This window comes from Pseudonocardia autotrophica, assembly GCF_003945385.1.
Taxonomy (GTDB): Bacteria; Actinomycetota; Actinomycetes; order Mycobacteriales; family Pseudonocardiaceae; genus Pseudonocardia; species Pseudonocardia autotrophica.
Genome location: NZ_AP018920.1, coordinates 7,177,445 through 7,234,381, shown reverse-complemented (window position 1 = coordinate 7,234,381; position 56,937 = coordinate 7,177,445). Strand labels below are relative to the sequence as shown.

Genomic DNA, 56,937 nt, shown 5'->3' with positions numbered 1-56,937 from the left:
AAGGAGAGCATCCGGTCACCCAGCGTCCAGCCGGCCTCGCGCAGCGCGCGGGCGGTGTCCGGGCCGACGATGCCGTCGGTGATCAGGCCCCGGCCCTGTTGGAAGAGCCGGACCGCGCCGTCCACGGCGTCGTCGAACTGATGCCGGGACGTGTCGTCCGCCGGCAGTTCGGGCAGCAGGCCGAGCTGCTGCAGCGTCACCCGGACCTCGAGAACAGCAGGACCGAAGTCCCCGCGCCGGAGCAGCTGCATGCACCCCTCGCTCGCAGTCGGTGGCACCGTGCCGGCGCCGGTAGTCGGTTGGTCCCCACCCGGATGATCCGGGCGACGGCCGACGACCATTGTGCCCTGCCCGGGCCGCGGGGTAGTGCAGCGGGGCGTACACGCGCGTGTCCCGGTTGTGATCAACCGGGACACGCAGCGTGATCTCGATGCGCTAGAGGCGCATCGATGATCGTCAGATGTGGTCGGAGAGATCCGCCAGCAGAGCGGCCTTCGGCTTCGCCCCCACGATCTGCTTCACCGGCTTGCCGCCACTGAACAGGATCATCGTCGGCACCGACATGACCTGGTAGTCGCGGGCGACCTCGGGGTTGGCGTCGATGTCGAGCTTCGCGACGGTGAGCTTCTCGGCGTGCTCACCGGCGATCTCGTCGAGCACCGGCGCGACCATCTTGCACGGACCGCACCAGGTGGCCCAGAAGTCGACCAGGACGGCCTTGTCGCTCTTGAGAACGTCCTCGTCGAACGAACCGGTGGTGACGTCGATCGTGTTGGCCATGAGTTTCTCCTTCGTTCGGAACGGGTCGGGTGGAAGGTGGGGCGGGTCGCCCGGGCGTCAGTGCGCCGCCCGGGCGACCTCCTCGGCGGGTGCGTCGCCGTAGCCGCCGCCGGCCAGTTCCGGCGAGACCGGGTGTCCGGCCAGCCAGCGCTCGGCATCGATCGCGGCCGAGCAGCCGGACCCGGCCGCGGTGACCGCCTGCCGGTAGGTGTGGTCCACCAGGTCGCCACAGGCGAAGACGCCGGGGAGGTCGGTGTAGGTGCTGCGGGCGAGCACCTGCACGTAGCCCTCGTCGTCCAGCGGGACCTGGCCGCGGACCAGCTCGCTCCGCGGGTCGTGCCCGATCGCGACGAACATGCCGGTCACGTCGAGCGAGTCGGTCTCGCCGGTCACCGTGTCGCGCAGCTGAAGCTGCTTCACCGAGCCGTCACCGGTCACCTCGGTGACCTCGGCGTTGGTGCGCCAGCGCATCTTCGGGTCGTTCCGGGCACGCTCGAGCATGATCTTCGAGGCCCGGAACTCGTCGCGCCGGTGGACGACGGTGACGGTCTCGGCGAACCGGCTGAGGAAGGTGGCCTCCTCCATGGCGGAGTCGCCGCCGCCGATCACCGCGATGTTCTGGTCGCGGAAGAAGAACCCGTCGCAGGTGGCACAGGAGCTGACGCCGCGGCCGAGCAGCTCCTGCTCCCCGGGGACGTGCAGATAGCGCGGTGCCGCACCCATCGCGAGGATGACGGCCCGGGCGCGGAACGTCTCCTTCCCGACCCGGACCTCCTTGATCTCACCCTCGAGGGAGACCTCGTCGACGTCCTGCGCGCGCAGGTCCGCGCCGAAGCGCTGGGCCTGGCCGCGCATCTGCTCCATGAGCTCGGGGCCCATGATCCCGTCGGTGAAGCCGGGGTAGTTCTCGACCTCGGTGGTCGTCATCAGCGCGCCGCCGAACTGGCTGCCCTCGAACACGAGCGGCTCCAGCTGGGCCCGCGCGGCGTACACCGCGGCGGTGTAACCGGCCGGGCCGGAGCCGATGATGATCAGGTTGTGCACGGTGTCGTGGGTGGTCACCGGTACCGATCCCTCCTGGCGCTACCCGTGCCGGGCGCGCGATGACGGGTCTCGCGGGGGTCGGCCCCGCGTTCGTAGCTGTCTGCTCTCTCGAACGAGATCCTAGACAGGAGCATTCCCGGTGCTCCGCGCGCGAAGCGGGGGCCCGACCGATCGGACGTGCAACGGTCAGGGTGCGCTGCCCTCCAGGAGCACCCGGCCGGTCCCGGGCCCGCAGTCCGGCGGGACGACGAGCAGCCGGAGGCGGCCGAGCTCGGCGGTACCGAGGACGAGCAGTACGCCCGGCTCTCCGCCGACGGGATAGGGCCGGGTGGCGAGCAACGGGGCGTCCGGCTCCGCGACGCCGGCGGCGGTCAGACATGCCCGCAGATGATCCGGATCGGCGAGCGGACCGGACGGCCCAGCGGCGCCCGGCGCGGCGCTGCGCAGCGCCTCCGGGGTGTCGGCGGCGACCGGTTCCGGTACAGGATCCGGCCGGTCGGCTGCGGGCCGCAGGACGCCGGGCAGGACGGCGAGGACGGCCGTCGCGGCGACGGCGGCGGCGCCCGCGCCGGCGAGCAGGCGGACGACCCGAGGCCGGGAGCGGGGCCGTGCCGGTACGGGAGTCCGGACGGTGGCGGGACGCTCCCCGAGCTCGGCGTGCAGTCGCCTGCGGATCCGATCGGCGACGTCGTCGGGCATGGGGACCGGGCGGAGATCCTCGCCGAGCCGGCCCCGGATCAGCTCCACCGCATTATTGTCAGAATGACAAGTGAGTGGCACGAGCCGTGGTTCCTCCCCAGCTGGGAATCGGTTGTCGTCGAACCGAGGAGAATGATTCGGAGTATTCCTGTCATTCTGCCGAGAACCTTCGGGTGGTGTGCTCATCGCTCCCCCTCGCGCAGGTGCCCCAGCTGCGCGGCCAGCCGGGCCCTGGCCCGCGCGCAGCGGCTCTTCACCGTTCCGTCGGGCACCCCGCAGATCACCGCGGCCTCCGCGACCGGGTAGCCGAGCCCGTCCACCAGCACCACCGCCACCCGCTGGTCGACGGGGAGTGCCGCGAGGGCGTCGTCCAGCGCCAGCCGGGTCACCAGCGGCCCGGCCGGGTCGCCGACGACGGTCGGCACCGCGGCGTCCCGGTCGCGACGCCGGGCACCGGCCCGGATCCGGTCGATGCAGCCGTTCACCAGGATCCGGTGCAGCCACGTCCCCGGGGCGGCCTCACCCCGGAACCGCGGCGAGCGGAGCGCGGCGAGGAACGCCTCCTGGACCGCGTCCTCGGCCTCGCCCGGGTCACCCAGGATGCGCAGCGCCACCGACCAGAGCCGATCGGCGTGCGCCCGGAACACCTCGTCCAGATCGGGCGCCGTGCGCCGCGGGGACCGATCGACGGTGGTCACCGGCGCACGGTAGGTCCGGTACCGGGCCGGGCACCGGCGTCCGGCCGAAACGGGTTGCGGCAGCGAACGCCGCAGCCGCCCGAGGGGCTACTGGACGGCCCGCTCGAACGAGATCTCGCCGATCTCGCTCTGGTTGCCGGGCCCGAGCGCGGTGATCCACAGCAGCACGTGGCCGGTCGGCTCGGCACCGTCCAGCGGCACGACGGTCTCGCCCTGCGCCAGGGTGACCGTGCCGACCAGATCGGTCTGTGCGAGCGTCGCGTCGGCCGAGGGCGCGGTGCGGACCTCGACCACGGTGCCGGGGCTCGCCGAACCGATCGTCAACCTGCTCACCGGCTCCGGCGAGCCGAACGAGGACATGATCCCGATGCCGGGCTTGAGCGCCGGGAACTGCTGGAAGTAGCGGCTTGTGCTCCACGACGTCGACGGGTCGCCGTCGATCACCCGGTCGACGCTGCCCGCGTTGTCGCCGTCGCCGGTCGGGTCGAAGACCTGGACCGTGACGTTCTGCACGGGGGCGGAGACGGCGGCCGGTGCCTGCTGCACCGGCGCCGACGCGGCCGGTGGGATCACGACCGGTGGTGCACTCGATCCGCCGAACAGCGCACCCACCTGGATTCCCAGATAGCCGAGCACGATCAGCACGCCGACGGCGAGCACGGTCAGGCCGACCCGCAGGTTCCGGCGGCGCTGGGGGTCGTCACGGTTGTCGGGCAGCCGGTCGGAGTCCTGCCACACGTCGTCCGGATCGGACGGGGCGCCGTCGTGTACCGGCGGGAAGAACGCCTGGTCCGCGTGCTCGGCGACGACGTCGGCCAGCATCCGGTGCATCGCGGCCGCGGTGTGCACCCGCCCGAGGCCGCCCTCGCCGGCCTGGCCGAGCGCCCCCATGCACAGTGTGTCGAGCTCCAGCGGGACGCCGGGGCGCAGCTGTGCGGGCGAGCGCAACCGGCCCGTGGGCGTCCGGTCCGCGGCGACCAGACCGGCCCGCGCGGCGTCGGAGACCGAGAGCGGCCAGCGGCGGGTCAGCAGCGTGTACAGCAGACCACCGAGCCCGCGGACGTCGTCGGCGGCGGACACCGACGGACGGGGCAGCAGGAAGGCGAGGATCGCGCGGCCGTCCGGGGTGATCCGGATCCGCTGCGGGTGGTCGCAGCCGAGCACCAGGCCCTGCTGGTGGGCCTCGGTGGCGGCGGCCGCGAGCGTCTCGACGGCCTTCGCCGCCCGCTGCGCCCGGACCGGCCCCTCGGCGACGGTCTCGGCCAGTGACCTGCCCGGTACCCACTCGGCCACCGCAGCGCCCAGCACGTCGGCGGGCAGCCCGTGTGTGCCGGGGGCCAGCACGTCGAGCAGCCGGGCGGTACCGGAGTGCTCGAAGCAGCCCGACCGCAGCGCGCGGACGATCATCTCGCCGGCTCGCGCCGAACCCTCCGGATCGTCCGAACGATCGTCGGCGGGGAGCCTGCGGAGCAGCGTGACGGCCACCGGACGGCGCAGCACGGTGTCTTCCGCGCGCCAGAACTCGGCGCCGGCAGCGGGATCGGCCCCGGTCCGCTGGCGCAGCACGTAACGGTCGGTGAGCGGCGACCCGGCGGCGGTACCGGCGGCGTCGCGCGCCGCGGGGATCCGCTCGGTGGCCCGGTTCTGGGTGGGCACCAGGGCGGCGGTCGCCTGCGCGTCGGCGCCGGTCGGCCGCTCCTGGTCGTCGCGGCCGGTGGCGCTCGCCGGATCGACAGCAGCCGGGTCGGCAGCGCCCGGATCGGCAGCGCCCGGATCGGCAGCGACCGGATCGACAGGGCCTGGATCGGCAGGGACCGGATCGAGCGAGGGGTGCGTGCCGGTGGTGTCGGAGTGGGGGTTCGGGTGGGATTCCGTCCGGGCAGCGCGCTGGTCGATCTGCCCGTTCAACGGCTTCGCCTCCCCCTGGCGCACTGATGTCTCGTCGGGCATCAGCCTACGTCACCCCGCCCCTCTCGGACGAGCCGAGGACCGCCTTCGCGACCCTCTCGACCAGTCATCGGCCGGGGTTCGGGAAAGGTTTGCCGAACCCTCGGCAGTCTTCGCCCAGAAGTCGTCTTTGTGCGACGAACGGTCGATCTGGTTCGCTGTGTGTCCCGGTCCGGGTGCCCGGAGCACCGTTCAGCGCGGGGGCATCGAGTCCGGTGCGGGCGGTGCACCGGCGTCGTCGGACGCCCGGGAGGGCTCCGGGCCGGGGGCGCCGGGACCGGCACCCGTACCGTCGCCGGACGGGTCGGCGGGGCCGCTCCCGGCACGCACCCGGCGGACGATCCGGCGCACCACCAGTACCACCAGCAACGCGCCGGCGATGCCGGTCAGCCAGACGGTGACGGTGCCGTAGACGGTCGAGCGGACCCGCAGCCGGGTGTCCGGCCCGAGCTCCGCTCCGTCCGGGGTGCGCAGGCCCGCATCCACCCCGAACTGGCCCGAGCGCGTCACCTGCGCGCTCACCCTGACCTGCACCCGGCCCAGTGGTGGGACCGCCTGGACCGGGATCGGGGCGACCCGCAGGCCGGTGGTGCTGGAGAGCACGACCCGGACGTTCATGGTGACCGGCAGCCCGTTGGCCACGGTGATGAGCAGCGGCGCGTCACTGGTCCCGAGCGAGTACGGGCTCGGCGGCTGCACGACCCGGACCGACGCGCGGATCTGCTCGATCCGCCCGGCCACGATCGCCGCCTCCCGCTCGGCCCGCGCCGGGTCGGCCCGCCACCACGACGACGCCGCCCGCAGTGTCCCGCGGACCAGCGGATCGAACACCTCGGCCGGGCTCGCGCCGACGCCGGTCCGGGCCTCGGCCGCGCCGCGCAGGCCCTCGATCGAGCGGACCTGGTCGGCCACCGTGTCGATCACCTGCCCCGGGATCTCCGCCCCGCCGGCCTGCACCGGATAGAACAGCCCGGTGGCCTCGGTGGCCGGATCGGCCTGGGCGGCGAGACCGGGCAGCCCGGCCGCGGCGAGCCTGCCGTCCTGGATCAGGGCGGCCAGTGCGGAGATGATCCCGGCGGCGGCCTCCCGGCCGGCGGCCCAGCCGCGCGGCGGGGTCACGAGCAGCGAGCCGCCCGTCTCGCCCTGCGCGGCCCGGAACGCCAGCGCCCCGGCCAGCTCCTGACCGGACAGTCCACCCGCACCGCCGTCCTGCAGCTCGACGACGGCCGGGCCGGTCGCGGCCTGGGCGAGCAGCGGATCGGCGAGCACCGCCCGGTCACCGCCACCCGGACCGTCGCGGAGCCGGACGACCCCCGAGGTCTGCCCGGACGAGACGCCGTCGGCCGAGAGCAGGAACCGGGTACCGCCGCCGAACGCCTCCAGGGTCGGCTCGTCCAGCACGCCGTCGGCGGGCCACACCATGTCGTCGAGCACGGCGGTGTTCAGCTGCTCGGAGAGCGCGGCACGACCCTGTTCGAGGGTGGCGCGGGCCAGCTCGGCCTGGCCGGCACGGACCAGCGCGACCAGGTCGGCGTCGGAAGGCGGCAGGGCCAGCACGCAGGAGCCGGCGGCCGCGCCCCGGAGCGCCTCGAGCCACTCGCCCGCCGCCGCGGCGCCCCGCCCGGGGGCGGTCTCGCCGCCCGGCACGACGGTGACCTCGTAGCCGCCGCTCATCGCGGCCGCGGTGGCGACCAACTCGGGATCGATCGCCAGGCAGAGCGCGGTGCGGACCGGCGATCCGGCCGGCGCACCGGTGGCGAGCGCGTCGACCAGCCCGTGCAGGCGTCCGCCGGGGGCCATCGAGGTCGCGAGGTCGTCGTCGGTGAGCACCGGGACCTGGCCCGGCACCGGCGGGATCCGCCGGGGCGCGTCGGTGATCGGATAGAGCATCGACACCGGGGTCGCCGCCCCGGACGGGTCCGGTGGCGTGCCGGGCAGCGACGACACCGGCAGCGCGGTGCGGATCCCGGCGATCCGGGACGGGGTGCCGTTCACCGTCCCGTTGAGGTTCACCAGCAGCGGATAGGTGCCCGGCCCCGGCAGCGCGAGCGAGGCCGCCCGGTCACCGGTCAGCGGGACCGAGTAGCGGAACGGGACCGAGCCGCCGGGGGCGAGTGGCCCGAGCTGGGCGAACGGTGGTGTCGCGTCGTCCACCGGGGCGTCCCCGGCGAACGCGCTGCGCAGTGCCGGCTCGCCGTCGACCGCCGGGCCGCGCTGCACCCGCAGGGAGAGGTCGTCGACCCGGTCCCGGCCGGTGTTCGTCACCGAACCGGTGACGACGAGCTCGGGCGGTCCGGCCGAGGTGACGACCCGGGGCGACATCGTGTCGACCTCCAGCCGGACCGGATCCACGTCCGGCTGCTCCTGGGCCAGCGCCGGGCCGGGCGCGGCCACCGAGCCGGTCAGGAGGGCGGCGAGCAGGATCGCGACCAGGGCCGCGACCCGGCTCACGCGGTCTCCTCCAGGAGGTTGGCCGCGTGCCGGATCAACCGGCGTTCGTCGGCGTAGGCGAGCCGGCCCTCCAGCTCGCCGAGCGGCACCCAGGCGACCTCGGACACCTCGACGTCCTCGTCGGAGAGCTCGCCGCCGAGCGCGCGCAACAGATAGTGGTGCACGGTCTTGTGCACGCGGCGGTCTTCGGCCACGAACCAGAAGTCGATGGTGCCCAGGGGTGCCAGCACCTCACCGATGATGCCGGTCTCCTCCTGGACCTCGCGCACGGCCGCCTGTTCCGCGGTCTCGCCTGCCTCGATGTGCCCCTTGGGCAGCGACCACAGCAACCGGCCCCGCCGGTCCAGCCGGCCGATCAGCGCCGCCGCACCCGTCTGCGGATCGACGACGAGCCCACCGGCGGACGTCTCGTCCACCGTGCGGAGGCGGCGGCGCCGGTCGGAGGAGCGTCCCGCGCGGCGCCCCCCGGAGCGGCCGCGGGAGGTGGACATGTGGCGATGGTAACGAGGCGGTCGCATCTCGGTGGGTCGACGAGCCGTCACCGGCCGGCCTTCCCGCGATGGTGTGGCCGTTGATCTGCGGGCCCGGACCCGTACCCCCGGGCCCCGCCCGGGCGCGTTGCCTACACTGGCCGGTCGTGTCCACGCCGTCCGTCACCTCGCGTCCCGTGACCTCCGCACAGACCTCGCATCCGCCCGCGGGTGCCGGTCGGGAGTCCGGCCCCGGGCCGGACCCGGAGGAGCTACAGCGCTCCCAGGAGAACGCCGTGATGCAGATGCTCGACGTGCCGGCCGTCGCCGACGAGCTGGCGGCCCGGTTCGCCGCGCGCGGACACCGGATCTACCTGGTCGGGGGCAGTGTCCGGGACGCGCTGCTGCGCGGGACGGGTGCATCGGACCGGGATTCCGGCGACCTGGACTTCACCACCGACGCCCGGCCCGAGCAGATCCTGGAGGCGGTCCGCGGCTGGGCCGACGCGGTCTGGGACACCGGGATCGCCTTCGGCACCGTCGGGCTGCGCCGCCGCGATCAGGTGATCGAGGTGACGACGTTCCGCGCCGACACCTACGACGGCCGGTCCCGCAATCCCGAGGTCCGGTTCGGCGACGACATCGAGGGCGATCTGATCCGGCGCGACTTCACGGTCAACGCGATGGCCGTCGAGCTCGGGGAGCGCCGGTTCGTCGACCCGCACGGCGGGTTCGCCGCGCTCGCCCAGGGCCTCCTCGACACCCCGGACCTGCCGGAGCGCTCGTTCGCCGACGATCCGCTGCGGATGCTGCGGGCCGCCCGGTTCGTGTCCCAGCTCGGCTTCACCCCGGCCGACCGGGTGATCGCGGCGATGACCGGGATGGCCGGCGAGCTGTCCAGGATCACCGCCGAGCGGGTGCAGGCCGAGTTCTCCAAGCTGATCCTCGGCGCGCACCCGCGGCGCGGGATCGAGCTGCTCTGCGACACCGGGCTGGCCCAGCACGTGGTCCCCGAGGTCCCGGCGATGCAGCTGGAGACCGACGAGCACATGCAGCACAAGGACGTCTACACGCACTCGCTGGTCGTGATGGAGCAGGCGATCGAGCGCGAGACCGACGGCCCGGACCTGACGCTGCGGCTGGCGGCGCTGCTGCACGACATCGGCAAGCCGGCCACCCGGCGCAAGGAGCCGGACGGCCGGGTCAGCTTCCACCACCACGAGGTGGTGGGCGCGAAGATGACCCGCAAGCGGCTGCGCGCGCTGAAGTACCCGAAGGTGCTGATCGACGACGTCTCCCAGCTCGTCTACCTGCATCTGCGGTTCCACGGCTATGGCAAGGGCGAGTGGAGCGACTCCGCGGTGCGCCGCTACGTCACCGACGCCGGCCCGCTGCTCGAGCGGCTGCACCGGCTGGTCCGGTCGGACTGCACCACCCGGAACCGGCGGCGGGCGTCGGCGCTGCAGCGCAACTACGACGGCCTGGAGGATCGGATCAGCGAGCTGCGCAAGCAGGAGGAGCTCGACGCGATCCGCCCGGACCTGGACGGCAACCAGATCATGGAACTGCTCGGCATCCCGCCCGGCCGGGCGGTGGGCCGGGCCTACCAGCACCTGCTCGCGCTGCGGATGGAGCAGGGTCCGCTGAGCCCGGAGCAGGCCGAGGCGGCGCTGCGGGCCTGGGCTGCCGGCAACCTCTGAGCGAGACGTACGTTCTAGACGAACGTATAGGACGTACGTATGGATCGTGACCTGTCCGGGTGACCCCGTTCAGACGTCCGTACACGACGATCGACCCGCCGGCGGGCATCGCGGCCACCCGGCGGATCCGGCACCGCCCGGTCCGGCGTCCGCCGGTCGGGTGGCGTCACGCCACTACTGCACACGGGTGCCGGAGCCGGGGCGACCGGGCGGGTGCGAAACTGACGCCGTGCGGGAACACCGCGCCACCCGAGGCGCCGCCCTTCCCCCGGTCACACCGGGCAGCCTGCTCGTCGCCGCACCCGCTCTGGGTGATCCGAACTTCGCGCGGACCGTGATCTACATGATCGAGCACCGTCCGCACGGCAGCCTCGGTGTGGTGCTCAACCGCCCCGGTCGCTCCGCGGTGCGTGACGTGCTGCCCCGGTGGGCCGGGGTGACCAGTGATCCCGGCTCGATGTTCGTCGGCGGGCCGGTGGAGGCGCAGACCGCGCTCTGCCTGGCCGCGCTGCGCACCGGGCAGTCGGCCCGCGGGCTGACCGGGCTCATGCCCGTCCGGCCACCGGTGCAGCTGGTCGATCTGGACTCCGATCCGGGCCCGCTGGCGCCGCGGCTGCGCGGACTGCGGATCTTCGCCGGCTACTCGGGCTGGGACCGTGGGCAGCTGCACGGGGAGATCGCCCGCGGGGACTGGTTCGTGGTGCCCGGGCTGCCCGACGACCTGCTGACGACCTCGCACGACCGGCTGTGGGAGCGGGTGCTGCGCCGGCAGGGGATCCCGCTCGCGCTGCTGGCGACCTTCCCGGTCGATCCGGCGCACAACTGAGCTGACCGGTCGTGCCGGCTGGATTACGCTGCCGCCGGTGGCCACCGTCTCGCACTACGTGCCGCTCGGCGCCGGGCACGTCAACCCGACGATCGGGATCGTCGCCGAGCTGGTCCGCCGCGGCCACCGGGTCAGCTGTTTCGTCCCGGAGCGGTTCGCCGAGCAGCTGACCGGGACCGGCGCCCGGATCGTGCCGGTGCCCTCGACCTGGGAGGCCGCCGGGCTCGCCGATCCACCCCAGATGCACGGCAGGCACCTGGTCCGCGCGATGGGGTACCTGCTCGAGGAGACCCGGATGCTGGTCCCGCTGCTGGCCCGGCACCCGGCCCCCGATCTCGTGCTGCACGACGGTGTCCTCGCGATCTGGGGCCGGGTGCTGGCGCAGCGCTGGACGGTGCCGTCGGTCGAGGTCTGGCCGAACCTGGTGAGCAACCGGCACTGGTCGATGAACCGCTACAGCAAGGTGAACCCGCTTGGTCCACGATTTCTCGCCATGATGATGAAATATGCTCTCTACCTGCGTGGCGAAGGAATCCGGGACATCCGGGAGTTCTTCGAGGGCGGCGCAGCGACGCAGCGGCTGGTCACCGTTCCCCGGGCGTTCCAGTACGCCGGGGAGACCTTCGAGAACTTCCGGTTCGTCGGGCCGGTGCTGGGCGACCGGGCCGCCGAGACCGAGGGCTGGACGCCGCCGGAGGACGGCCGGCCGGTGCTGCTGGCTTCACTCGGCAGCGCCTACAACCGGCGCCCCGATCTGTACCGGACGATCCTCTCGGCCACCGCCGGACGGGGCTGGCACGTCGTGCTGTCGATCGGCGAGGTCGATCCGGCCGAGCTGGGCCCGCTGCCCGCGGACGTCGAGGTGCACCGTCGGGTCCCGCAGGTCTCCGTGCTGCGGCACGCCACCGTCTTCGTGACGCACGCCGGGATGGGCGGGACGATGGAGGGGCTCGCCGCCGGGGTCCCGCTGGTGGCGCTGCCGCAGATGGCCGAGCAGCGCGCGAATGCCGACCGGATCGCCGAACTCGGGCTCGGCCGCGCCCTCGATCCGGCCACGGTCACCGCGGATCAGCTGTGGGCGGCGGTGCGGGAGACCGCTGCCGATCCCGGCATCCGCGAGCGGCTGAACCGGATGGCCGGCGAGATCGCGGCGGCCGGTGGTGCGTCGGCCGCGGCCGACGAGATCGAGCGGGCGCTCCCCCGGCAGGACTGATCACCCGGCCGTACCCGGCCCGCCCGGACCCGCTCAGTCGCGGTCGGCCGGCTCAGCGGCCGGAGCCGGAGCTGCGCTCGCCGGCCTGCCGGTCGGACTCCGCCCCGCAGCCCGCGACCAGGTCGCACCCGGCGCAGGCACCTGCGCAGGAGGGGGCGGGGGCCTGCTGGGCGATCGCGATCTCCGCGGCACGTGCCCCGAACGACCCGCCGAGGCCGGCCATCACGACCATCCCGGCCAGTGCGATGACGGCGAGCACCCACGGCGCGGCGCCACCGCGATCGACGAGCAGCAGCGCGCTCCCACCCACCAGGCCGATCACGCCGGCGGCTCCCAGCGGACGGGCGGCGACCCGGTTGGCGAGGGCGAACGCGTCCGCCGTGCGCAGGCTGCTCGGCGTCCGGACGCCGACGAACCGGTTGCGCGGCAGCCTGCCGCTCGCACCGAGCACGGCGAGCACGACGAGCACCGCTCCGGCCAGCAGGAGCAGGGCGGCGAGGACCAGGCGCAGCGTGGTGGGCACGTGACCAGGGTAGAACCCGGCGCAGCCGGTACGCCCGCCCCGGCTACCCTGGTCACATGTGCGCGGCCCGACGTCGGCTGCCCCACCGCCGGCACCGACTTCCCGGCGCCGCGCCGGGCTGAGGTCGGCAGCGAGACCGCCGTCACCACACGGCCGGCGCGGCGACGACCCCTCACGCCCCGGTGCGGAGGGGTCGCAGCGTGTTCCGGGCCCCGGGTACGGGCCGTCACGACATGTTTCCCGAGGTGAAGCGGACATGACCACCGAGACCAGCGCAGCACCGTCGACCGGTGACCGGACCGATCGTCCGGCCTTCCGGTACGACGCCGAGATGGCCGGCCGGATCGAGCGCAAGTGGCAGGACTTCTGGGAGGCCGAGCAGACCTTCCACGCCCCGGGCCCCGGCGAGCCGGGCTCGGAGAAGCCGAAGTTCTACCTGATGGACATGTTCCCGTACCCGTCCGGCTCGGGACTGCACGTCGGACACCCGCTGGGCTTCATCGGCACCGACGTGCTGGGCCGCTACCTGCGGATGAACGGCCACAACGTGCTGCACCCGATGGGGTTCGACGCGTTCGGGCTGCCCGCCGAGCAGTACGCCGTGCAGACCGGGACGCACCCGCGCACCACCACCGAGGCGAACATCGCCCGGTACCGGCAGCAGCTGCGCCAGCTGGGCCTGGGCCACGACCCGCGCCGGTCGGTCTCGACCACCGACATCCCGTTCTACCGCTGGACGCAGTGGATCTTCCGGGAGATCTTCGAGGCCTGGTACGACGCCGAGCTCGACCGGGCCCGTCCGATCGCCGAGCTGCGCGCGTCGTACGAGAGCGGTGCGCGGTCCACCCCGGACGGCCGGGCGTGGGCCGAGCTGTCCGAGGGCGAGCGCCGCCGGCTGATCGACTCGCAGCGGCTGGCCTACATCTCCGAGGCGCCGGTCAACTGGTGCCCCGGCCTGGGCACGGTGCTGGCGAACGAGGAGGTCACCGCCGACGGCCGCTCCGAGCGCGGCAACTTCCCGGTCTTCCGGCGGAACCTGAAGCAGTGGATGATGCGGATCACCGCGTACTCCGACCGGCTGATCGGCGACCTGGACCGGGTCGACTGGCCGGAGTCGGTCAAGGCGATGCAGCGGAACTGGATCGGCCGTTCCGAGGGGGCGCGCGTCACCTTCGGGGTGTGCGACGCCGACGCCGCCATCGAGGTCTTCACCACCCGGCCGGACACCCTGTTCGGGGCCACCTACATGGTGCTGGCACCGGAGCACCCGCTGATCGAGACGATCACTCCCGCGGCCTGGCCGGCCGGCACCGACGAGCGGTGGACCGGTGGCGCGCCGACCCCGGCCGATGCGGTGGCGGCCTACCGGGCCGAGGCCGCCCGCAAGTCCGAGCTGGACCGCCAGGAGAACCGGGACAAGACCGGCGTCTTCACCGGCGCGTACGCGGTCAACCCGGTGAACGGGGCCGAGATCCCGGTCTTCGTCGCCGACTACGTCCTGATGGGATACGGCACCGGCGCGATCATGGCGGTGCCCGCGCAGGACCAGCGGGACTGGGACTTCGCCACCGCGTTCGGACTGCCGATCGTGCGCACCGTCGATCCGGGCGCCGACTGGGACGGCGAGGCCTTCACCGGCGACGGTCCGGCGGTCAACTCGGCGAACGACGAGATCAGCCTGGACGGGCTGGGTGTCGCCGACGCGAAGCGGACGATCATCGACTGGCTGGCGGCCAAGGGCTCCGGCGAGGGCGTCGTGCAGTACAAGCTGCGGGACTGGCTGTTCTCCCGGCAGCGCTACTGGGGCGAGCCGTTCCCGATCGTGTGGGACGAGCACGGGCCGATCTCGCTGCCGGCCGATCAGCTGCCGGTCGAGCTGCCCGACGTCGACGACTACGCGCCGAAGACCTACGCGGCGGACGACGCGGACAGCGAGCCGGAGCCGCCGCTGTCCCGGGCGAGCGAGTGGGTGAACGTCGAGCTGGACCTGGGTGACGGCCCGAAGGCCTACCGCCGCGAGACGAACACGATGCCGCAGTGGGCCGGCTCCTGCTGGTACTACCTGCGCTACCTGGACCCGGAGAACTCCGAGCGGTTCGTCTCTCCGGAGGCGGAGCGGTACTGGATCGGCAAGGACCCGTCGAAGGCGCAGCCGGGCACCGAGGACCCGGGCGGCGTCGACCTGTACGTCGGCGGTGTCGAGCACGCGGTGCTGCACCTGCTGTACTCCCGGTTCTGGCACAAGGTGCTGTTCGACCTGGGCCACGTGTCGAGCGAGGAGCCGTTCCGCAGGCTGTTCAACCAGGGCTACATCCAGGCCTGGGCCTACACCGACGCCCGCGGCACCTACGTGCCGGCCGAGGAGATCGTCGAGGAGACGGGCCAGGACGGCACGTCGCGTTTCACGTGGAACGGCGAGCCCGTCACCCGGGAGTACGGGAAGATGGGCAAGTCGCTCAAGAACGTGGTGACGCCGGACGAGATGTGCGACCGCTACGGCGCGGACACGTTCCGGCTCTACGAGATGTACACCGGCCCGATGGACGCCTCCCGCCCCTGGTCGACGCGCGACGTCGTCGGCCCGCAGCGGTTCCTGCAGCGGGTGTGGCGCAACCTGGTCGACGAGGAGACCGGCGAGCCCACCGTCGTCGACACCGAGCCCGGCGAGGACGTGCTGCGTGCCCTGCACAAGGCCATCGCCGGTGTCCGGGAGGACGTGCCGGCGCTGCACTACAACACCGCCGCCGCGAAGCTGATCGAGCTGAACAACGCGCTGACCAAGCGCGGCGGGCCGGTCGAGCGATCGGTCGCCGAGTCGCTGGTGCTGATGCTGGCGCCGCTGGCCCCGCACATCGCGGAGGAGCTGTGGCAGAAGCTGGGCCACGACGGATCGCTGGCCTACGCGCCGTTCCCGCAGGCCGACGAGCGGTACCTGGTCGCCGACACCGTCGAGTACCCGATCCAGGTCAACGGGAAGGTCCGGTCGCGGATCACGGTTCCGGCCGACGCCGGGCAGGACGACATCCGGACGGCGGCGCTGGCCGACGAGAAGATCGTCGCGGCACTGGCCGGAGCGGAGCCGCGGAAGGTGATCGTGGTGCCCGGCCGTCTGGTCAACGTCGTGCGGTGATCGCACACCAGGAACGCGGCGGGTCGCTCACGCGTTGATCCCGGTGGGAGGTCCGATATGACCGGAGCATTGCTCACACTGATCGTCGCGCTGGCGGCGATCGCCGCCGCCGTCTGGCTGGTACGCAGGTATCAGGCGGACCAGGCCGCGCAGCTGGAGGACGCGAAGTCCGAGGCCCGCCGCTGGGTCGAGCGGCTCGGCGGCCAGGTGCTGGCGCTGACCGGCACCGACGAGCCGTCCCGGCAGGCGCTCGCCGACGCCGCGGAGCGCTACACCGCGGCCGGGTCGCAGATGGAGCAGGCACGGACCACGGTGCAGTGCCGCCAGGTCACCGAGACCGCATACGAGGGCCTGTACTACGTGCGCGCCGCCCGGACCGCGATGGGGATCGACCCCGGGCCCGAGCTGCCCCCGCTGCCGGGGCAGGCGCGGGCCGGTGCGGTCACCGAGGAGCGTGAGGTCGAGGTCGAGGGCCGCACGCTGGGTGCGTCGCCGCAGCCGACCGATCGCAACAACCACTACTACCCCGGCGGGACCGTGGCCGGGCGTCCGGTGCCGCGCGGCTGGTACTCCGAGCCGTGGTGGAAGCCCGCGCTGGTCGCCGGGGCATGGGGTGTCGGGTCGGCGTTGCTGTTCACCTCGCTGTTCAGCGGGATGGCAGGGGCCGACCAGGCCGCCTACGCCGGTGCCGACGGGATGGACGGCGGCGGTGCCGACGGGGCCGACGGAATGGACGGGATGGACGGCGGCGCAGGCGATCCCGGGGCGATGGACTCCGGTGACGGCGGCGGCATGTTCGACGGCGGGGACTTCGGCGGCGACTTCTTCTGACGCCCGGTGCTTCCGGGGCGCGGTTCTCCCGGGAACCAGTGCTTCCGAGGCGCGGTCCATCCGGGGGCCGGTCCATCCGGGGCCCGGCCCGGTCGGGCCCCGGATCGGGACTCGGGGCCCGGGTCAGGACTCGGCGGCCCGCGCCGGCCGCGCCCGGCGAACCGGTTTCGCCGGCCGCCGGGTGGTGCCGCTGCTCGGATCCGGTGGGCTGCTCAACGCGGGCTGTGCGAGCCAGGACGCGACGGCGTCGATCACGAACGCCGCGTCGTCCAGCGCCGACTCCGACTCCGCCGCGGCCGCCGGCACGTCCGAGTGATCGGCCAGGCCGCGGCGGTTGTACAGCGAGCGGAGCAGCCGTCCGGCGTGCGGATCCAGCGAACGTTCCCGGACCACCCGCCGGACGAACGCGCTGACGACGTCGGAGTGCTCGGCCCTGGTCTCCCCCAGCACCAGCAGCGCCGTCTCGGCCGCCCGGAACGCGGCGTGGAACGAGCGCGAGACCGCCGCGTCGGCGTAGCCGTGCTCGGCGAGCAACCGGGCGCCGGCAAGTTCGGTGCGGGCCCTGGCGATCCCGGGGCGGTGCCGGTCGGTGCTCATCGCACCCGCACCGCCTCGGCACGGGCCCGGATCACCGTCGGGTCACCCGGCCGGGCCAGCTCCTGCTGCCCGACCGGCAGCGCGCTGATGGTCAGCCCGCTGCGCCGCGTGTGCAGCCACAGCAGGTCGTCCATCGCCCGGAGCTCCTGCCACGGGTCGACCGGGCCCTGCTCGTCGTCGAGCACCACGAGCAGATCGATCGCGGACTCCACCGAGCCCTCGCCGCTGGCCCAGGACCCGAACAGCAGCACCTGCCGCAACCGCGGCCCGTAGTGCGCGACGAGATCGTCGGCGACGGCCGCCGGCACGTCCTCGTTGGACGGGTCGGGATCGGGATGACGGACCCGGACGCGTTCGGCGTCGGCCTCCGAGATCAGCCCGGCGGCGGCCAGCCAGTCGACCGCGCGGCGCCGGGAACGGGCGTCCCTGAAGCGATACCACTGGTCGCGTACCTCGGGGAACTCGAACAGGGTGTTCTTGAACCGGCGGAACGCACCCCGCCCGTCGATCGCCCGGTCGAGCAGCGCCCCGGCCCGCCGGTGCTGCACGCCCGCGGTGAACTCGGACATGTCCCGGTACGACTCGCGGCTGGTCACCGGCTCGATCAGGACCCAGTCGGCCGGCACCGCCGCGTCGCCCCCGGGGAGCTGCGCGACCGCCCCGGAGCCGGGATCGAGATACCAGCTGACCTCGGGCGACCGGTCGTCGAGCGCATCGGCCAGCGCGGCCAGGTCGACGCGGCCGGGATCGAGCATGCGACGACTCTAATCCCCGGAGGACCACCTGCGACCGCACGATGTGCGGGGCGATCGCGCCGGTTCAGTCGTCCCGCCAGAACAGCTGGGCGACCAGCACGGCGCCCCAGATCCCGATCGGGAACATCGGCCAGAAGAAGTTCAGCTGGCCGGACGCGATCGAGGTGATCCCCCAGATCGTGGTGAGCAGCACGGCCACCCCGGCCCAGGACCGCCACTCCTTGGCGTAGTCGCGGATCTGGTCGGCCCGCTCGGCCTCCGCCTTCCGGGCGCGCACCGCAGGCAGGTCCTTGCGCTTGACCCGCGGGAGGTCCGCCTCGAGCGCGACGAGATCGGCGCGCACCGTCGCGGCGTATGCGGCGCGCAGCCGATCGTCGTACTCGGTCAGCGACAGCCTGCCCTCGTCGTGTGCCAGCTTCAATCGCTCGGCGGTCTCCTGCCGTTCGGCGTCGGACACCCGGATCAGAGCCTTGCCGTCGTCCCCCTGCTCGTCCCCCATGGCAGCGAGGGTAGTCCGAACTCAGGCGGCGGGGATCGGTCGTCCGACCGGCCGGTCGGGGGCCGGACGCGTCCGGCGGGTCGCGACGGCGACGCCGGCCAGGCACAACACACCACCGGCGAGCGCGAGCACGGCCGGGATCTCACCGAGCAACACCCAGGACATCAGCACGACGATCGGCGGCACCGCGTAGGTGGCGGCGGCGAGCCGGCCCGCACTCGTCCGGGAGAGGGCGTATCCCCAGGTCAGGAACGCGATCGCGGTGGGGAAGACGCCGAGGTACACGGTCCCGGCGACGGCTGAGGCCGGTGCGGCGGTGATCTCGGTGAGCAGTGCCGGCAGGAACGGCAGCAGCGCCACGGTCCCGGCGAGCGCGCCCAGCCAGGTGACGGTCAGTGCGTCGATCCGGGCGAGCAACCGCTTCTGCGCGACCGCGGCCCCGGCGTAGAGCAGCGCGGCGAGCAGCCCGAGCAGCACCCCTGCGACGTCGGCCCCACCGGCGGAGGTGGTCGCCGCGATCAGCACGACACCGCTGAACGCGATCGCCATCCCGATCAGCAGCCGGATCGGGAAGCCCTCGCCGAGCAGCAGCCCGGCCAGCACCGCGACGACCACCGGGGCGACGTTCACCAGCAGTGCGGTGGTGCCGGCGTCCAGGTGGCGTTCGGCGGCGTTGAGTGCCAGGTTGTAGAGCCCGAACCAGGCGGCGCCCCACAGCGCGACCGCGCCGAGCAGCGCCGGTGACAGCCGGCGGACGGGCGGACCCCGCCGGGCGCGTACCGCCAGCACGATCGCCGTCAGCGTCGCGGAGCCGACCAGCATCCGGCCCAGCGCGAGCGCGCCCGGCGACAGTTCGTGTCCGACCGCCCGGATGCCGACGAACGCCGAGGCCCAGAGCACGACGGTGACGGCAGCGGCGACGAGAGGGAGAGCCCGGTGCAGGGCGGGGGACGGCGTCATGCGATCAAGCCTGCTCCCACCGACCATTAAGTACCAGCGATTGTTTCTACCGTTGGATTCAGTAGGACTGTATGGTCTGTGCATGCTCGACGCGCATCGCCTGCGGGTGTTCCGGTCCGTCGTCGCGAGCGGATCGGTGCAGGCGGCCGCCGCGAACCTGGGCTACACGCCGTCGGCGGTCAGCCAGCACATCACCGCGTTGCAGCGGGAGACCGGGCTCGTGCTGTTCGAGCGGGCCGGGCGCGGCCTGCGGGTGACGGCCGCCGGCACGGTGCTGGCCGCGCAGGCCGATGCGATCCTCGCCCGGCTCGGCGAGGCCGAGATCGTCGTCGCGGACCTGCGGGCCGGCCGGACCGGGACGCTGTCGGTGTCGTACTTCGCCTCCGTCGGTGCCGCCTGGATGCCCGGTGTGGTGCGCAGGCTGACCACCGACTTCCCCGGCGTGCGGCTGGACCTGGCGCTGCGCGAGTACCTGCCCGACGACCCGGCGCAGCGCTCCGACGTGCAGGTCGCGGTGGAACGGTCGGAGTTCGCGGCCTGGCCCGGGTTCGGCGTGGTGCACCTGCTCGACGATCCGTACGTCGTCGTGCTCCCGGACACGCACCCGCTGGCGGACCGGGCCGAGATCGAGCTGGCGGAGCTCGCGGGCGAGCGCTGGGTGGACAACGACGTCGCCCGCGGCTGGTGCCGGCGCAACCTGATCGAGGCCTGCTCAGCAGCCGGGTTCCGGCCGCCGTTCCACGTGGAGGCGCACGACTATCCGACCGCGATGGCGTTCGTCGGGGCCGGGATCGGGGTCACCGTGCTCCCCCGGCTCGGTGCGGCGCGGCTCCCGCCCGGGACCAGGGCGGTGCCGGTCGTGCGCCCGGAGCCGGTGCGCTCGATCCTGGCGGTGGTGCGGGACGCCGTCGCGGACACCCCGCCGGTCGTCGCCGCACTGGCCGAGCTCCGTGCGGTCGCGGGCTGCAGTGCCCTCGGAGCCCTCGGAGCCCTCGGTGCACCCGGAGTCCCCGAAGTGCTGGGCGCCCTCAGCCCTGCGGCCGCACCATCAGCTCGGTGAGGTGCGCGTCCCGGCTCGCGGTCAGTGCGGCGAGCACGGCGGCCGCGACCGACTCCGGCCGCAGGAACCGCGAGCCGTCGTACTCGCCGCCCTCGTGCGCCACGACCGCCCGCTGCATCGCGGTGTCCACCCGGCCGGGGTGCACCGAGGTGACCCGGATACCGTGCGCAGCCTCCTCGGCGCGCAGCGCGTCGCCGAATGCACGCAGCGCGAACTTGCTGGCCGCGTAGGAGCCCCAGCCGGGCTTGGCGGTGATGCCGGCGCCCGAGTTCACCAGCACGATGTCGGCCCCGCCGTCGGAACCGGCGGCGCGCAGCGCGGGCAGCAGCAGCCGGGTGGCCTCGGCGACCGCGACGACGTTGACGTCGAACTGCCTGCGCCACACCGCAGCGGAGGTCTCCTCGACGGTCCCGAGCTCGCCGGTGCCCGCGGAGTGCACCAGCGCGTCGAGCCGCTCGATCCCGGCCAGCGCCCCGGCCAGCGCCTCGTCGTCGGTGAGCTCGACCGCCAGGGTGCGCACGGCGCCCGGGCCCGCACCGGTCAGCTCGTCGGCGACCGCGGCCAGCCGATCCTCGTCGCGCCCGCCGAGGATCAGGTCGTAGCGCGGTGCGAGCTGCCGGGCGACGGCGGCGCCGATGCCCTGGGAGGCACCGGTGATCAGGGCGAGCGGACGGTGCGAAGCGGTCATGGCCGGGAATCTACGACGCGCGGCCGGGCGCCACACGCGGTGACCCGCGTCTAATTCAGTCGTTCGACTTGGTCGATCGACCAAAACGTACGTACGGTGGTGCCACCGACCACCGACCACCGGGCTCCGGCCACCGCCCGGGTCCGAGCCCGAGGAGCAACCGTGATCACCGTCAGCCCGGCCGCGCCCGTCGACGTCGAAGAGGCCACCGCCGTGCTGGCCGGTGCGTTCCGGGACGATCCGGTCATGTCGGCGTTCGTCGGCGGGGATCCCGACGAACGGGAGAGGCGCTTGACCCACCTGCTCGGCGTGCTGGTGCGGACCGGGCTGAGCTCCGGTGCGGTCGACCTGGCCCGCGCCGAGGAGGGCCCGGCGGTACTCGGGGTCGCGGTCTGGTCGGCGCCGGGGAACCGCGACGACGGCCTGCTGCACACCATTCGCAACATCGGGTCGTACCTGCGTGCCTTCGGCCCCGGCGGGCTGCGCCGCGCGGCGCGGTTGCAGCGCGCCATCGACTCCGCCCGTCCGGGCGAGGCGCACTGGTATCTCGGAGCGATCGGTGCGACCCCCGCCGGCCGCGGCCGGGGGATCGGGTCCGCGCTGCTGCGTGCCCGCCTGGAGACGATCGAGGCGCCCGCCTACCTGGAGGCGTCGACCGAGCGCAGTGCCGCGCTGTACGCGCGGTTCGGTTTCGATCGGATCGGCACGGTCGCCGGCTTCCCGGAGCCGGTGCGGCCGGTCGCGATGTGGCGGCCGGGTGCGCCGGTGCGGCCGGGCCGATCGGGAAGCTGATCCGGTGCCGGTCGAGCCACGCAGGCCGCGCGCACACCGGCCCGCGGCCGAGCGCCGCGAGCAGCTGCTCGACGCCGCCGTCGAGGTCATGCGGGTGGGCGGCATCGGCGCGGCCACCACCCGGGCGGTCGCCGAGCGGGCCGGACTGCCGCAGGGCGCGTTCCACTACTGCTTCCGGTCCAAGGACGAGCTGTTCGTCGCGCTGCTGGACCGGGAGCTCGACGCGTCGCTGGGCAGCGCCTGGGACGCCGTGGCGGACACCGACGATCTCGGAACCGGCATCGCCGCGGCGCTGTGGGCGATCCTGAACCGGGTCCGGTCCGATCCGGAGTACCACCTGCTCACCGCGGAGCTGGTGGACGTCGCGGCGCGCACCCCCGGCCTCGAACACGTGGCCCGCCGGGAACAGCTCGCCTACGTCGAGCAGGCCGACCGATTGCTCCGCCGGTGGCAGGAGTCCGGTCGCGGCCCGCTGACGATCGGGTCCCGGACGCTGGCCGAGGCGCTCGTCGCGGCCTCGACCGGCATCACGTCGTCCTGGCTGAGCGCGCGTGACGACGAGGCGGCGCACGCCTCGGTGGCGTTGTTCGCCTCCGCGCTGGCGCGCGCCGCCGTCTGACGACCGGGTGCTGTGCCGATCAGATCCGGCGTGCGGAGTTGAACGGCATCCGGTCCATGTCGTCGACCTTCACCGGCTTGCCGCTGGTGGAGGCGTGCACGATCTGGCCGCCGCCGATGTAGATGCCGACGTGCGAGACCGGGCTGTAGAAGAAGACCAGGTCACCGGGCTGCAGGTCGGAGCGGCTGACCGAGGTGCCGGCGCTCGCCTGTGCGCGGCTGGTGCGCGGCACGTCCTTACCGGCGGCGGAGAACGCGTAGGAGACCAGGCCGGAGCAGTCGAAGGCGCTCGGGCCGGTGGCGCCCCAGCGGTAGGGCTTGCCGACCTGGGCCATCGCGGTGGACAGCGCCGCCTGGCGGGAGGCGACGGCCTGGCCGGCCCGGGTGGCGGCATCGGTGGCGGCGGCGACGTTCTGTGCGGCCGGGTTGCCCGCGGTCGTGAGCGAGATCGGCAGGGCGTTCGCGGCAGGCGTGACGTCCCGGGTCACCGTGGTGGTGGTGTCGGGAGAGGTGCCCGGGGCCGGGGCCGCGGTGGCGGCGGGAAGCACGGACAGGGCTGCGGCCGCGGCGGCAGTGGTGGCCACGACGGCGACGCGGAGCGCCGGAGCGGTGGGACGCTGGGGCACGGTGTGTCCTCGGGGGTAGCACCGCCGGCGAACCATGGGGGTGGGGTGCGCCGGCCCGAGGGGAGTTCGTGGTGCGGCGCTGGGAACGCCGTATCCGGTGGCCGTGCAACCCGCCCGCGTCGTCGTCCGGCGGAGACCCTGCGCCCTGCACCCCGGGTGGGCACAGATCGCACAAGGCCGACCACCACATTACGAACAGATATCGCTCAGATAAATGACCCAGCACACAATAATGGGATGACTGCGCTCACGAACAATTATGAGAAGATTTCAGATTGGAGACTTCCTGTTCCGGAAACGGCATCGGCCCGGCGGTGACCTGCGTGGTCGCTGCCGGGCCGATGCCCTGAGAAAATGATCAGCTGTCGATCTCGCCCTGGATGAAGGCCTCCACCTTGTCCCGCGCGACGGAGTCGCGGTACTGCTCCGGCGGCGACTTCATGAAGTAGCTCGACGCCGACAGCAGCGGTCCGCCGATGCCGCGGTCCTTGGCGATCTTGGCCGCGCGGACGGCGTCGATGATGATCCCGGCCGAGTTCGGCGAGTCCCAGACCTCGAGCTTGTACTCCAGGTTCAGCGGCACGTCGCCGAACGCCCGGCCCTCCAGGCGGACGTAGGCCCACTTGCGGTCGTCCAGCCAGGCGACGTAGTCGGACGGGCCGATGTGCACGTTGCCCTTGCCCATGTCCCGGTCGACCTGCGAGGTGACGGCCTGGGTCTTGGAGACCTTCTTGGACTCCAGGCGATCCAGCTCCTTCATGTTCAGGAAGTCCATGTTCCCGCCCACGTTGAGCTGCATGGTGCGGTCGAGCTGCACCCCGCGGTCCTCGAACAGCGTCGCCAGCACCCGGTGGGTGATGGTCGCGCCGACCTGGGACTTGATGTCGTCGCCGACGATCGGCACGCCCGCGGCGCGGAACTTCTCCGCCCACTCCGGATCCGATGCGATGAACACCGGCAGCGCGTTGACGAACGCGACGCCGGCGTCGAGTGCGGCCTGGGCGTAGTGCCGGTCCGCGTCCTCGCTGCCCACGGGCAGGTAGGAGACCAGCACGTCGGCGCCCGCGTCGCGCAGCGCCTGCGCGACGTCGACCGGCTCGTCGTCGGACTCGGTGATGGTCTCCCGGTAGAAGAGACCGAGACCGTCCAGGGTCGGTCCGCGCTGCACGGTCACCCCGAGCGGCGGCACGTCCGCGATCTTGATCGTGTTGTTCTCGCTGGCCGAGATGGCGTCGGCGAGGTCGTGGCCTACCTTCTTGGCGTCGACGTCGAACGCGGCCACGAACGTCACGTCCCGGACGTGGTACCCACCGAAGTCGACGTGCATCAGGCCGGGGACCTGGGTCGACGGGTCGGCGTCCGCGTAGTAGTGGACACCCTGGACCAGCGACGCCGCGCAGTTACCCACGCCGACGACCGCGACCCGAACCTGGCTCATGTCAGGCTCCTCCTGTTGTCTCGTCCTGTCGTTCCCCGCCGGACCCGGGTCCGGCGTCCGTTCCGGCGCCGTGGCCGGGGATGGTCTCGTGCAGCTGCTCGGCGTTCTCGGCCGCGATCAGCTCGTTCAGCCAGCGCACCTCGCGCTCGGAGCTCTCCAGCCCGAGGCGGTGCAGCTCGCGGGTGTAGCGGTCGATCTGTTCCCCGGTCCGGCTCAGCGCGGTGCGCAGGCCGTCGCGGCGCTCCTCCACCGCCCGGCGGCGTCCCTCCAGGATCCGCAGCCGGGTGTCGGCCGGGGTCCGTGAGAAGAACGCCATGTGCACGCCGAAGCTGCCGTCCTCCCATGCCTGGGGTCCCGCGTCGTCGAGCAGCTCGCCGAACCGCTCCTTGCCCTCGGCGGTGATCCGGTAGACGCGGCGGCCGCGCCGGGACCAACCGGCGCTCATCGCGCGCTCGGGGTCGAGGTGATCCGGTCCGGTCTCGGCGATCAGCCCGGCCCGCAGCAACCTGCGCAACGCCGGGTAGAGCGAGCCGTAGGAGAATGCTCGCAGACCACCCAGTCGCCTGCCGAGCTGCTTGCGCAGCTCGTAGCCGTGCAAGGGGCCTTCCTGGAGCAGCCCGAGGACGGCGAACTCCAGCACCGCACGTCCCCCTCGCTGCCGCGCGGTCCGGACGGACCGCCGCCCGACCATATCGGTCCGATACATCGGTTCGCCCGTCGAATGATCGTCGTCACAGCCGCCGCCGATCCGGACGAGTGCCCCGACCAGGCATGGAACGGGCCACCGGCACGGGGCGGGCGGTCGGCGCGGATCACGGCCGCGCGTACCCTGGTCGAGTGCTCAGCCCGCGACAGGTGGTGGACTACGCCCTGCAGCGCCGCGCGCTGCTGGCCGACGTCCGTGCCGGTCGGGTCGAACCCGAGGAGGTGTGCGACGCCGGTGCCTACCTCCAGCGCGCCGCCAGGTTCCACGGGAGGAAGGTCGAGGAGACCTGCCCGGTCTGCCGCAAGGACCAGCTCGCCCAGGTCTCCTGGGTGTTCGGCGAGGCGCTGCGGCACATCTCCGGCTCGGCCCGCTCCATCGACGATCTGGAGCAACTCGCGGCGCACCACCGCGAGTTCACCGTGCACGTGGTCGAGGTGTGCCGGACCTGCCGGTGGAACCACCTGGTCCGCTCGTTCGTCCTCGGTACCGGCCGCCCCCGCGGCGGCCGCCGGACAGCGGGTGGTTGAGTCCATGACGACCCGCCTGCCGACCCCGATCCGCCTGCCGGAGCCTGCGGCGACGATCCCGGTGACGATCCGGCCCGCGCACCCGGCGCCGGCCCGGCCACGCACCACCGCCACCCCGGGCACCCCCGGCCCGGGCCCCGGCGGACCAGCGCGACAGCACCCCACGGAGCCGCCCGGTGAACGACGAGCGTGACCCCCGACGCACCCCGCCACCCGGACCGCCGCCTCCCCCCGGTCGCCCACTCCCCCCACCGGCTCCCCGTCCCGGCGCCGGGCCCCGACGTCCCGGCCCCCAGGGCCCGCCCCCCGGCCCGCCGCCCGGCCGCCCGGGTCCGAACCCGCGCCCCGGCCCGCCCGGACCGCCGCCGCCCGGCCCGCCACCGGGCCCGCCGGCTGCCCAGCCGCCGCCCGCACAGCCCCGGCCGGTCCCACAGGCGCCTCCCCAGCAGTCGCCTCCCCCGCTGCTGACCCACGACTCCGGCATCGGTCACTTCGGCGCGGTCCCGTACGGCGCCCAGCAGGCTCCGCCGTCCCCGCCACAGCGATCCGGCCCGACCCGCGGCGGCGCCGCGGCCGCGGCGCCGGGGCGCACCGGCGGCCCGCCCGGGCCGCCCGGGCGCGGCGACGGCCGCCGCCCCGGCGGCGACGGTGGTGACGGCGGCAAGCCGCGCCGCAGGCGACGGCTCCGGAACTGGCTGATCGCCGCCGCCGGGGTCTCCCTGCTCGGGCCGCTGATCGCCTTCGCGATCGGCTGGCTGATCTTCCCGGTGCCGGCCGCCGACGACATCGCGGTCACCCAGGTGGCGACGTTCACCTACGCCGACGGCGACCCGCTCGCGACCGTGCGTCCGGACAACGTGAACCGCACCAGCGTCACCCTGGACCGGATCCCGGTGCCCGTGCAGCAGGCGGTGCTGGCCGCCGAGGACCGGACCTTCTTCTCCAATCCCGGCTTCGACATCTCCGGCATCGGCCGGGCGGTGATCAACCAGCTCACCGGCGGCATCGGCGGCGGCTCGACGATCACCCAGCAGTACATCAAGGTGACCACCGGCAACGACCAGTTCTCGCTGTTCCGCAAGTTCCGCGAGGTGGTGCTCGCGGCGAAGATGTCCAAGGAGATGACCAAGGAACAGATCCTGGAGAACTACCTGAACGCGATCTACCTGGGCCGCGGGACCTACGGCGTGCAGGCGGCGAGCCAGGCCTACTTCGGCAAGGACGTGTCCGACCTGAACGTCTCCGAGGGCGCGATGCTCGCCGGGCTGATCCAGTCGCCGTCGCGCTGGGACCCGGCGAAGAACCCCGACGTGTCCGAGCAGCGCTGGAACTTCGTGCTCGACGGCATGGTGGGACAGAACTGGCTCAGCCAGGCCGAGCGCGACCAGCAGCAGTTCCCGCAGTGGAACGAGGCGTCCGCCGGCGAGGGCGGCGGAATCCCCGGCGACGACCGGGGTCACATCTACAACGCCGCCCGCGGCGAGCTGGAGGCGCTCGGGATCTCCGAGACCGAGCTCAACACCCAGGGCCTCACGGTGACCACGACGATCGACCCGGCTGCCCAGGAACAGGCCGCCGATGCGGTGGCCAAGAGCCTGGACGGTCAGCCCGACAACCTGCGATCGTCGCTGGTCTCGGTCGACCCGAAGACGGGCGCGATCATCGCCTACTACGGCGGCGAGAACGGCGTCGGGCTGGACTACGCCGCGGTGCTGAAGCAGCCCGGCTCGTCGTTCAAGCCGTTCGTGGTGGCGGCTGCACTGCAGGCCGCCGATCCGATCGGCCTCGGCACCACCTACGACGGGTCGTCGCCGCAGACGCTGGCCGGCACCAGGGTCACCAATTCCGAGGGCGTGAGCTGCGGGAACTGCTCGGTCAAGGAGGCGATGACCAAGTCGATCAACACGGTGTTCTACCGGATGGGCCTCGACGTCGGCCCGGCGAAGGTCGCCGAGGCCGCGCACCAGGCCGGTATCCCCGCCGACCTGCTGCCGGAGCCGACCGGCGGTATCTCGCTCGGCGACCGTGAGGTGCACCCGAAGGACATGGCGGCGGCCTACGCGACGTTCGCCGCGGACGGCGTGAAGCGCGCACCGTTCCTGGTCAGCAAGGTCACCGCGAACGACGGCCGGGTGATCTACGACCGCGGCGCGACGGACAACGGCGAGCAGGTCATGGATCCGGAGGTCGCGCGCAACGTCACCGAGTCGATGACCGACGTCGCGGGCTCGTCGCGGATCGCGCTCAACGGCGGCCGTCCGGTCGCCGCGAAGACCGGCACCGTGCAGAGCTCGGTCGAGGGACAGAACAACGACGCGTGGACCGTCGGCTACACGCCGTCGGTGTCCACCGCCGTCTGGGTCGGCACCGACGACAACTCGCCGATCCGGAACTCCTCCGGCGGCGCGATCTTCGGCCGGATGCTGCCCGGGCAGATCTGGCAGTCGTTCATGAACGACGTGCTGCGTGGCACCCCGGCCGAGCAGTTCTCCGGCTTCCAGCCGATCGGGCAGGCCCCGCCGGCCCGCAGCGCCGCCACCGACAACGACCGGGGCGACGACTCGTCCTCGTCCGAGGAGAGCACCGAGCCGAGCCGGGAACCGGAGAACGACCGGGACCGCAACGGCGACGAGGACTCCGGCCGCGGCGATTCCGGCGGCGATTCCGGCGCTGACTCCGGCGACGACCGGGGCGGCCGTGACCGGGGCGGCGACCGCAACCCGTTCGAGAACGGCGACCCGTTCTCCGACGGCGGCGGCCGCCCGGACTCCGGCGGAGGGCAGGACGGGTCCGACCCGAACGGCGGTGGGGGCTGAGCGACGCCGGCCGCCCCGGCGCCGATCCCCCAGGGGAGCCGCACACCGGGGACGGCCCGACCGTCCGCGAGGTCCCGAGCTGGACCGAACCGCTCGCCCGTTCGGCCAGCCGGCTGATCGGTGGTCCGCTCGGCAGGCACGCACTCATCGGCCGGGCCCGGTACTGGACGCCGCTGCGGGCCGTGCTGCTGCTCGCCGTCGTCGTGCTGGCGCTGAGCTGGCTGGGCAAGGCGGCGTGCCTGCAGGAGTACCGCACCGCCGACGGCGTGCTGGCGCTCGACTGGCGCAACGACCGTCAGTACGTGGCGATGTGCTACTCCGACACGGTCCCGCTCTACGGCTTGGAGGGGCTCGCCGACGACGGCGTCCCCTATCGCGACGCCTGGTTCGAGACCCGGTCCGACGGCACCCGGGTGGAGCGCTGGATGGAGTACCCGGTGCTCACCGGGTTCTTCCAGTACCTCAACGCGCAGCTCACCGATGGATGGCAGTGGCTGGCCGAGCGGATGCCGCTGCCGACCGCGCTGGACGTCGTCGTCTACTTCAACGTGACGGCGTTCTGGCTGGCGGCCGCCTGGCTCACGGTGGTCTGGGCGGTGCTGCGACTACGGCCGGAACGTCCGTGGGACGCCGCGCTGGTCGCGCTGTCACCGCTGGCGCTGGTGCACGTCTTCACCAACTTCGACGCGCTCACCGTCGCGCTGGCCACCGGTGCCCTGCTGGCGCTGCGCCGGGACCGGCCGGGCTGGGCCGGTGTGCTGATCGGGCTCGGCGCCGCGGCGAAGCTCTATCCGCTGCTGCTCCTGGTGCCGATCGTGCTCGTCGGGTGGCGGCGGCGGTCCTCCGGCGGGCTGGTGCGGGCGGCCTGGGCGACCGGTGCCGCGGCCGCCGCCTGGGTGGCGGTGAACCTGCCGGTCGCGCTCGCCTGGCCCCGCGGCTGGGCCGAGTTCTTCCTGCTCAACCGCACGCGCCCGGCCGACCCGGACTCGATCTGGTACGCGCTGAGCTGGTTCACCGGCTGGGCCGGGTTCGACGGTCAGCTCGCCGACGGCCGGGCACCGGCCGTGCTGAACGCGGTCACCGCGGTGCTGATGGTGCTGGCCGTCGCCGCGATCGCGTGGCTGGCGCTGCGGGCGCCGCAGCCACCGGCCGTCGCCGAGCTCGCCTTCCTGTGCGTCGCGGCGTTCCTGCTGGTCAACAAGGTGTGGAGCCCGCAGTACTCGCTCTGGCTGGTGCCGCTCGCGGTGCTGGCGATCCCCCGCTGGCGGCTGCTGCTGGGCTGGATGGTGGTCGACGCGCTGGTCTGGGTGCCGCGGATGTACCAGTACCTCGGGGTGGCGGACAAGGGACTGCCGATGGAACCGTTCCTGGTCACCGTGCTGATCCGGGACGCGGTCGTGGTGGGGCTCTGCGTCGTCGTGGTGCGGCAGATCCTGCGGCGGGCTCCGGACACCGGTGCCGACCCGGTCTGGCCGACGGCGCCGCGGGTCGCCGCCCGGGTCTGACCCGCGGGCGCAGCGCCCCTCGAGCCGCATCCCGGGTGCCCGGGTGACGGTGGTCTCGCGGAGCGGGCCGCCGGGCCGGGGGTGCGGAAGTATCGGGGCATGGGCGACGACGCGGTGGTCCCGGACCGGGTGCAGCAGCGGCTGCGGGAACGGATCGAGGCGGCGCTGCCGGTGCTCCCGCGGCGCGCCGCGACCGACGCCGAACGGTCCGGGAAGCGGTCCGCATCGGTCACCATGACGCTGCTCCCGGTGCCCGGCGCGACCGGCGACGGCCCGCTCGCCGCCGAGGTCGCGTTCGTGCTCACCCGCCGGGCCCGGTCGCTGCGCGCGCACTCCGGGCAGTGGGCGCTGCCCGGCGGCCGGCTCGACGCCGGTGAGACGGCGGAACAGGCCGCCCGCCGGGAGGTCGCCGAGGAGGTCGGGCTGGAGCTCAGCCCGGACCGGGTGCTGGGCCTGCTCGACGACTACCCCACCCGTTCCGGCTATGTGATCACGCCGGTGGTGCTCTGGGCGGGCGGCGTCGGGGAGCCGGTACCGAACCCGGACGAGGTGGCGGAGCTGCACCGGCTCCCGCTGACCGAGATCGACCGCGAACCCCGGTTCCTGACCATCCCGGAGTCCGACGCCCCGGTGATCCAGGTCCCGCTGTTCGACCGCTACGTACACGCCCCCACCGGGGCGGTGCTGCACCAGTTCCGGGAGGTCGTGCTGCACGGGCGGCCGACCAGGGTGGCGCACCTGGAACAGCCGGTGTTCGCCTGGCGGTGAGTCAGCCCCGCGCGTGCTCCCGGAGGAACGCGATGTCGGCGGCCTGTCCGTCGGCCGGGGTCTCCACCACCACCGGCGCCCCCGCCTCGGCGACGACGGCGGCCAGCTCGTCGGGCGGGATCGTGCCCGAGCCGATGTTGGCGTGCCGGTCGCGTGCCGAGTCGAACTCGTCGCGCGAGTCGTTCAGGTGGATCAGGTCGATCCGGCCGGTGATCGCCTTTGCCCGCGCCACGATCCCGGAGAGCTCCTCGCCGCCGGCGAACGCGTGACAGGTGTCCAGGCAGAACCCGACGCCGAACTCGCCCACCGCATCCCACAGCCGGCCGAGCGCATCGAAACGACGGGCCATCGCGCGGTCGCCGCCCGCGGTGTTCTCGATCAGGACCGGCACCTCGAAACCGTGCTCGCCGGCCTGCCGTTCGACGAACTTGCGCCAGTTGTCGACGCCGGTCGCCGGGTCCTCGCCGGAGGTGACGTGACCGCCGTGCACGACGAGGCCGAACGCGCCGACCTCCGCCGCGCCCGCCAGGTGCTGCTGCACGATCTTGCGCGACGGGATCCGGATGCGGTTGTTCGTCGACGCCACGTTCGCGACGTACGGGGCGTGCACCACCACCGCGACCTCGGAGGCGGCCAGCTCGGCGGCCCGCGGGTGCGGCGGCGGCTTCTTCCAGCCCTGCGGGTCGGAGAGGAAGAGCTGGATCACCTCGGCCCCCACCTCCTCGGCCGCGGCCAGCGGGTCCTCGGCGTCGCGGACGTGTGCTCCGATCTGCATGGGTGCCACGGTAGCGAGCACCCCCGACGGAACCCGGGCGCGGGAGTACCCGCAGGTCGGGGCCCGGACACCCGTTGGTAGCCTTACCCGGTCATCCCGCAGGTCCCGTCCGGCTCCGGCCGTGCGACGACATTGTCGGGGGGCACTGAGAACCTCCTGTCGCGGCCGTCCGGGTCGTGACCGTTTTCGAGTCCATAGGAGGTGAGTGGTTCTCATGCGTCATTACGAGGTCATGGTCATCCTCGACGGCAGCCTGGACGAGCGCACTGTGCAGCCGTCCCTGGAGCAGTTCCTCACCGTCGTGAAGAGCGACGGCGGATCGGTCGAGAAGATCGAGGTCTGGGGCAAGCGCCGGCTGGCCTACGAGATCAGGAAGCAGAGCGAGGCCATCTACGCGGTCGTCGAGATCGCCGCGGAGCCCGCCACCGTCACCGAGCTGGACCGCCAGCTGGGTCTGAACGAGTCCGTGCTGCGCACCAAGGTGCTGCGCAAGGACATCACCCGCACGCCGGCGCCCGCCGCCGGCTGAGAGGACTCGTCATGGCCGGCGAGACCGTGATCACCGTCGTGGGAAACCTGACGGCCGATCCCGAGCTGCGGTTCACCCCCTCCGGCGCCGCGGTCGCCAACTTCACCGTCGCGTCGACGCCACGGACCTTCGACCGCCAGTCCGGCGAGTGGAAGGACGGCGAGGCGCTGTTCCTGCGCTGCAACATCTGGCGCCAGGCCGCGGAGAACGTCGCCGAGTCGCTGACCCGCGGCGCGCGGGTCGTGGTGCAGGGGCGTCTGCGGCAGCGGTCCTTCGAGACCCGTGAGGGCGAGAAGCGCACCGTCGTGGAGATGGAGGTCGACGAGGTCGGCCCCTCGCTGCGCTACGCGACCGCCAAGGTCAACAAGGTCAGCCGGGGCGGAGGCTCCGGCGGCTTCGGTGGCGGCGGCGGTGGCGGTGGCTACGAAGGCGGCGGCGGCGGTGGCGGCTTCGGCGGCCAGCAGGGCGGTGGCTCCGGCGGAGGCAACTCCGGCGGCGGTTATGACGACCCCTGGGGTTCGGCCCCGCCCGCCGGTAGCGGCGCGGCGTCCGACGACGAGCCCCCTTTCTGATCCACGTCCCCACCGCCCGCGACGGGCGGTAGACCCACCAGGAGTACCACCATGGCCAAGGCCATCGTGCGCAAGCCGAAGAAGAAGGTTTGCGCGTTCTGCAAGGACAAGGCCCAGCTGATCGACTACAAGGACACCGGTCTGCTGCGGAAGTTCATCTCCGACCGGGGCAAGATCCGTGCCCGCCGGGTGACCGGCAACTGCCGTCAGCACCAGCGGGACGTCGCCGTCGCGGTCAAGAACTCCCGCGAGGTCGCTCTGCTGCCCTACACCTCGACCGCGCGCTGACGAGGAGAACGCAGATGAAGCTCATCCTCAACGCCGACGTCCCCAACCTGGGTGCGCCCGGCGACATCGTCGAGGTCAAGGACGGCTACGGCCGCAACTACCTGCTGCCGCGCAAGCTCGCGGTCGTCGCCACCCGTGGCGCCGAGAAGCAGGTCGAGCAGATCCGCCGGGCACAGAAGACCCGCGAGATCCGGGACCTGGGCCACGCCCAGCAGGTCGACTCGCAGCTGCGGAACCTGAACGTGACCGTCCCGGCCAAGGCGGGCGACACCGGCCGGCTGTTCGGTTCGGTCACCCCGGCCGCGGTCGTCGAGGCCGTCAAGGCCTCCGGCGGCCCGACGCTGGACAAGCGGATCGTCGACGTCCCGGGGCACATCAAGACCCTGGGCAAGCACCAGGTGCAGGTCCGCCTGCACCCGGAGGTCACCACCGAGCTGCCGATCGCGGTCATCGCGAGCTGAGCGGTGCGGTGGTCGATCGACCACTGAGAGTAGTTGGAGCGGTGTCCGGAGCCTCGTGCTCCGGGCACCGCTCTTTCGTGTGCCCGGAACCCGTCACGGCGGGCCCCGCGAACGCGTACCGGCATCGCGCACGGACGCATTCGCCCGGTCGGGTGCGGCCGGATCGGCTCTCCCGCGGCCCGCAGCGACACGCCGTGAGGTGATGGTCCGCTCGTCGGACGGGGCTGTGGACGCGCCGGGCGGTGAGCGGTGAGCGGCGCACTCCGACACGCCGGAGCCGGCCCTGCGACGACACGCCAGGCCGATGTTGTCCACAGCTGTCCCCATGTACTTGACCTGCGGATATGGCCGAAATCAGCGCACTGTCCCCAGGTTGTCCACAGCACGGTCCCGGGATGGGCGGCGGTCGTACACAGTCCATCCCCAGGTTGATCACCAGGCCGGCTGGTGCCGGGCCAGCGCGGCGACCTAGCCTCGGTCCGACCGGCTCGGCAGTAGGTCCCGCACCCGCCCGCACGACACGCGGCCCGGTGGCGGGAACCCGGGCCGGACCAGCACGGGAGACCCACGCGAGCAGGCCGACGCAGGCCCTCGCGTTTCGAACGTGTGTTCACTATGCTGTCCACCGGGGGTGACGCTGCGTATGGCTCTGACGGACGATCGTCCCACCGGCCGGCCACGAGCTGTTCGTGACGAGGACAAGGCGGGGAGTGCCGGCAGCGGCACCTTCGATCGTCAGCCGCCGCAGGATCTCACCGCCGAGCAGTCGGTACTGGGCGGCATGCTGCTGAGCAAGGATGCGATCGCCGACGTCGTCGAGGTGCTGCGCCCGGAGGACTTCTACCGCCCCGCGCACCAGACCGTCTACGAGACGATCCTGGATCTCTACGGCCGTGGTGAGCCGGCCGACGCGGTGACCGTGTCGGCCGAGCTGCAGCGCCGCGGCGAGCTGGTGCGCCTGGGTGGCGCACCGTACCTGCACACCCTCATCGCGACCGTGCCGACCGCCGCGAACGCGGCCTACTACGCCGAGATCGTCGGGGAGAAGGCGATCCTGCGCCGGCTGGTCGAGGCCGGCACCCGGATCGTGCAGCTCGGCTACCACGGGGCCGAGGGCGGCGAGGTCGACGATGCCGTCGACCGGGCACAGGCCGCGGTGTACGAGGTCACCGAGCGCACCACCACCGAGGACTACACCGTCCTGGAGGAGCTCCTCCAGCCGACGATGGACGAGATCGACGCGATCGCCTCCCGCGGCGGCATGTCGTCGGGCGTGCCGACCGGGTTCGCCGATCTCGACGCGGTCACCAACGGTCTGCACCCCGGGCAGATGGTCGTCGTCGCGGCCCGCCCGGGGCTCGGGAAATCTACGCTGGGACTGGATTTCGCCCGCTCCTGCTCCATCAAGAACGGCATGACCAGCGCGTTCTTCTCCCTGGAGATGAGCAAGTCGGAGATCGTGATGCGCCTGCTGTCGGCGGAGGCGCGGATCCGGCTGGCCGACATGCGTGCCGGCCGGATGTCCGACGAGGACTGGACCCGGATGGCGCGGCGGATGTCGGAGATCTCCGAGGCGCCGCTCTACATCGACGACTCGCCGAACCTGACGCTGATGGAGATCCGGGCCAAGGCGCGCCGGATGAAGCAGCGCAACGACCTGAAGTTGATCATCCTGGACTACCTGCAGCTGATGACCTCGGGCCGCAAGGTCGAGTCCCGCCAGCAGGAGGTCTCGGAGTTCTCCCGGCAGATCAAGCTCCTGGCGAAGGAGCTCGAGGTCCCGGTGGTCGCGATGAGCCAGCTGAACCGTGGTCCCGAGCAGCGGACCGACAAGCGGCCGATGCTGTCCGACCTGCGTGAGTCCGGCTCGATCGAGCAGGACGCAGACATGGTGGTGCTGCTGCACCGCCCGGATGCGTTCGAGCAGGACGATCCACGTGCCGGCGAGGCCGACCTGATCCTGGCCAAGCACCGTAACGGCCCGACCACCACGATCACCGTCGCGCACCAGCTGCACTACAGCCGGTTCTCCGACCTCGCCCAGGGCTGAGCGGCCGCCGGGTCGCCCGGCGCGCTCAGCCGCCGGGGCGGCGCTGCGGGACGGTCGCCGCGACGCCCAGCGACAACGCGGCGAGCACGATCCCGGCGATCACGATCGGCACCGCCACCATGACGGCGCCGACCAGCAGCACCAGCAGTGAGACCCCCAGCAGTGCCGACGGCAGCGGCCCGGCGCCGTGCACCGAGCGGACCGGGCCGCGCGGGGCATCCGGGCCGCGCAGCAGGTGTCTCCGGCCGGCCGGACGGGCCGTGCCGGCGAGCGCAGCGAACCGCCGGACCAGGCGCGGGTCGGTCAGTCGCAGCTGGACCTCGATCTCGTGCAGTCGCCGCGTCTCGCGTTCGCTGAGCACAGAAGTACCCCTCGGAAGGTCTCGACCGGCGCACGGGCGCACCGGTGGGGAGCCTGGGGCGACGTCGATCCGGGCGTTCACCGGAGACTACGTGACCTGATCGTGACCTTGAACGCAGGGCGGACGGCGTCACAGGTGCCGGTGCTCACGCGCGCACCTGCCCACGGTCACCGGAAGTCGCCGGAACTCACCAGATGGAGACGCGGTCCCGGCGCGGACCGGACGGGGCACCGAGCCGGCTGCACAGACCGGCCCACGACCGGTCGGGTCCCGGGTTCCTGGTGGGGCGAGCCCGCAGCCAGCGCAGCTGGAGATCCGGGTCGTCGGGATCGACGCCCGTCCGGTCCCGGCGGGTGGGCCGGGCGGCCGACCGGATCTCGACGACCGTGCCGTCGGCCAGTGACTGGATCCCGTAGAGGCATCCGGGCGGGACCAGCAGCATCCGCTCGTCGTCCAGCAGGGACACGGCGAGCCTGCCGAACGTCTCGGTGTCCGGCCGGGCGTCGATCACGACCGCGTAGCCGGATCCCCGCACGACGCCGAGCAGGACCGCCTCGCTGCGGTGCAGGTGCAGCCCGTACACCGCGTCCCGGGCGACCCGCCGCTTGCGGCGCACGGTGAACACGCGGGTTCCCGCCGGTCCGCCGGACGTCGCCGGATCGACGAGCAGCGACCCCGGCACCACCGTCCTCAGCACGCTCACCCGCCGCTCCCCCTGTCCGGTCCGGTCACGCCGGGTGGCGCACACCGGTTCCGGCCCGTTTCTCATACCCGGGACGACAACGAGTGACGGCGCCCCCGGTGACGCTGGGCGAGGCGTCACTACTCCGAACGGGTGCACACGTCCGCTCGGGATCCGCTCACTACTATTGCGGATAGTTGATCGGAGGGAGGAGGCCGTGCCGGAACCGGTGCGCTGCCGCGCCTGCCGCTCCGACCGGGGCGAGATCGTCCTCGATCTCGGCGAACAGCCCCCGTGGGACCGGATGCCGCTGCGGGACACCCCGTTGCCCGATCCGGCAGCCCCGCTGCGGATGTGGCTGTGCGGGGCCTGCGGACTGGCACAGCTGGCCGACGACACGGACGTCGCGGAGGAGCTGCTCGGCGTCGAGCCCCGCGCCTTCGCCGAGCAGAGCGACCGGTCGGTCGACCGGCTCGCCCGGGAGGGCCTGGTCCGGCCCGGCGACCGGGTGGCGGAGTTCGGCAGCCCGCACGGCAAGCCCTGGCTGCCCCGGCTGACCGGGCGGGGGATGACCGCGCTCACCCCGGCGGACGCGCCCGCGGGCCGGGCCGATCTCGTCGTCGACGTCTACGGCCTGCTGCACGAGCCGGACCAGCGCGACGCGCTGCGGCGCCGCACCGCGCTGCTCGCCCCGGGCGGGACGCTCGCCCTGCAGCTTCTGTCGCTGGGCACCGTGCTGCGCGAGAGGCAGTGGTACGACCTGCGGCACGGTCACCACGCCTACTGGTCGCTGCCGGCGCTGGACGCTGCGCTGCGCGGGTACGGGATCGGCGTGCACCGCGCCTGGTGGTATCCGCTGTCCGGTGGCACCCTGCTGGTCACCGCCCGGGCCGGCGCCGAACCGGATGCCGGCACCCGCCTGCTGCTGGGTGCGGAGGAGGGGCTGGGTGTGCGGAGCGCGGCCGGGCTGGGCCGGCTGCAGGCCGCCGCGGACGGCGCCGACGACGGGGACGCGCTGCGGGCCTGGCTGGTCGCCGAGCGGGCCGCGGGCCGCACCGTCGCCGCCTACGGGGCGGCGTCGCGGGCCGTCCCGCTGGTCTGCCGGGCCGGGATACGGGCCGATCTGCTCCTGGCCGTCGGGGACGCGGCGCCCGCGAAGCAGGGCAGGCGGATGCCCGGCACCGACATCCCGGTCGTCGCCCCGGCGGAGCTCGCCGAGCTGCGGCCGGACCGGGTGCTGCTGTTCATGCCGGAGCTCGCGGACGAGGTGCGTGCGGTGCTGCCGGGGATCGAGGCGGACGGCGGCCGGTGGGTCGTCCTCGATCCCGCTGTCCGGCTGCTCGGCCGGGTGGCCGGGCCCCGAGCCGCCGGACAGCGGACTGGGGCGCATGGGGGGTTGCGGTTACCCTCGTAGGCCGGGAGGCACCATGCGAGGTCGACTCGGTGAGCTCGAGGCAGCCGTGATGGACGTGCTGTGGGACGGTGCCGCACCGTGCCGCGTCCGGGACGTCCGGGCCCGCCTCGCCCCCGGCCGCCCACTCGCCTACACCACCGTCATGACGGTGCTGGACAACCTGCACCGCAAGGGCTGGGTGCAGCGCGAGCTCGACGGGCGGGCCTACCTCTACCGCCCGGCCGCGACCCGCGAGGAAGAGACCGCGCAGGCGCTGCGCGAGCTGCTGGACGCGGCCGGCGACACCGAGGCCGTGCTGCTGCACTTCGCCCGGTCGGTGTCGGAGCGGGAGTCGGCGGTGCTGCGCGCGGCCCTGACCCCGTCGGCGCCCCCGGCGCTGTGGGATCGCGACACGGTGGGCTGAGCAGGCTCAGGCAGCCCGGTCGGCGGACCTGCGGGACCTGCGGGATCTCAGCCAGGCCGGCCGGCGGCTGGCCGGCGGGGTGCGGAGCGGACCGTCGCCGGCCCGCTCGGCGGTCCGGGTGATGTTGCGGATCATCCCGCCGAAGACGATCCCGTGGAACGGCGCGACCGACCACCAGTACAGGAACCCGGGCAGCCCGTGCGGGATGAACACCGCGCGCTGCCGGTAGGTCGATCCGCCCTCCCGGGGCCGTACCGTCAGCTCCAGCCAGGCCCGGCCCGGGACCTTCATCTCGGCGCGCAGCCGGAGCAGCCCGGAGCCGTCCTGGTCGTCGCCGGAGCCCGGCCCGGGCTCCACCATCCGTTCCACCCGCCACCAGTCCAGCGCGTCGCCGGTGTGCAGGGCGTCCGGGTCGCGGCGGCCGCGGGCGAGCCCGACACCGCCGACGGCCCGGTCCATCCAGCCACGCACCGACCAGGCCAGCGGGAACGAGTACCAGCCGCGCTCCCCGCCGATGCCCGTGACGACCGTCCACAGCCGCTCGGGTGAGGCCGCGCAGTCCTGCTCACGTTCGTCGAGGTAGACGCTCCCGCCCGCCCAGTCCGGGTCGCTGGGCAGCGGATCGGACGGCACGTTCCGCACGGTCGCGCCGGACCAGCGGGTCTCCACCTCGCCGTCGGTGATCCGGGACAGCGCCAGCCGCACTGCCCGGTCGTAGCCGGTCAGGCCCTCCGGCGGATCGGGCACGAACGACCGGATGTCCTGCTCGGAGCAGACCACCTCGTGCACCAGCGACTCGATCAGCGGGGTCGCGATCGATCTCGGCACCGGCGTCACGATGTTGATCCAGTGTGCGGACAGCGACGGGGTCAGCAGCGGCACCGGGACGACCCGGCGCCGGCTCAGCCCGGCGACCGCGGCGTAGCGCTGCATCATCTCGATGTAGGTGAGGATCTCCGGGCCGCCGATGTCGAACGTCCGGTTCTGCCGCCCGGGGATCTCGGCCGCCCGGATCAGGTAGCGCAGCACGTCGCGCACGGCGATCGGCTGGATCCGGTTGTGCACCCAGCGCGGGGCGACCATCAGCGGGAGCCGCTCGGTGAGGTGGCGGAGCATCTCGAAGCTTGCCGATCCGGAGCCGAGGATCACCGCGGCCTGCAGGACGACGGTCGGCACCCCGGAGCGCATCAGCGTCTCCCCGACCTCGACCCGGGACGCCAGGTGCGCCGAGAGATCGGCCGGGTCGCCGTCCGGGTGCAGCCCGCTCAGGTAGACGATCCGCTGCACGCCGGCCTCGCGGGCGGCCTCGCCGAGGATCAGTGCCGCCCGCCGGTCGATCGCGGCGAAGCCGGAGTCGGACAGCGAGTGCACGAGGAAGTAGACGACGTCGACGTCCTGGCAGGCGGCACGGACGCTCTGCGGATCGAGCAGATCCCCCCGGACGATCTCGGCGTCGGGCGCCCACGGGACGTCCGCGAGCTTGTCCGGGTCCCGGACCAGGCAGCGGACGTGCACCGGCCCGGCGTCCGGATCGGGCACCAGGTCGGCCTCGGGGCCGTACCCCAGCAGCCGCGGCGCGAGCCGTCCCCCGATGTACCCGGTCGTTCCCGTCACGAGATAGCGCACACCGGCGATCGTCCCACCGCTGCGCTCGTGCGGCAGGGTCACGCGTTTCCGCTGGGCTCCGGCAGCTCCGGCAGTGGGTTCCCGTCCCGGGCGCGCAGCGGGTCGACGGCCGACGGCTCGACCTCCCGGGGTGCGACGAGCGAGCGCACCGCTGCCGTGAGCACCGCCAGCAACGGGACCGCGAGCAGCGCGCCGACGATCCCGGCGATCACCACACCGGCGGCGACGGCCAGCGCCACGGCGAGCGGATGCAGCCGTACGGCGCGCCCGAGGAGCACCGGCTGGAGCACGTGGCTCTCCAGCTGCTGCACCGCCAGCACGATGCCCAGGACGATCAGTGCCGTGCCCAGCCCGTTCGCGACCAGCGCGATCACCACGGCGATCGCGCCGGTCACCACGGCACCGACGATCGGGATGAAGGCGCCGACGAACACCAGCGCGGTCAGCGGCAGCGCCAGCGGGACGCCGGTGATCCACAGCCCGAGCCCGATGCCGGTCGCGTCGACGATCGCCACCAGCACCGTCGCCCGCACGTAGCCGACCAGCGAGGCGAAGGCGCGCCGCCCGGCGACGTCCACCCGCTCCCGGCGCTGGACCGGGGCGAGCAGCCGCAGGAACCCCCACATCCGGCGGCCGTCGTAGAGCATGAAGATCAGCGCGAACAGGCACAGCGCGAAGCCGGCCAGCACCTCGCCGACCGTCGCCGCCGTGCTCACCGCGCCGGAGGTGAGCATCTCCTGGTTCTCCTGCAGGGTCTCCAGCAGCTGGTTCCCGAGCTGCTCGACGTCGACCTGGAACGGGGTCGCGTCCACCAGGCCCTGCAGCGACGCCACGCTGATCGTGAGCTGCCCGATGAGATCGGCGGTCCCGTCGACCAGGGTGTTGACGACGAGTGTCAGCAGCCCGCCGAGTACGGCCAGCCCGGTGACCATCACCAGGCCGGTAGCGACACCGCGGGGCACCCGCCGGTCGCGCAGCCACTGGACCAGCGGTGCGAGCAGCGCGGCCAGCAGCACGGCGATCGCGACCGGGATGACCACCACCCGCAGCTGGATCACCAGGAAGATCATCAGTGCCAGCCCGGCCGCGATGATCAGCATGCGGGCACAGATCTCGGAGGCCACCCGCAGCGGCGCCGGGACATCGGGATGTGCTGCCGGGCGGTTCCCGGGGATCCGCTGCGGGGTGTCGGACCAGGACAGGGCGGCCTGCGGATCGGAGGCGGCGACCAGCGGGGCCGGGACGGCACCGCCGCCTCCCGTGGAGCCCTCCGGTGGCCCGGCGCCGACGGCGCGGGCCGCCCCGGGGGAAGTGAGGTGCTCGCCGTCGGGCTCGGGGGCCTCGTCGGCCGGACTGTCCTCGGGGGCCGGTGGACCGGCTGTGTCGATGGCCGCTGTACCGGCTGTGCCGATGGCCGGTGGACCGGCTGTGTCGATGGCCGCTGTACCGGCTGTGCCGATGGCGGGTGGACCGGCTGTGTCGCTGGCCGGTGGACCGGCGGTGCGGGGTGCCGGGAGATCTGGGGAACGGGGTGCCGGTGGGTCGGCGGTGCCGCGGTTCGGTGGGTCGGCGGTGCGGGGCGCCGGGAGACCGGGAGACCGGGAGACCGGCGGACCGGCGGCGTTGCGGGTCGGCGGCGAATCGGCCGTGCGAGGTGTCGGCAGGCCGGGGATCGGCGGATCGGCGGTGCCGGGGATCGGTGGATCGGCGGCGTCGGGGGCCGGCTGAGCGGCCGGCTCATCGGCGGTGCCGCGGGCCGGTCGACCCTCGCCTGGTCCCGCCCCGTCCGCCATCACCCCGACGCTAGACCTCGGTCCGGCCCCGGGCCCGCTGTGCACGGCGACCGGTGCCGAGGACCGCTCGGACGGCCCAGCGACGGCGGCGGAGGAGCCCCGCCGGCGGCGCAGCGCCGTGCCACCACGACCGGACCGGGCGGCCGGTGGACACCGATCCGGGGGAATCGCACGGGCCCCTCGGACGGCCCAGCCGCCGTGCGGTCGGAGCAGCACGGGCCGTCGAAGATCACGCAGCGTCGAACTACACCCGTGTAGTGGACACCCCTCGGGCCGATCATGACACCGTCAGGTGGTGCACCGGTCACCCGACGGCCGTTCACGCCCAGGACGTGCTCGGCGGCCGGTCCGGACAGGCGGAAGCCGCCCGCGAGGCCGGTTTCGGGACGGGCTGACGATTACTCACTGGTCCACACGAGCGCCGAATGCACACTCTCCGTATATGCAACGGAGGGTGACGGCAGCGCTGAGCCACCCGTACGAGCGCACTTGACGACGCCGCTGTAACCGCCGTTTCCCCGCTCGTGTGTCACCCGTTGACGGAGTGAGTGGGCCGAACGGCGGTACGACAGCTACGAACTTCGGGCGAACCGGTTTCGGCGCACAACCGACGTCAGCGAGCAGGAGGTACGGCGGGTGTACGAGTTCGAGAGTGGATCCAGCGGTCACGGTTCCGGCGGTCTCGAGTCGTCGATCCGGCGTCGGCGCGCCGCGCGGGACGGCTGGCCGTTCCCGGGCCGGCACGAGTCGCACAACGAGATCGAGGACGAGACGCCGATCTTCCATTCGCTCACGGTCGGTGGCTGGCGTGATCACCAGCGCTCCGGCTCCGCCGGCAACGCCGTCCGGCGGGTACACCGCGGCACGGTCCGGACCACCCGCCGCAACCCGGCGGGCGACGCCCGGCAGACGGCCGACACGGTCGCCGCGTTCCACTCCGATCCGCTCGTCTCGCCGGTCCCGCAGCAGTCCGAGCCCGCCGCCCGCGCCAACTGGAACGAGCCGGGTGACGCCGCGCTGGCGATGCTGCGCCGACGCCGGGACGTCGCACGGGCGGCGGACCGGTCGGCGATCGCCGACCTGCTCGGTGGCACCGGGCGGCACCGGTTGACCCGTTCGGCCTGATCGCCGGGAGGCAGGCAACCAGCGCGCCCCCGGGACGTCCCGGGAGATGAACACCCCGGCGGGGACGCCGGCGGTGCAGTAGACGTCCCGCGGAGACCTTGGGCCGCGGGGTGGATGACGACCGGCTGGGGAGCAGGGTCGTCAGCACGCAAGGCGAGGGCCGGGACGGCCGTGTCGGAGGGAGCCGACGCGGTGTTCCGGCCCTCGCGCGTGCTCGTGCCGGCACGGTCGGGCGGTGCCGGCGGCGATCGAACCGGCCCGGAACCGTGGGGAGCGCGATTCCGGAGTGCCCGGCTCGAGGAGATCGGGACGGCGTCGGCCCGGCCTCGCGCGGCGACATGATCGCCACGGAGTGTGACCGTAACGGGCGGCCGTCCGGGTCACAAGGGGTCTGACGGAGTCCGTTCCGGCGTATCACCGGACACTGCTGTCACCACCGTCACCGGAGTCACCCCGTTCGACGCAGCAGCCCGGCGCCGATGTCACCGTGACGCACCCGAATCAATCCGCACGGTGACGCCCGGGCGTTCTACCCTGCAGTCGATGAGCACCGATGCCGCGGCGACCGGACCCCGTCGCACCGACCGCCCGCTGGACGAGGCAGGCGTGGTGACGGCGGTGCGGCGCGCCGCCGAGCGGGGCACCAGGGTGCGGCCGACCGGAGCCGGAGCGCGGGCGCCCGGGCCACTGGTCCGGACCGACGACGTCCTGCTCGACGCGTCCGCGCTGACCGGTGTCGTGGAGGTCGCCGACGGCACCGTCCGGGTCCGCGCCGGCGAGACGATCGCCGCCCTGTGCACCACCCTGGCCGCGTCCGGACGCGCGCTCGCGACCGTCCCGGATGCGCCGCGGGCGACCATCGCCGGCGCGACCGGGCTCGGCATGTACGGCGGGGAACCGGCCGTGGGGTCGCTGTCCGACCAGGTGCTGGCGGTCCGCCTGGTGGACGGGCTCGGCCGGGTCCGCGAGGTCACCGGACCGGACCTGGACGCGGCCCGCTGCGGCCTCGGCGCGCTCGGCGTGCTCACCGCGGTGCAGCTGCGGACGGTGCCGCTGCGCAGGCTGCGGGTGCACGAGGAGGCGACCCGGACGTCCGATCTGCTCGCCGGCGACGTGCTGACCGGGCACGCCTGGACCGAGTGCGACGTGGCGGTGCACACCGGCCAGGCGATCGTCCGATGGGCCGAGCCGGAGGACGCCGACGACCTGCCCGCCGAGAGCGGGGAGGGCCGCGGCGGATACGCGGGGACCTGGGGGCGGGCGGTGTCGCGGCTGGCGTCGTCCTGGTGGTCGTCGCGGTCGTCGTGGCCGCCGCCGCACCGATGGGCACCCGGGACCGCGGGCCCGCCGCACGAGGTGCTGCCCGATCCGCAGCCCTGGGACCCGGATCTCGCCGAATGGGCGGTGCCGCGCGCCGCGCTGGGCACCGTGCTCCGCGAGCTGGGTGCCGCGGTCGCCGCCCGGGGGCACGAGCTGCGCCCGGTCCGCGTCCGGCTGGGGCCCGCCGAGCGCGGCTACCTGCATCCGGCGTCCGGACGGGAGACCGCGTACCTGCGGATCCGTACCCGCGGCGCGGCCGAGGAGCCGGTGCGCAGGTTGGCCGGTGCGGTCCTGGAGGACGCCGCGGGGCGGCCCTGCTGGACGACCCGGCACGAGTGGGGCCCGGACGAGCTGGCCGTCGCCTACCCGGGCTGGGCGGCCTTCGCCGAGGCGCGTGACCGGTTCGACCCGGATCGGCGGTTCACCGACCCGTACCTGGCGTCGGTGCTGGGCCGCTGACGCTCAGCCGTCTGCGGCCAGTGCCTTCCTGAGCCGGGCCGAGACGGCGCGCACCGCGGTGAGCGACTCCCGGCGATCGGCCATCGTCGGCTCGCCGCCCGCGACGACCTGCTCGCCACCGACCCAGACGTCCCGGACCAGCCGGGAGCCGCCCGCCCACACCAGGTTCGACACCAGCTGGGCGTCGTCCTCCGGGGCGACGAAGGCGGAGTCGTCGGTGTCGACGTGCACCACGTCGGCCTGCCGGCCCGCCTCGAGCACCCCCAGGTCGTCCCGTCCGATCGCGGCCGCGGCGTCGGCGGTGCCCATCAGGAGCACCTCGGCGGCGGTGATCGCGGCGGCGTCGTCGGCGCCGATCCGGGCGAGCAGCCCGGCGAGCCGAGCCTGGTGCCAGAGATCCAGGTCGTCGCCGGAGGCCGGCCCGTCGGTCCCCAGCCCCACCGGCACGCCGGCCCGGCGCAGGTCCAGCAGCCGGGCGGTGCCCGCCGCGAGCTTGGCGTTCGAGCCTGGGCAGTGCGCGACCGCGACCCCGTGCCGGGCGTAGGTGGCGATGTCGGCGTCGGACAGGTGCACCGAGTGCGCGGCCAGTATCCGGCCGCCGAGCGCCCCGCCCGCGTCCAGCATCGCCGGTACGGAGCCGTGCTCGTCGCGCAGGTGGGCGTCCTCGCCGCGGGACTCGGCGACGTGCGTGTGCACCAGGGCGCCCCGCTCGCGGGCGTGCTCGGAGATCGAGGCCAGCGCGCCGGGCGGGAGCGTGTACGCAGAGTGCGGGCCGTAGCCCAGCTCGATCCGGCCGTCGCCGCCCGGGAACAGGCCGTGTGCGTCGATCCGGGCCGACACGTCGTCGCGCATCTGCTCCCAGCTGCCCAGCCGATCCCAGCCGGGCGCCGCGATGATGCCGGGCGTCAGCACGGCACGCGATCCGGCGGTCCGGACGGCGTCGGTCAGCGCGTCGGTGAAGAAATACATCTCGACGCTGGTCGTGCAGCCGGTCCGGAGCAGGTCCAGGCAGCCGGCGAGCATCCCGGCGTGCACGTCGGACTCGGTCAGCAGCGCCTCGGCCGGCCACATGACGTCGGTGAGCCACGGCATCAGCGGGAGATCACCGCCCATCCCGCGCAGCAGCGACATCGGCGTGTGGCAGTGCGTGTTCACCAGACCCGGCATGATCAGCCCGGGCAGCGGCCGGACGACGGCGTCGGTCGCCGGCGCGGCGGTGGCCGGGCCGAACCAGGCGATCGTCCCGTTCTCGTCGACGTCGAGCACGGCGTCGCGGACGACCGGGAAGCCCGGCGCGCAGCTGAGCGCCACCGGGGCGGTGAGCCGCTGCAGCACCGCCATCCTCAGCGCCGCTCGAGCAGCGAGCGCAGCGACCGGAACGGCGGGAGCCAGGCACCCTCGTCGGGCAGCGTGTCGAGCGAGACCCGCGGGAGCGGCTCGCGGAACACGCCGTCGATGTCCTCCAGGTCGAGGAACGAGATCACCTCGGAGGACAGCGCGAACCCGGCGTACTCCCGGAACCCGATCACCGAGACGTCGGTGCCCGCCTCGACGAGCTTCTCCAGCGGGTCCTTGAATGCCCGCCCGTCGCCGGACGCGACGACCACGTGCCGCAGCCTGCCCTCGCCGGCGCGCATGTCGATGTGCGCGAGCATGTCGTCGTCGACATCGGAGTCCTCGCTGCTCTTCGGCTTGGCGAAGACTGCGAAGCCGACGTTGCGCAGCGCCTCGACCCACGGCCGGACGATCTCGATGCTGCCGGCGGCGACGTTGGTGAACACGCACGCCTCGGCCTCGGCCTCCGGGCCGGCGAGATCGAGCAGCCAGCGGCCGACGGCGTCGAACCGGGGACGGTAGGCCGACGTGGGCCGGGCGCCCAGCAGTGAGCCGAGGCTCATGTCCATGTTCGGGGCATCCCAGACGAGCAGTACCCGTTCCAGCGGTCCGGTCGGCGCAGTGCGCCCCGGCTGGCCCGTCACGGTCCCCGCCCCGCTGCTCATGCCGGCGAGCCTAGTCGGGACGTTGCGCCGGGCGGTGGCCACCGGGGTGGGGTGCACCGTTGCGGTGACAGCGGTGCCGATGACACTGTCCCGGTGACGAGCACGGGGAGCACCGGCGCCGACCGGCAGCGGATCGCGGAGGAGACCGTCGCGGCGATGCGGGCGGCCGACCGGGCGGCGCGGGCCGCCGGTGTCGAGGTGACCGAGGTGGCGCCGGGGCGTGCCGTCGCCACGATGACGGTCGGCGAGGACCACGCCAACGGTCACGGCGTCTGCCACGGCGGCTACCTGTTCCTGCTGGCCGACACCGCGATGGCGTACGCGTGCAACGCGCACGGCATCTCGGCGCTGGCGACCGGGGCGGACATCGCGTTCCTGCGACCGGCGCGCACCGGTGACGTGCTGACCGCCGAGGCGACCGAACGGGCGCTGGCCGGACGGTCCGGGCTCTACGACGTGACGGTCCGGACCGGCGACGGGACGGTCGTCGCCGAGCTCCGGGGCCGGAGCCGGCAGATCCCGGGCCTGGCCCCGCCGCCCGCGCCGTAGGCCGTGCGCCCTGCGCGTGCTCGTGGGCTCCACTCGGAACCGTGCGCGTGGAGCGTGCGGGGCGGTCCCGGGTGCCGCGGCGCACGGCGCGGCACCCGGGACGCCGGACTCAGCCCCGGGCCGCCGTCCGGAAGTCGGCGGGCTCCAGCACGGCCGAGGCGACCACACCGGCCACCAGAGCCCAGAACGGGCTGGAGATCCCCAGCGGTGCGATCCCGCTCATCGCCACGACCAGCGCCGTCAGCGCCCCGGTCCGGAACCGGCCCTCGCCGAACGCGCCGCGGAACGACGACACCAGCACCCCGATCATCGCCAGTCCCGCGACGGCGGCGACCAGCTCGGAGGGCAGCGCGGTGGCCGCGGTGACGGCGAAGCCGGCGAGCACCCCGAACGCGATGAAGATCAGGCCGTTCACCACGCTCGCCGCGTACCGCGCCTCGGGATCCGGCCCGGCCTGCGGACCGGAGCAGATCGCCGTCATCGGACCGGCGATGTTGGCGTTGTGACCGCCGGTCAGCGGGGCCAGCAGTCCACCGATCCCGCTGGCGACCGTCATCGCGTTGATCGGCGGACGGTAGCCCTGGCTGAGCAGCACGCCGTAGGCCTGGGCGTTCTCCGCGGCGACCACCAGGACCGCGAGCGGGATCCCGACGGCGAGGATCGCCCCCAGGTCGAACGCCGGGGCGACGAGCGTCGGCATGGTCCATCCGGAGACGGCGGTCTCCTGGGCGGAGAAACCGGTGGTGAGCACTGCGGCGACCAGCCCGGCGCCGAGTGCGCCGAGCGCGCCCGGCACCGTCGGCACGAACCGGGACAGCACCAGGAAGCCGACGACGGCCGCCCCGACGATCCACGGCGCCGATCCGGCCGCGTCGACCACACCGGTCCCGAACCGGATCAGCGCTCCGGCGATCATCGCCATCACGATCGGCAGTGGCAGCCATCGGGAGACCACACCGATCAGCCCGGACAACCCGAGCGCGAGCACCAGCACCCCGGCGACCAGGAACGCGCCGACCACCTCCGCGAACGGGTAGCTCGCCATCGCCCCCACCACCAGCACCGCGCCGGGGATGGAGTAGGCGCCGACCACCGGCATCCGGTAGCGCAGCGCGAGCACCAGCGAGATCAGCCCGCCGAACACGTAGATCCCGAAGATCCACGACGAGATCAGCTCACCGGGCAGCCCGTTCGCGGCGGCCCCGTCGATCACGATCAGCGCCGGGCCGGTGCAGCCGAACACGGCTGCGACGACCCCGGCGCCGATGGTCGCGGGGTTCAGCCGTGCGGGCAGGCCGCGCAGACCGGAGCGGATGCCGGGGCCCGGCTCGATCCGCCGCGACGACGCCGGTTCGGCGGGTCGCGGTGGATCGGTGACGGTGTCCTCGGCCGGATCGTCGGCGGGTGCCGCCATCGTGTCGCCTCCTCGCGATCACGCACCGGTTCGGTGCACGGGTTCGTGGTGTCCAGGGAAGTAGCTGTGTCAGTGCAGGTCGGTGCAGGTCGGTGCAGGTCAGCGGAGAGCAGTGCCGTTCAGTGCCGTTCAGTGGAGTTCAGTGCCGTTCAGGGCCGGCGCAGCCGGGCGCGGAGCCGGCCGAGCCCGCGCCGGGCGAGCGCCCCGACGGTGTCCCGGGCGGTGCCCAGCAGCAGCCGCAGCTGCGCCCCGCGGCCCGGCGCGGTCACCGATCCGGTCTCCGCGGCCTCGTCGACGCTCGCGGCGAACTGCTCGAACATCCGCCGTGAGACGTCCCCCGCGAGTGCCCGGCCGAACTGGGCGACCCGGCCGGTGAGGTGGACGTCGGCGTGCGCGGTCAGCACGGTCCCGCCGTCCGGGCCGCTCTCGGCGGCCAACACGACGTCGGCCCGGGTGGCGCTGCCGCCCGCGTCGGCGCCCTGGGCGTGGAAGCGCAGCCGGTGCGCGGCCGGGTCGCGCTCGACGACCTGGGCCAGGCCGTCGAAGGAGAGCTTCACCGGGCCGAGTGCGACGGTGGCGCGGCCCCGGTAGCGGTCGCCGTCGAGCACCTCGGTCAGCCGGGCGCCGGGCAGGCAGCGGGCCAGCAGGTCGAAGTCGTTCAGCACCGTCCAGACCCGGTCGACCGGCGAGCGCAGCGTGCTCGTCACCTCCACCACCGCCGACGGCGGGCCGGACGGGAGCTCCACCTGCTCGGGCAGCGCGGCCGCCGGGATCTCGCCGGCCGGGGCACCCGCCCCGGACCCGCCGCCGCTGCCACGGCCGACCAGGGTGCGGTGCCCGCACGCCTTCGGCCCGGGGACGCCGTCCGGGTAGGTCTGCGCGACGTCGTCGACGGCTGCGAGGATCCCGCGGTAGCCGGTGCACCGGCAGAGCACGCCGGACATCTGCTCGGGGAGCTCCTCGGCGGTGACGTCCGGGGTGGAGCGGAGCAGGTCGTAGCTGCTCATCAGCATGCCGGGGGTGCAGAAGCCGCACTGCAGGCCGTGATGGGCGGAGAACGCCCGTTGCAGCGGATGCTGGTCGTCGGGGGTGCCGAGCCCCTCGACGGTGACGATGTCGGCGCCCTCGCACTGCACGGCGAACAGCAGGCAGGCCCGGGCCGCCTGCCCGTCGACCATGATCGTGCACATCCCGCACACGCCGTGCTCGCAGCCCAGGTGGGTGCCGGTCAGGCCGAGCTGCTCACGCAGCACGTCGGCGAGGTGCGCACGGGGCGGCACCGCGACCGTGGCCTCGGTGCCGTTGACGGTCATCGCGATCTCGACGGTCTCGTCGGCGGCGACCCGCTCGCGAGGTGCGGGATGCGTGCGCGAGCTCACGGGGTCGGACAGGGCGGTCATGCGGTCTCCCTCCGGTCCCGGGCGCGGCGCAGCCCGCGGGACAGCTCTCGTGCGGCGAGCACGCCGAACAGCCGCCGCCGGTATCCGGTCGAGCCGTGCGTGTCCCCGCCGGTGTCGACGACCTCCTCGGCGAGCGCCGCGGTGGCCGGGCGCAGGTCGTGCTCGGTCTCCCCGGCGTCGAACAGCCCGGTGACGTCCCGGGTGACGGGCCGGTCGGAGACGCCGAAGCCGGTCAACCGGGCGTCGGTCACGGCGCCGCCGGGACCGACCCGGACCCGGGTGACGACCCCGGCGAGCGCGAAGTCGCCGTGCCGGCGGGCGATCTCGGCGAAGCCGTACCCCTCCCCCGCCGCGGCGGCCGGGAAGGTCACCGACACGACGAGGTCCTCCGGACCGGCCGCGGTGCTCATCGCCCCGGTGACGAACTCGGTCGCCGGGACCGTCCGCCGTCCGGCCGGGCCGGCCAGCTCGACCCGGGCGTCCAGGCAGCAGGCGACGGCGGGCAGCTCGGCCGCCGGATCGGCGTGCGCGAGGCTGCCGCAGACGGTGCCGCGGCTGCGCAGCTCCCGATGCCCGACGAACGGCATCGCCATCCCGATCAGCGGGACGGCGCGGGCCGCCGGATCGTGCTCGACCGCGCGCTGGCGCACCGCAGCGCCGACCCGGTAGCCGTCCTTCTCCACGGTGGCCGAGGCCAGCGCGGGGACGGCGGTGATGTCGACGAGCGTGCCCGGCCGGCCCAGCCGCATGGCCAGGACCGGCACCAGCGACTGCCCGCCGGCCAGCACCTTGCCGTCCCCGCCGGCGAGCTCGGCGAGCACGTCGTCGAGCGTTGCCGGGCGGACGTAGGCGAACGGTGCGGCTTTCATCAGCGACCCGTGAACTCCGCCGCGCGCTTCTCGCCGAACGCCTTGACACCCTCGGCGAAGTCCTCGGTGGCGCGCAGCATCGAGTAGGCCTTCCGCTCCAGCTCGATGCCGGTGTACAGCGGGCCGTCGACGCCGCGGTCGAGCACCTCCTTCGCGGTGCGCAGCGCGGCCGGCGAGAAGCCGGCCATCTTCAGCGCCAGCTCGTCGACGGCGGCGTAGAGCGCGTCGCGGTCGTCGTGCAGCTCGCCGGAGAGGATCCCCCAGTCCAGCGCCTGCCGGGCCTGGATCCGGGTGGCGGTCATGATGTGGAACTTCGCCCGGGACAGTCCGATCAGCCGGGCCAGGCGCTGGGTGCCGCCGGAGCCGGGGATCATGCCGAGGTTCATCTCGGGCAGCGCCAGCTGGGTGCGGCCGGTGCCGAGCCGGATGTCGCAGGAGAGCACCATCTCCAGCCCGACGCCGAAGCAGTAGCCGTCGATCGCGGCGATCACCGGCTTGGTGCTGCGCGCCGGGGCGGTGACGTCGTGCCCGAGATCGGTGAGGTCGATCGGGTCGACCTCCATGAACCCGGCGATGTCGCCGCCGGAGGTGAAGTGCTGGCCGTCCGAGCGGACCACCACGACCTTGACCTGAGGATCCTTGTCGATCTCGGCGAAGCGCTCGGCGACCAGCCGCCGCATCTCCATCGTGACGACGGTGTACTTGCCGTGGGACAGGGTCAGGTACGCGACCCGGCCGTCGTGGCCACGGTCGAGGACGACGTCGCCGCCGGTGAGTGCCATGTCAGGAACGCTCCTTCTCGGTGAACTTCTGGTGCAGGACCTCGCCGTGCAGGGGCAGCGAGGTGATGGCGATCCCGTGCGGGGCCAGCGCGTCGGCGACGGCGTTGGCGTAGGCCACCGGGAAGCTCATGGACGACCCCTCGCCGCAGCCCTTGGCGCCGAGCGGGGTCAGCGGCGACGGGGTCACCACGTGATCGGTGCGCAGCTCGAACCCGGCCTCGGCGCTGGTCGGGCACAGGTAGTCGAGGAACGTCGCCGACGTCGGCTGGCCGGACGGGGCGTGCGTGAACTCCTCGTACCCGGCGCCGCCGAGCCCGTGCAGCAGCGCCCCGTACACCTGACCGTCGAGCAGGGTCTGGTCGAGCACGGTGCCGGCGTCGTGCACCGACGACACCCGGTCGACGCCGATCTCCAGGGTGTCCGGGTCGATCGACACGGCGACGATCTCGGCGACGAAGCCGTAGCAGAGCGAGGAGTTGATCCGGTCGTCCGCGGTGGCGGCCCGGGTCTCCCGCGGCGAGAACTCGGCCTCGGCGTAGAGCCGGGCCGGCACACCGTCGGGCAGCGCCGCCGGATCCCAGTGCACGACGCCCGCCGCGTGCCGGAACGCGACACCGCGCCCGTCGGGGTGCACGACCTGCCCGTCGGCCAGCGTCAGCTCCGCCGGGTCGGCGCCGTCGAGCAGCGTCGAGGCGGCGGCCTTCACCGTCGTCGCGATCGTGTCCGCCGCCGCGACGACGGCGCTGGTCACCAGCGGCGCGAACCGCGAGGAGTAGCTGCCCGACGTCACCGTCCAGGGCGTCGTCGCGGTGTCCATGTCGATCACCGCGCGGACCTGGTCCAGCGGCAGCGCGAGCCGCTGCGCGGCGACCTTGCGGGCCACCGTCGCGTGCCCCTGGCCCTGCGGGACCGAGCCGAGCAGGACCGTCACGACGCCCTGCAGGTCCACCGACATCCGGACGTGCTCGGTGGAGCCGGACTTGTCCCGGCCGGGCTTGCGCTGCTCGGCCGGGGTGGCCAGACCGACGTAGCCGATGTTGGTGCCGGACGGGTCGACGACCAGCGCGGTACCGATCCCGTAGAAGCCGCCCCGGGCCCGTGCCTCGTCGCGGCGCTTCGCCAGCTCGGCCAGGTCGGCGTTCTTCACCGCCAGCTCCAGCGCGGCGACGTAGTCGCCGGAGTCGTAGACCCCGCCGGTGGCCGTCTCGTGCGGGAAGGCGGTCACCAGGTTCCGGCGCCGCACCTCGACGACGTCGAGCCCGGTCTGCTCGGCGATCGCGTCCATCAGCCGTTCGAGGCCGAAGTAGAGCTGCTGGCCGCCGAACCCGCGGTTCAGCCCGGTCGGCATGGTGTTGGTGACGACCGCGCGGGCCCGGATCTGCACCGCGTCGATCGTGTAGGGGCCGGTGATGTTGCCGAAGCAGCGGTAGAGCGTGGACGGCTCCGGCGGCCGCAGGTAGGCGCCGACGTTGTCGACCAGGTCGGTGCGCAGCGCGGTCACCGTGCCGTCGGCGTCGACCGCGGCGGAGAACGTCATCGCCCGGTCGGCGCCGCTGGAGCTGGCCATCAGGTGCTCGACCCGGTCCTCGGCCCAGCGCACCGGGGTGCCGGCGTGCTTCGAGGCCAGCGCCATCAGCACCACGTAGGGATAGATGCCGGCCTTGATCCCGAAGCTGCCGCCGATGTCGGCGGGCACGTGCAGACGCACCCGCGAGGTCGGGATCCCGAGCGCGCCGGCCATCACCGGCACCATCGAGAACGGGCCGTGGAAGTTCGCCCAGGCCTGCACCGACGGCCCGTCCGAACCGTCGGTCCAGTGCGCGATGACCGAGTAGCACTCCATCGGCACCGAGGAGTAGCGCGGGAAGTCGTAGGTCCCGGTCACCACGTGCGCCGCGGACGCGAAGCGCTCCTCGACCGGGCCGAAGGAGAAGGTGCGGTCGGTGGCGACGTTGGAGCCGGCGTCCTCGTGCAGCTGCGGGGCGTCGGCCGCCAGTGCCGCGCGGGCGTCGGTGATCGCGCCGAGATCGTCGTAGTCGACGGTGACGAGCTCGGCGGCGTCCTCGGCGACGTAGCGGTCCGAGGCGACGACGACGGCGATCGGCTCGCCGACGAACCGCACCTTGTCGACGCCGGTGGGCAGGTACGGCATCGCGGTACCGGTCGAGAGCGGGAACGGCCGCAGCGCCGCGCGGACCTCCTCGGGCCCGATCACCGCGGCCACCCCCGGATACGCCCTGGCGCGGCTCAGGTCCACCGACCGCAGCCGGGCGTGCGGCCGGGTCGACCGCACGACGGCCGCGACCAGCGTGCCGGGGAGCGGGTCCAGGTCGTCGAGGAATGCGCCGCGGCCGGTGACCAGGGCGGCGTCCTCGTCGCGGCTCGGGATCCAGCGGTCGGAATGATCAGGCACGCAGTTCGCCCCTGGACTCGTACTCGCCCGCGACCAGGGTGCGGCGCAGGGTCTTGCCGACCCCGGAGCGCGGCACCGAGTCGACCGCGATCACCCGCTTCGGGCGCTTGAGGGACGGCAGGTTCTCCCGGGCGAACGCCATCGCGCGCTCGGCGGTGGCCATCGGGTCGGCACCCGGGACCGGGACGACGAACGCGCTGACCGCGTGCCCCCAGCGCTCGTCGGGCAGCCCGACCACACACACGTCGTCGATCTCGGGACAGCGGGCCAGCACGGACTCGATCTCGTCCGGGTAGACGTTCTCGCCGCCGGAGTTGATCATGTCGTCGGTGCGGCCGGAGACCCAGAGGTCCCCGTCGTCGTCGGCGACGGCCAGGTCGCCGGTGTGGTACCAGCCCTCGCGGATCGACTTGGCGTTCGCGTCCGGCCGCTGCCAGTAGCCGCCGAAGGCCTCCATCGAGTCCATCGACACGATGACCTGGCCCTGCTCGCCGGGCTTCACCAGCTCGTCGACCGGGGCGCCGGCGTCCGGCGCGATCAGCCGGACCCGGGAGAACAGGCCGGCCCGGCCGGCGCAGCCGGGCTTGGCGGCGACGTCCGGCCCGATGGTGAAGGTGTAGATCTCGGTCGAGCCGAAGTGGTTGACGAACGAGGCCGGACCGACCTCGTCGACCAGCTTCTCGGCCAGCGACGGGGTCATCGCGGCCCCGGCGTAGGCCAGGTTGTCCAGGGTGCGGGCCTCGGCGAGCCGGCCGGTGCGCAGCAGCGCCCAGTAGATCGTCGGTACCAGGTAGAGCGAGCCGATCCGCTCGTCGAGGATCAGCTGCATCGACTCCTCGGCGTCGAAGGCGGGCTGGCCGACCCAGGTGCCGCCGACGATGATCGAGGCCAGCAGGGTGCGCAGGCCCATCGTGTGGAACAGCGGCATCACCCCGAGGGCGCTCACCCCCTGGCGCTGCCGGGTCTGCATCACGTGAGCGACGGCCGCGGAGTGCTCGGCGCGGTGCGTGCGCGGCACGCCCTTCGGCTTCCCGGTGGTCCCCGAGGTGTAGAGCATCACGCTGGTGGCGGTCTCGTCGACGGCGACCGGCCCGGCCGGCTCGGCGGACCGCTCGGCCAGCGCGTCGATCTCGGCCACCAGCCGCAGCAGCGACTCGCCGCCGGCCGCGACCACCCGGTCGGAGTGCGCGGGATCGGCCACGACCAGCCGGGGTGCCGCGTCGCCGAGGCAGTAGGTCAGCTCCTCCACGCCGAACCGGGTGGAGAGCGGGACGGACACCGCGCCCAGTTTCTGCAGGGCGAGGTGCAGGCTCGCGAGCTGCTCGCCGCCGTGCATCAGCAGCACGACCCGGTCGCCGGGGAGCACCCCGGACCGGTGGAGTGCGCCGGCGAGCAGGTCGGTGCGCGCGTCCCACTCGCGGTAGGTGAGTCGCCGGCCCGTGCCGGCGACCGCCACCCGCTCGGGGGTGCGCTCCGCGGCCCAGCGCAGCGTCGTGACCAGGTCCATGAGATCCCCTCGTCGTCAGTCTGTTCCGGACCATACGTTTCGTATGGTCTACTGACAAGGCCGCGCCGCCGGATCGTGCCGGAAGGCTGGATGCCGAGGGGTTCCGGACAATTCGGCGAGACCGGTGGCGGACGGTGTGAATTGCCCACGACTGCTGCGATCGGCTCACTGGACGCGCGCGATATGCGACCCGCAGAAACAGCGGGATCGCGATGTCGCCCTGCGATTTTTGCGTCATTGCGAGACGTTCGTGCAATGAGTTGAATGGTTGACGTCGCCGACTGTCGATCGGCATCGCGGAAGATCGTTACGCTGATCCGGGACGATCGCCGCGGCAGGCTCGTGGCGAGGAGAAAGGCATGGTGGTGCGGAGAAATCAGCGGGTCTGATGCCGCCCATCTCGAAAGACCGTTGGACTCCTCGGGGCCGGGCGTGACTGAATGATCAGCACCTCCCGAATGGCCTGGAGAATCAGCATGGAATCAGTGTGGATCGTCTTGCTCTGCGTGGCCGCCTACATGGCGGTACTCGCATTGATCAGCTTCCTGGTCCGGCGGTCGTCCGGCACCAGTGCGAGCTTCACGACCGGCGGGAAGGCGTTCCCCGCCATCCTCATCGGTTTCCTGCTGGCGTCGGAGTTCATCGGGACGACGGCGAGCGTGGGGACGGCCCAGGTCGCCTACCGGTCCGGGATCTCGGCCGCCTGGAACATCGCCGTGCTGGGCATCGGCTTCATCCTCTTCGCCTGGCTGCTCGCGCACCGCTTCCGCGCGCTCGGTGAGTCGACCATCTCCGGGGCGCTCGCCCGGTTCTACGGCGAGCGGGTCCGCAAGGCCACCTCGGTGCTGATGGTGTGCGCGCTGATGACCGTCGCGGTCTCGACCTACGCCAGCGGCGGCGCGGTGCTGGCCGGCCTGCTCGGCATCGGCAAGGTCCCGGCGATCCTGCTGGTGGGCGTCGCTGCGACCGTCTACGTGCTGATCGGCGGGATGCGCTCGGTCGTCTACACCAATGTCCTGCACGCCCTGGTGATGCTCGTGGGTATCGGGATCCTGGCTGCCGTCGCGATCGGCCGGGCCGGTGGACCCGGCAACCTGCGCATCGAACTGCCGCCCGAGTTCTTCTCGGTCAGCGGCGTCGGCTGGTCGCAGATCTTCGCCTGGATGGTCGCCGGCGTCGGCGCCATCTTCGCCACCCAGTACGTGGTCCAGGCGATCGCGACCACCCCGGACCCGCACAGGGCCCGGATCGCGACGCTGTGGTCGGCGGCCATCCTGATCCCCTACGGTCTGCTCGCCTCGGTCGTCGGTATGAGCGCGGCCGTGATCCACCCAGGGATCGACCCGATCCAGGCGCTGCCCTCGCTGACCGTCGATCTCCCGCCGCTGGTCGCCGGGTTCGTCGTCGCCGGGCTCGCCGGCGCCATCTTCGGCACCGTCGCGGCGATCACCCTCGGCTGCTCGACGCTGCTGGTGAAG

53 protein-coding genes (2 of these 53 only partly in view) are annotated in these 56,937 nt (G+C 73.4%); 23 read left to right on the top strand and 30 right to left on the bottom strand.

Going from position 1 to position 56,937, the window contains the following annotated elements:
- The 8 genes from Pdca_RS33730 to Pdca_RS33695 all read right to left on the bottom strand — a co-directional run.
- Positions 1-251, bottom strand: partial view of an N-acetylmuramoyl-L-alanine amidase gene (locus Pdca_RS33730; RefSeq protein WP_085915066.1) — the beginning only. Its footprint begins 910 nt before the window's first position; the window shows 251 of its 1,161 coding nt (coding positions 1-251); its start codon is at positions 249-251; its stop codon lies off the left edge, out of view.
- A 205-nt stretch (positions 252-456) separates the two neighbouring features.
- Positions 457-780: a thioredoxin gene (gene trxA / locus Pdca_RS33725; protein ID WP_085915065.1), complete on the bottom strand. Its 324-nt coding sequence runs from the start codon at positions 778-780 to the stop codon at positions 457-459.
- Positions 781-837: 57 nt separating this feature from the next.
- Entirely contained in the window at positions 838-1,842 is a 1,005-nt protein-coding gene (trxB, locus tag Pdca_RS33720; RefSeq protein WP_085915064.1) for a thioredoxin-disulfide reductase, read from the bottom strand.
- A gap of 168 nt (positions 1,843-2,010) precedes the next feature.
- Positions 2,011-2,571, bottom strand: coding sequence for a hypothetical protein (locus Pdca_RS33715; protein WP_085915063.1), 561 nt, complete (start codon positions 2,569-2,571; stop codon positions 2,011-2,013).
- Positions 2,572-2,705: 134 nt separating this feature from the next.
- Positions 2,706-3,221: a sigma-70 family RNA polymerase sigma factor gene (locus Pdca_RS33710; protein ID WP_197719878.1), complete on the bottom strand. Its 516-nt coding sequence runs from the start codon at positions 3,219-3,221 to the stop codon at positions 2,706-2,708.
- An 87-nt stretch (positions 3,222-3,308) separates the two neighbouring features.
- Entirely contained in the window at positions 3,309-5,171 is a 1,863-nt protein-coding gene (locus tag Pdca_RS33705; RefSeq protein ID WP_085915061.1) for a protein kinase family protein, read from the bottom strand.
- 189 nt (positions 5,172-5,360) lie between these two features.
- Positions 5,361-7,619 carry a DUF6049 family protein gene (locus Pdca_RS33700; protein ID WP_085915060.1) on the bottom strand — a complete coding sequence of 753 codons (2,259 nt, stop codon included), beginning with the start codon at positions 7,617-7,619 and terminating at the stop codon, positions 5,361-5,363.
- Positions 7,616-8,110, bottom strand: a complete 495-nt coding sequence (locus tag Pdca_RS33695) for an NUDIX hydrolase (protein WP_085915059.1) — start codon at positions 8,108-8,110, stop codon at positions 7,616-7,618. Before Pdca_RS33695 ends, Pdca_RS33700 begins: the two co-directional genes overlap by 4 nt.
- Positions 8,111-8,388: 278 nt before the next feature.
- Here Pdca_RS33695 and Pdca_RS33690 point away from each other — a divergent pair, with 278 nt between their 5' ends.
- From Pdca_RS33690 to Pdca_RS33680, 3 genes are all read left to right on the top strand, one after another.
- A complete protein-coding gene (locus Pdca_RS33690; RefSeq protein WP_085915083.1) occupies positions 8,389-9,789 on the top strand; it encodes a CCA tRNA nucleotidyltransferase in 1,401 nt (466 codons plus the stop codon).
- Positions 9,790-10,018: 229 nt separating this feature from the next.
- Positions 10,019-10,615, top strand: coding sequence for a YqgE/AlgH family protein (locus Pdca_RS33685; protein WP_085915058.1), 597 nt, complete (start codon positions 10,019-10,021; stop codon positions 10,613-10,615).
- A gap of 37 nt (positions 10,616-10,652) precedes the next feature.
- On the top strand, positions 10,653-11,828 hold the full coding sequence (locus Pdca_RS33680; protein WP_085915057.1) for a macrolide family glycosyltransferase: 1,176 nt from the start codon (positions 10,653-10,655) through the stop codon (positions 11,826-11,828).
- Positions 11,829-11,880: 52 nt separating this feature from the next.
- Here Pdca_RS33680 and Pdca_RS35915 read toward each other — a convergent pair whose 3' ends face one another.
- A complete protein-coding gene (locus tag Pdca_RS35915; protein WP_158092266.1) occupies positions 11,881-12,351 on the bottom strand; it encodes an SdpI family protein in 471 nt (156 codons plus the stop codon).
- A 256-nt stretch (positions 12,352-12,607) separates the two neighbouring features.
- Between Pdca_RS35915 and leuS the strand changes: the two genes are divergently transcribed.
- A complete protein-coding gene (gene leuS / locus Pdca_RS33670; protein ID WP_085915055.1) occupies positions 12,608-15,481 on the top strand; it encodes a leucine--tRNA ligase in 2,874 nt (957 codons plus the stop codon).
- A 57-nt stretch (positions 15,482-15,538) separates the two neighbouring features.
- Positions 15,539-16,312: a hypothetical protein gene (locus Pdca_RS33665; RefSeq protein ID WP_085915054.1), complete on the top strand. Its 774-nt coding sequence runs from the start codon at positions 15,539-15,541 to the stop codon at positions 16,310-16,312.
- A 123-nt stretch (positions 16,313-16,435) separates the two neighbouring features.
- On the opposite strand, the gene Pdca_RS33660 is transcribed toward Pdca_RS33665, so the two are convergent.
- From Pdca_RS33660 to Pdca_RS33645, 4 genes are all read right to left on the bottom strand, one after another.
- Positions 16,436-16,909 (bottom strand): HEPN domain-containing protein, encoded by a 474-nt coding sequence (locus Pdca_RS33660; RefSeq protein WP_085915053.1) that lies wholly within the window; start codon positions 16,907-16,909, stop codon positions 16,436-16,438.
- A complete protein-coding gene (locus Pdca_RS33655; protein ID WP_085915052.1) occupies positions 16,906-17,664 on the bottom strand; it encodes a UPF0158 family protein in 759 nt (252 codons plus the stop codon). Before Pdca_RS33655 ends, Pdca_RS33660 begins: the two co-directional genes overlap by 4 nt.
- A gap of 64 nt (positions 17,665-17,728) precedes the next feature.
- Positions 17,729-18,163 (bottom strand): DUF1707 SHOCT-like domain-containing protein, encoded by a 435-nt coding sequence (locus Pdca_RS33650; protein ID WP_085915051.1) that lies wholly within the window; start codon positions 18,161-18,163, stop codon positions 17,729-17,731.
- 21 nt (positions 18,164-18,184) lie between these two features.
- On the bottom strand, positions 18,185-19,123 hold the full coding sequence (locus tag Pdca_RS33645) for a DMT family transporter (protein WP_085915050.1): 939 nt from the start codon (positions 19,121-19,123) through the stop codon (positions 18,185-18,187).
- 82 nt (positions 19,124-19,205) lie between these two features.
- On the opposite strand from Pdca_RS33645, the gene Pdca_RS33640 reads away from it, so the two are divergent.
- Entirely contained in the window at positions 19,206-20,183 is a 978-nt protein-coding gene (locus Pdca_RS33640) for a LysR family transcriptional regulator (protein WP_085915049.1), read from the top strand.
- Here the strand turns inward: Pdca_RS33640 and Pdca_RS33635 are convergent.
- Positions 20,152-20,871: an SDR family oxidoreductase gene (locus Pdca_RS33635; protein ID WP_085915048.1), complete on the bottom strand. Its 720-nt coding sequence runs from the start codon at positions 20,869-20,871 to the stop codon at positions 20,152-20,154. The genes Pdca_RS33640 and Pdca_RS33635 overlap by 32 nt on opposite strands.
- 162 nt (positions 20,872-21,033) lie before the next feature.
- Between Pdca_RS33635 and Pdca_RS33630 the strand changes: the two genes are divergently transcribed.
- Positions 21,034-21,663, top strand: coding sequence for a GNAT family N-acetyltransferase (locus tag Pdca_RS33630; protein WP_085915047.1), 630 nt, complete (start codon positions 21,034-21,036; stop codon positions 21,661-21,663).
- A gap of 4 nt (positions 21,664-21,667) precedes the next feature.
- On the top strand, positions 21,668-22,282 hold the full coding sequence (locus Pdca_RS33625; protein ID WP_125911662.1) for a TetR/AcrR family transcriptional regulator: 615 nt from the start codon (positions 21,668-21,670) through the stop codon (positions 22,280-22,282).
- Positions 22,283-22,301: 19 nt separating this feature from the next.
- On the opposite strand, the gene Pdca_RS37695 is transcribed toward Pdca_RS33625, so the two are convergent.
- From Pdca_RS37695 to Pdca_RS33610, 3 genes are all read right to left on the bottom strand, one after another.
- Positions 22,302-22,907 (bottom strand): C40 family peptidase, encoded by a 606-nt coding sequence (locus Pdca_RS37695; protein WP_269462828.1) that lies wholly within the window; start codon positions 22,905-22,907, stop codon positions 22,302-22,304.
- 358 nt (positions 22,908-23,265) lie between these two features.
- The gene (locus Pdca_RS33615; protein ID WP_085915044.1) at positions 23,266-24,345 is read right to left on the bottom strand and encodes an inositol-3-phosphate synthase; all 1,080 of its coding nucleotides are present in this window, start codon (positions 24,343-24,345) and stop codon (positions 23,266-23,268) included.
- 1 nt (position 24,346) lies between these two features.
- Positions 24,347-24,985 carry a PadR family transcriptional regulator gene (locus tag Pdca_RS33610; RefSeq protein ID WP_085915082.1) on the bottom strand — a complete coding sequence of 213 codons (639 nt, stop codon included), beginning with the start codon at positions 24,983-24,985 and terminating at the stop codon, positions 24,347-24,349.
- Between the two features lie 197 nt (positions 24,986-25,182).
- Between Pdca_RS33610 and Pdca_RS33605 the strand changes: the two genes are divergently transcribed.
- From Pdca_RS33605 to Pdca_RS33590, 4 genes are all read left to right on the top strand, one after another.
- On the top strand, positions 25,183-25,578 hold the full coding sequence (locus Pdca_RS33605; protein ID WP_085915081.1) for a DUF5318 family protein: 396 nt from the start codon (positions 25,183-25,185) through the stop codon (positions 25,576-25,578).
- A 176-nt stretch (positions 25,579-25,754) separates the two neighbouring features.
- Positions 25,755-28,394: a transglycosylase domain-containing protein gene (locus Pdca_RS33600; RefSeq protein ID WP_269462827.1), complete on the top strand. Its 2,640-nt coding sequence runs from the start codon at positions 25,755-25,757 to the stop codon at positions 28,392-28,394.
- A 182-nt stretch (positions 28,395-28,576) separates the two neighbouring features.
- A complete protein-coding gene (locus tag Pdca_RS33595) occupies positions 28,577-29,899 on the top strand; it encodes a glycosyltransferase family 87 protein (RefSeq protein ID WP_307724054.1) in 1,323 nt (440 codons plus the stop codon).
- 99 nt (positions 29,900-29,998) lie between these two features.
- Positions 29,999-30,667 (top strand): NUDIX hydrolase, encoded by a 669-nt coding sequence (locus tag Pdca_RS33590; protein ID WP_085915042.1) that lies wholly within the window; start codon positions 29,999-30,001, stop codon positions 30,665-30,667.
- A 1-nt stretch (position 30,668) separates the two neighbouring features.
- On the opposite strand, the gene Pdca_RS33585 is transcribed toward Pdca_RS33590, so the two are convergent.
- Positions 30,669-31,442, bottom strand: coding sequence for a deoxyribonuclease IV (locus Pdca_RS33585; RefSeq protein ID WP_085915041.1), 774 nt, complete (start codon positions 31,440-31,442; stop codon positions 30,669-30,671).
- 214 nt (positions 31,443-31,656) lie between these two features.
- On the opposite strand from Pdca_RS33585, the gene rpsF reads away from it, so the two are divergent.
- The 5 genes from rpsF to dnaB all read left to right on the top strand — a co-directional run bounded on the left by rpsF (position 31,657) and on the right by dnaB (position 35,342).
- A complete protein-coding gene (rpsF, locus tag Pdca_RS33580; protein WP_085915040.1) occupies positions 31,657-31,971 on the top strand; it encodes a 30S ribosomal protein S6 in 315 nt (104 codons plus the stop codon).
- 11 nt (positions 31,972-31,982) lie between these two features.
- Positions 31,983-32,543, top strand: a complete 561-nt coding sequence (locus tag Pdca_RS33575; RefSeq protein WP_085915039.1) for a single-stranded DNA-binding protein — start codon at positions 31,983-31,985, stop codon at positions 32,541-32,543.
- Positions 32,544-32,594: 51 nt separating this feature from the next.
- Positions 32,595-32,831 carry a 30S ribosomal protein S18 gene (gene rpsR, locus Pdca_RS33570; RefSeq protein ID WP_085915038.1) on the top strand — a complete coding sequence of 79 codons (237 nt, stop codon included), beginning with the start codon at positions 32,595-32,597 and terminating at the stop codon, positions 32,829-32,831.
- Positions 32,832-32,845: 14 nt separating this feature from the next.
- The gene (rplI, locus tag Pdca_RS33565) at positions 32,846-33,292 is read left to right on the top strand and encodes a 50S ribosomal protein L9 (protein ID WP_085915037.1); all 447 of its coding nucleotides are present in this window, start codon (positions 32,846-32,848) and stop codon (positions 33,290-33,292) included.
- A gap of 643 nt (positions 33,293-33,935) precedes the next feature.
- Positions 33,936-35,342, top strand: coding sequence for a replicative DNA helicase (dnaB, locus tag Pdca_RS33560; protein WP_085915079.1), 1,407 nt, complete (start codon positions 33,936-33,938; stop codon positions 35,340-35,342).
- Positions 35,343-35,367: 25 nt separating this feature from the next.
- Here the strand turns inward: dnaB and Pdca_RS33555 are convergent, their stop codons facing one another.
- Positions 35,368-35,703, bottom strand: coding sequence for a DUF3040 domain-containing protein (locus tag Pdca_RS33555; RefSeq protein WP_158092265.1), 336 nt, complete (start codon positions 35,701-35,703; stop codon positions 35,368-35,370).
- A gap of 187 nt (positions 35,704-35,890) precedes the next feature.
- On the bottom strand, positions 35,891-36,406 hold the full coding sequence (locus Pdca_RS33550) for a dTDP-4-dehydrorhamnose 3,5-epimerase family protein (RefSeq protein WP_158092264.1): 516 nt from the start codon (positions 36,404-36,406) through the stop codon (positions 35,891-35,893).
- Between the two features lie 196 nt (positions 36,407-36,602).
- Between Pdca_RS33550 and Pdca_RS33545 the strand changes: the two genes are divergently transcribed.
- Complete coding sequence (locus tag Pdca_RS33545) at positions 36,603-37,799, top strand: methyltransferase domain-containing protein (RefSeq protein ID WP_197719877.1); 1,197 nt, start codon at positions 36,603-36,605, stop codon at positions 37,797-37,799.
- A gap of 13 nt (positions 37,800-37,812) precedes the next feature.
- A complete protein-coding gene (locus tag Pdca_RS33540) occupies positions 37,813-38,202 on the top strand; it encodes a BlaI/MecI/CopY family transcriptional regulator (RefSeq protein WP_085915034.1) in 390 nt (129 codons plus the stop codon).
- 6 nt (positions 38,203-38,208) lie between these two features.
- On the opposite strand, the gene Pdca_RS33535 is transcribed toward Pdca_RS33540, so the two are convergent.
- Complete coding sequence (locus tag Pdca_RS33535; RefSeq protein ID WP_085915033.1) at positions 38,209-39,870, bottom strand: SDR family oxidoreductase; 1,662 nt, start codon at positions 39,868-39,870, stop codon at positions 38,209-38,211.
- Positions 39,867-41,621 (bottom strand): AI-2E family transporter, encoded by a 1,755-nt coding sequence (locus Pdca_RS37325; protein WP_232021333.1) that lies wholly within the window; start codon positions 41,619-41,621, stop codon positions 39,867-39,869. The genes Pdca_RS33535 and Pdca_RS37325 overlap by 4 nt, the downstream gene beginning before the upstream one ends.
- A 636-nt stretch (positions 41,622-42,257) precedes the next feature.
- On the opposite strand from Pdca_RS37325, the gene Pdca_RS33525 reads away from it, so the two are divergent.
- Together Pdca_RS33525 and Pdca_RS33520 are read left to right on the top strand one after the other, a co-directional pair.
- Positions 42,258-42,746, top strand: a complete 489-nt coding sequence (locus Pdca_RS33525) for a hypothetical protein (RefSeq protein WP_085915032.1) — start codon at positions 42,258-42,260, stop codon at positions 42,744-42,746.
- Positions 42,747-43,289: 543 nt separating this feature from the next.
- A complete protein-coding gene (locus Pdca_RS33520) occupies positions 43,290-44,525 on the top strand; it encodes a D-arabinono-1,4-lactone oxidase (protein ID WP_085915031.1) in 1,236 nt (411 codons plus the stop codon).
- Positions 44,526-44,528: 3 nt separating this feature from the next.
- Here Pdca_RS33520 and Pdca_RS33515 read toward each other — a convergent pair whose 3' ends face one another.
- Together Pdca_RS33515 and Pdca_RS33510 are read right to left on the bottom strand one after the other, a co-directional pair.
- Positions 44,529-45,866: an amidohydrolase family protein gene (locus Pdca_RS33515; RefSeq protein ID WP_085915030.1), complete on the bottom strand. Its 1,338-nt coding sequence runs from the start codon at positions 45,864-45,866 to the stop codon at positions 44,529-44,531.
- A 2-nt stretch (positions 45,867-45,868) separates the two neighbouring features.
- A complete protein-coding gene (locus tag Pdca_RS33510; RefSeq protein ID WP_085915029.1) occupies positions 45,869-46,525 on the bottom strand; it encodes an NYN domain-containing protein in 657 nt (218 codons plus the stop codon).
- A 93-nt stretch (positions 46,526-46,618) separates the two neighbouring features.
- Here Pdca_RS33510 and paaI point away from each other — a divergent pair, with 93 nt between their 5' ends.
- Positions 46,619-47,074, top strand: coding sequence for a hydroxyphenylacetyl-CoA thioesterase PaaI (gene paaI, locus Pdca_RS33505; protein WP_373865508.1), 456 nt, complete (start codon positions 46,619-46,621; stop codon positions 47,072-47,074).
- A 109-nt stretch (positions 47,075-47,183) separates the two neighbouring features.
- On the opposite strand, the gene Pdca_RS33500 is transcribed toward paaI, so the two are convergent.
- From Pdca_RS33500 to Pdca_RS33475, 6 genes are all read right to left on the bottom strand, one after another.
- Positions 47,184-48,488 carry a benzoate/H(+) symporter BenE family transporter gene (locus Pdca_RS33500; protein ID WP_085915028.1) on the bottom strand — a complete coding sequence of 435 codons (1,305 nt, stop codon included), beginning with the start codon at positions 48,486-48,488 and terminating at the stop codon, positions 47,184-47,186.
- Between the two features lie 149 nt (positions 48,489-48,637).
- A complete protein-coding gene (locus Pdca_RS33495; protein ID WP_085915027.1) occupies positions 48,638-49,888 on the bottom strand; it encodes a xanthine dehydrogenase family Fe-S subunit in 1,251 nt (416 codons plus the stop codon).
- Positions 49,885-50,757 (bottom strand): FAD binding domain-containing protein, encoded by an 873-nt coding sequence (locus Pdca_RS33490; protein ID WP_085915026.1) that lies wholly within the window; start codon positions 50,755-50,757, stop codon positions 49,885-49,887. Before Pdca_RS33490 ends, Pdca_RS33495 begins: the two co-directional genes overlap by 4 nt.
- The gene (locus Pdca_RS33485; RefSeq protein WP_085915025.1) at positions 50,757-51,539 is read right to left on the bottom strand and encodes an enoyl-CoA hydratase/isomerase family protein; all 783 of its coding nucleotides are present in this window, start codon (positions 51,537-51,539) and stop codon (positions 50,757-50,759) included. The genes Pdca_RS33490 and Pdca_RS33485 overlap by 1 nt, the downstream gene beginning before the upstream one ends.
- A 1-nt stretch (position 51,540) precedes the next feature.
- Positions 51,541-53,952 carry a xanthine dehydrogenase family protein molybdopterin-binding subunit gene (locus Pdca_RS33480; protein ID WP_085915024.1) on the bottom strand — a complete coding sequence of 804 codons (2,412 nt, stop codon included), beginning with the start codon at positions 53,950-53,952 and terminating at the stop codon, positions 51,541-51,543.
- Positions 53,945-55,459 carry a class I adenylate-forming enzyme family protein gene (locus tag Pdca_RS33475; protein WP_085915023.1) on the bottom strand — a complete coding sequence of 505 codons (1,515 nt, stop codon included), beginning with the start codon at positions 55,457-55,459 and terminating at the stop codon, positions 53,945-53,947. Before Pdca_RS33475 ends, Pdca_RS33480 begins: the two co-directional genes overlap by 8 nt.
- Before the next feature lie 485 nt (positions 55,460-55,944).
- Between Pdca_RS33475 and Pdca_RS33470 the strand changes: the two genes are divergently transcribed.
- A protein-coding gene (locus tag Pdca_RS33470; protein ID WP_197719876.1) for a sodium:solute symporter family protein crosses the window boundary here: on the top strand, positions 55,945-56,937 show its 5' portion. 423 nt of this gene lie beyond the right edge of the window; only the first 993 of its 1,416 coding nucleotides appear in the window; the start codon lies at positions 55,945-55,947; its stop codon lies off the right edge, out of view.

Excerpts from the sequence above, each read along its gene's own strand:
- Pdca_RS33640 (WP_085915049.1), top strand. The coding sequence starts at position 19,206 with ATGCTCGACGCGCATCGCCTGCGGGTGTTCCGGTCCGTCGTCGCGAGC.
- Pdca_RS33475 (WP_085915023.1), bottom strand. The coding sequence starts at position 55,459 with ATGGACCTGGTCACGACGCTGCGCTGGGCCGCGGAGCGCACCCCCGAG.
- Pdca_RS33575 (WP_085915039.1), top strand. The coding sequence starts at position 31,983 with ATGGCCGGCGAGACCGTGATCACCGTCGTGGGAAACCTGACGGCCGAT.
- Pdca_RS33500 (WP_085915028.1), bottom strand. The coding sequence starts at position 48,488 with ATGGCGGCACCCGCCGACGATCCGGCCGAGGACACCGTCACCGATCCA.
- Pdca_RS33650 (WP_085915051.1), bottom strand. The coding sequence starts at position 18,163 with ATGGGGGACGAGCAGGGGGACGACGGCAAGGCTCTGATCCGGGTGTCC.
- Pdca_RS33645 (WP_085915050.1), bottom strand. The coding sequence starts at position 19,123 with ATGACGCCGTCCCCCGCCCTGCACCGGGCTCTCCCTCTCGTCGCCGCT.
- Pdca_RS37325 (WP_232021333.1), bottom strand. The coding sequence starts at position 41,621 with ATGGCGGACGGGGCGGGACCAGGCGAGGGTCGACCGGCCCGCGGCACC.
- Pdca_RS33510 (WP_085915029.1), bottom strand. The coding sequence starts at position 46,525 with ATGAGCAGCGGGGCGGGGACCGTGACGGGCCAGCCGGGGCGCACTGCG.
- Pdca_RS33520 (WP_085915031.1), top strand. The coding sequence starts at position 43,290 with ATGAGCACCGATGCCGCGGCGACCGGACCCCGTCGCACCGACCGCCCG.
- Pdca_RS33490 (WP_085915026.1), bottom strand. The coding sequence starts at position 50,757 with ATGAAAGCCGCACCGTTCGCCTACGTCCGCCCGGCAACGCTCGACGAC.
- Pdca_RS33585 (WP_085915041.1), bottom strand. The coding sequence starts at position 31,442 with ATGCAGATCGGAGCACACGTCCGCGACGCCGAGGACCCGCTGGCCGCG.
- Pdca_RS33705 (WP_085915061.1), bottom strand. The coding sequence starts at position 5,171 with ATGCCCGACGAGACATCAGTGCGCCAGGGGGAGGCGAAGCCGTTGAAC.
- leuS (WP_085915055.1), top strand. The coding sequence starts at position 12,608 with ATGACCACCGAGACCAGCGCAGCACCGTCGACCGGTGACCGGACCGAT.
- trxA (WP_085915065.1), bottom strand. The coding sequence starts at position 780 with ATGGCCAACACGATCGACGTCACCACCGGTTCGTTCGACGAGGACGTT.
- Pdca_RS33495 (WP_085915027.1), bottom strand. The coding sequence starts at position 49,888 with ATGACCGCCCTGTCCGACCCCGTGAGCTCGCGCACGCATCCCGCACCT.
- rplI (WP_085915037.1), top strand. The coding sequence starts at position 32,846 with ATGAAGCTCATCCTCAACGCCGACGTCCCCAACCTGGGTGCGCCCGGC.
- Pdca_RS33690 (WP_085915083.1), top strand. The coding sequence starts at position 8,389 with ATGCAGATGCTCGACGTGCCGGCCGTCGCCGACGAGCTGGCGGCCCGG.
- Pdca_RS33485 (WP_085915025.1), bottom strand. The coding sequence starts at position 51,539 with ATGGCACTCACCGGCGGCGACGTCGTCCTCGACCGTGGCCACGACGGC.
- Pdca_RS33695 (WP_085915059.1), bottom strand. The coding sequence starts at position 8,110 with ATGTCCACCTCCCGCGGCCGCTCCGGGGGGCGCCGCGCGGGACGCTCC.
- Pdca_RS33615 (WP_085915044.1), bottom strand. The coding sequence starts at position 24,345 with ATGAGCCAGGTTCGGGTCGCGGTCGTCGGCGTGGGTAACTGCGCGGCG.
- Pdca_RS33665 (WP_085915054.1), top strand. The coding sequence starts at position 15,539 with ATGACCGGAGCATTGCTCACACTGATCGTCGCGCTGGCGGCGATCGCC.
- Pdca_RS33655 (WP_085915052.1), bottom strand. The coding sequence starts at position 17,664 with ATGCTCGATCCCGGCCGCGTCGACCTGGCCGCGCTGGCCGATGCGCTC.
- rpsF (WP_085915040.1), top strand. The coding sequence starts at position 31,657 with ATGCGTCATTACGAGGTCATGGTCATCCTCGACGGCAGCCTGGACGAG.
- Pdca_RS33515 (WP_085915030.1), bottom strand. The coding sequence starts at position 45,866 with ATGGCGGTGCTGCAGCGGCTCACCGCCCCGGTGGCGCTCAGCTGCGCG.
- dnaB (WP_085915079.1), top strand. The coding sequence starts at position 33,936 with ATGGCTCTGACGGACGATCGTCCCACCGGCCGGCCACGAGCTGTTCGT.
- Pdca_RS33540 (WP_085915034.1), top strand. The coding sequence starts at position 37,813 with ATGCGAGGTCGACTCGGTGAGCTCGAGGCAGCCGTGATGGACGTGCTG.
- Pdca_RS33660 (WP_085915053.1), bottom strand. The coding sequence starts at position 16,909 with ATGAGCACCGACCGGCACCGCCCCGGGATCGCCAGGGCCCGCACCGAA.
- Pdca_RS33590 (WP_085915042.1), top strand. The coding sequence starts at position 29,999 with ATGGGCGACGACGCGGTGGTCCCGGACCGGGTGCAGCAGCGGCTGCGG.
- Pdca_RS33635 (WP_085915048.1), bottom strand. The coding sequence starts at position 20,871 with ATGACCGCTTCGCACCGTCCGCTCGCCCTGATCACCGGTGCCTCCCAG.
- rpsR (WP_085915038.1), top strand. The coding sequence starts at position 32,595 with ATGGCCAAGGCCATCGTGCGCAAGCCGAAGAAGAAGGTTTGCGCGTTC.